51 protein-coding genes and 1 tRNA gene are annotated in these 56,808 nt (G+C 65.5%); 17 read left to right on the forward strand and 35 right to left on the reverse strand.

What is annotated here, in order from left to right; all coding sequences use genetic code 11:
• Window positions 1-209 precede the first annotated feature (209 nt).
• Genes Q8Q53_RS00395 through Q8Q53_RS00435 form a run of 9 tightly spaced genes read right to left on the reverse strand, consistent with a single transcriptional unit; the run spans window position 210 to window position 8,245 of the window.
• Window positions 210-374, reverse strand: coding sequence for a hypothetical protein (locus tag Q8Q53_RS00395; protein ID WP_305699764.1), 165 nt, complete (start codon window positions 372-374; stop codon window positions 210-212).
• Window positions 371-1,138, reverse strand: a complete 768-nt coding sequence (locus tag Q8Q53_RS00400) for an MBL fold metallo-hydrolase (RefSeq protein ID WP_305699765.1) — start codon at window positions 1,136-1,138, stop codon at window positions 371-373. Before Q8Q53_RS00400 ends, Q8Q53_RS00395 begins: the two co-directional genes overlap by 4 nt.
• A complete protein-coding gene (locus tag Q8Q53_RS00405) occupies window positions 1,135-1,911 on the reverse strand; it encodes a TatD family hydrolase (RefSeq protein WP_305699766.1) in 777 nt (258 codons plus the stop codon). Before Q8Q53_RS00405 ends, Q8Q53_RS00400 begins: the two co-directional genes overlap by 4 nt.
• Window positions 1,911-3,470 carry a methionine--tRNA ligase gene (metG, locus tag Q8Q53_RS00410; RefSeq protein WP_305699767.1) on the reverse strand — a complete coding sequence of 520 codons (1,560 nt, stop codon included), beginning with the start codon at window positions 3,468-3,470 and terminating at the stop codon, window positions 1,911-1,913. The genes Q8Q53_RS00405 and metG overlap by 1 nt, the downstream gene beginning before the upstream one ends.
• Window positions 3,471-3,497: 27 nt before the next feature.
• Window positions 3,498-4,460: an AAA family ATPase gene (locus Q8Q53_RS00415; protein WP_305699768.1), complete on the reverse strand. Its 963-nt coding sequence runs from the start codon at window positions 4,458-4,460 to the stop codon at window positions 3,498-3,500.
• Window positions 4,457-5,083: a dTMP kinase gene (tmk, locus tag Q8Q53_RS00420; protein ID WP_305699769.1), complete on the reverse strand. Its 627-nt coding sequence runs from the start codon at window positions 5,081-5,083 to the stop codon at window positions 4,457-4,459. Before tmk ends, Q8Q53_RS00415 begins: the two co-directional genes overlap by 4 nt.
• Window positions 5,080-6,240 (reverse strand): D-alanyl-D-alanine carboxypeptidase family protein, encoded by a 1,161-nt coding sequence (locus Q8Q53_RS00425; protein WP_305699770.1) that lies wholly within the window; start codon window positions 6,238-6,240, stop codon window positions 5,080-5,082. Before Q8Q53_RS00425 ends, tmk begins: the two co-directional genes overlap by 4 nt.
• Before the next feature lie 51 nt (window positions 6,241-6,291).
• Entirely contained in the window at window positions 6,292-7,188 is an 897-nt protein-coding gene (locus tag Q8Q53_RS00430; protein WP_305699771.1) for an SPOR domain-containing protein, read from the reverse strand.
• 16 nt (window positions 7,189-7,204) lie between these two features.
• A complete protein-coding gene (locus tag Q8Q53_RS00435) occupies window positions 7,205-8,245 on the reverse strand; it encodes a lytic transglycosylase domain-containing protein (protein WP_371136473.1) in 1,041 nt (346 codons plus the stop codon).
• A gap of 85 nt (window positions 8,246-8,330) precedes the next feature.
• Between Q8Q53_RS00435 and Q8Q53_RS00440 the strand changes: the two genes are divergently transcribed.
• Window positions 8,331-8,420: transfer RNA gene (locus Q8Q53_RS00440), tRNA-Ser, on the forward strand.
• 154 nt (window positions 8,421-8,574) lie between these two features.
• Here Q8Q53_RS00440 and Q8Q53_RS00445 read toward each other — a convergent pair.
• Complete coding sequence (locus tag Q8Q53_RS00445; RefSeq protein ID WP_305699772.1) at window positions 8,575-9,138, reverse strand: hypothetical protein; 564 nt, start codon at window positions 9,136-9,138, stop codon at window positions 8,575-8,577.
• A 652-nt stretch (window positions 9,139-9,790) separates the two neighbouring features.
• Between Q8Q53_RS00445 and Q8Q53_RS00450 the strand changes: the two genes are divergently transcribed.
• On the forward strand, window positions 9,791-9,928 hold the full coding sequence (locus tag Q8Q53_RS00450) for a hypothetical protein (RefSeq protein ID WP_305699773.1): 138 nt from the start codon (window positions 9,791-9,793) through the stop codon (window positions 9,926-9,928).
• Between the two features lie 133 nt (window positions 9,929-10,061).
• A complete protein-coding gene (locus Q8Q53_RS00455; protein WP_305699774.1) occupies window positions 10,062-10,397 on the forward strand; it encodes a hypothetical protein in 336 nt (111 codons plus the stop codon).
• Between the two features lie 61 nt (window positions 10,398-10,458).
• Here the strand turns inward: Q8Q53_RS00455 and Q8Q53_RS00460 are convergent, their stop codons facing one another.
• The 5 genes from Q8Q53_RS00460 to Q8Q53_RS00480 form a co-directional block, all read right to left on the reverse strand.
• Entirely contained in the window at window positions 10,459-15,510 is a 5,052-nt protein-coding gene (locus Q8Q53_RS00460) for a hypothetical protein (RefSeq protein ID WP_305699775.1), read from the reverse strand.
• A gap of 57 nt (window positions 15,511-15,567) precedes the next feature.
• Window positions 15,568-16,647: a hypothetical protein gene (locus Q8Q53_RS00465; protein WP_305699776.1), complete on the reverse strand. Its 1,080-nt coding sequence runs from the start codon at window positions 16,645-16,647 to the stop codon at window positions 15,568-15,570.
• A 71-nt stretch (window positions 16,648-16,718) separates the two neighbouring features.
• Window positions 16,719-17,210, reverse strand: a complete 492-nt coding sequence (locus tag Q8Q53_RS00470) for a hypothetical protein (protein WP_305699777.1) — start codon at window positions 17,208-17,210, stop codon at window positions 16,719-16,721.
• A gap of 11 nt (window positions 17,211-17,221) precedes the next feature.
• Window positions 17,222-18,208: a hypothetical protein gene (locus tag Q8Q53_RS00475; protein ID WP_305699778.1), complete on the reverse strand. Its 987-nt coding sequence runs from the start codon at window positions 18,206-18,208 to the stop codon at window positions 17,222-17,224.
• Between the two features lie 194 nt (window positions 18,209-18,402).
• Window positions 18,403-20,394: a proprotein convertase P-domain-containing protein gene (locus Q8Q53_RS00480; RefSeq protein ID WP_305699779.1), complete on the reverse strand. Its 1,992-nt coding sequence runs from the start codon at window positions 20,392-20,394 to the stop codon at window positions 18,403-18,405.
• A 52-nt stretch (window positions 20,395-20,446) separates the two neighbouring features.
• On the opposite strand from Q8Q53_RS00480, the gene Q8Q53_RS00485 reads away from it, so the two are divergent.
• Window positions 20,447-20,806, forward strand: coding sequence for a hypothetical protein (locus tag Q8Q53_RS00485; protein WP_305699780.1), 360 nt, complete (start codon window positions 20,447-20,449; stop codon window positions 20,804-20,806).
• A 19-nt stretch (window positions 20,807-20,825) separates the two neighbouring features.
• Here Q8Q53_RS00485 and lpdA read toward each other — a convergent pair whose 3' ends face one another.
• Window positions 20,826-22,238, reverse strand: coding sequence for a dihydrolipoyl dehydrogenase (lpdA, locus tag Q8Q53_RS00490; protein WP_305699781.1), 1,413 nt, complete (start codon window positions 22,236-22,238; stop codon window positions 20,826-20,828).
• A 32-nt stretch (window positions 22,239-22,270) separates the two neighbouring features.
• Window positions 22,271-23,536, reverse strand: a complete 1,266-nt coding sequence (locus Q8Q53_RS00495) for a pyruvate dehydrogenase complex dihydrolipoamide acetyltransferase (RefSeq protein WP_305699782.1) — start codon at window positions 23,534-23,536, stop codon at window positions 22,271-22,273.
• Window positions 23,537-23,667: 131 nt separating this feature from the next.
• Here Q8Q53_RS00495 and Q8Q53_RS00500 point away from each other — a divergent pair, with 131 nt between their 5' ends.
• Window positions 23,668-24,126 (forward strand): universal stress protein, encoded by a 459-nt coding sequence (locus tag Q8Q53_RS00500; RefSeq protein WP_305699828.1) that lies wholly within the window; start codon window positions 23,668-23,670, stop codon window positions 24,124-24,126.
• Between the two features lie 34 nt (window positions 24,127-24,160).
• Here the strand turns inward: Q8Q53_RS00500 and Q8Q53_RS00505 are convergent, their stop codons facing one another.
• The 10 genes from Q8Q53_RS00505 to radA form a co-directional block, all read right to left on the reverse strand.
• Window positions 24,161-25,300 (reverse strand): hypothetical protein, encoded by a 1,140-nt coding sequence (locus tag Q8Q53_RS00505; protein WP_305699783.1) that lies wholly within the window; start codon window positions 25,298-25,300, stop codon window positions 24,161-24,163.
• Window positions 25,297-27,597 carry a ribonuclease R gene (gene rnr / locus Q8Q53_RS00510; RefSeq protein WP_371136474.1) on the reverse strand — a complete coding sequence of 767 codons (2,301 nt, stop codon included), beginning with the start codon at window positions 27,595-27,597 and terminating at the stop codon, window positions 25,297-25,299. The genes Q8Q53_RS00505 and rnr overlap by 4 nt, the downstream gene beginning before the upstream one ends.
• A gap of 4 nt (window positions 27,598-27,601) precedes the next feature.
• Window positions 27,602-28,933: a M20/M25/M40 family metallo-hydrolase gene (locus Q8Q53_RS00515; protein ID WP_305699784.1), complete on the reverse strand. Its 1,332-nt coding sequence runs from the start codon at window positions 28,931-28,933 to the stop codon at window positions 27,602-27,604.
• Entirely contained in the window at window positions 28,914-30,461 is a 1,548-nt protein-coding gene (locus Q8Q53_RS00520; RefSeq protein ID WP_305699785.1) for an aminoacyl--tRNA ligase-related protein, read from the reverse strand. The genes Q8Q53_RS00515 and Q8Q53_RS00520 overlap by 20 nt, the downstream gene beginning before the upstream one ends.
• A gap of 65 nt (window positions 30,462-30,526) precedes the next feature.
• Window positions 30,527-31,078: a polyhydroxyalkanoate synthesis repressor PhaR gene (phaR, locus tag Q8Q53_RS00525; RefSeq protein ID WP_305699786.1), complete on the reverse strand. Its 552-nt coding sequence runs from the start codon at window positions 31,076-31,078 to the stop codon at window positions 30,527-30,529.
• Between the two features lie 75 nt (window positions 31,079-31,153).
• Complete coding sequence (alr, locus tag Q8Q53_RS00530; protein WP_305699787.1) at window positions 31,154-32,203, reverse strand: alanine racemase; 1,050 nt, start codon at window positions 32,201-32,203, stop codon at window positions 31,154-31,156.
• Window positions 32,200-33,822, reverse strand: a complete 1,623-nt coding sequence (locus tag Q8Q53_RS00535; RefSeq protein WP_305699788.1) for an MFS transporter — start codon at window positions 33,820-33,822, stop codon at window positions 32,200-32,202. The genes alr and Q8Q53_RS00535 overlap by 4 nt, the downstream gene beginning before the upstream one ends.
• Before the next feature lie 46 nt (window positions 33,823-33,868).
• Window positions 33,869-34,291: an iron-sulfur cluster assembly scaffold protein gene (locus Q8Q53_RS00540; protein WP_305699789.1), complete on the reverse strand. Its 423-nt coding sequence runs from the start codon at window positions 34,289-34,291 to the stop codon at window positions 33,869-33,871.
• Between the two features lie 2 nt (window positions 34,292-34,293).
• Window positions 34,294-34,848, reverse strand: a complete 555-nt coding sequence (locus Q8Q53_RS00545) for a CvpA family protein (RefSeq protein ID WP_305699790.1) — start codon at window positions 34,846-34,848, stop codon at window positions 34,294-34,296.
• A 10-nt stretch (window positions 34,849-34,858) separates the two neighbouring features.
• Window positions 34,859-36,226 carry a DNA repair protein RadA gene (gene radA / locus Q8Q53_RS00550; protein ID WP_305699791.1) on the reverse strand — a complete coding sequence of 456 codons (1,368 nt, stop codon included), beginning with the start codon at window positions 36,224-36,226 and terminating at the stop codon, window positions 34,859-34,861.
• A 125-nt stretch (window positions 36,227-36,351) separates the two neighbouring features.
• On the opposite strand from radA, the gene Q8Q53_RS00555 reads away from it, so the two are divergent.
• Both Q8Q53_RS00555 and Q8Q53_RS00560 read left to right on the forward strand, forming a co-directional pair.
• Window positions 36,352-38,676 carry a patatin-like protein gene (locus tag Q8Q53_RS00555; protein ID WP_305699792.1) on the forward strand — a complete coding sequence of 775 codons (2,325 nt, stop codon included), beginning with the start codon at window positions 36,352-36,354 and terminating at the stop codon, window positions 38,674-38,676.
• Window positions 38,677-38,760: 84 nt separating this feature from the next.
• Window positions 38,761-39,369 (forward strand): cytochrome b/b6 domain-containing protein, encoded by a 609-nt coding sequence (locus Q8Q53_RS00560; RefSeq protein WP_305699793.1) that lies wholly within the window; start codon window positions 38,761-38,763, stop codon window positions 39,367-39,369.
• 22 nt (window positions 39,370-39,391) lie between these two features.
• Here Q8Q53_RS00560 and dnaJ read toward each other — a convergent pair whose 3' ends face one another.
• Together dnaJ and dnaK are read right to left on the reverse strand one after the other, a co-directional pair.
• Complete coding sequence (gene dnaJ, locus Q8Q53_RS00565) at window positions 39,392-40,537, reverse strand: molecular chaperone DnaJ (protein ID WP_305699794.1); 1,146 nt, start codon at window positions 40,535-40,537, stop codon at window positions 39,392-39,394.
• A 68-nt stretch (window positions 40,538-40,605) separates the two neighbouring features.
• Window positions 40,606-42,522 carry a molecular chaperone DnaK gene (gene dnaK / locus Q8Q53_RS00570; RefSeq protein ID WP_305699795.1) on the reverse strand — a complete coding sequence of 639 codons (1,917 nt, stop codon included), beginning with the start codon at window positions 42,520-42,522 and terminating at the stop codon, window positions 40,606-40,608.
• Between the two features lie 176 nt (window positions 42,523-42,698).
• Here dnaK and Q8Q53_RS00575 point away from each other — a divergent pair, with 176 nt between their 5' ends.
• The 3 genes from Q8Q53_RS00575 to Q8Q53_RS00585 all read left to right on the forward strand — a co-directional run bounded on the left by Q8Q53_RS00575 (window position 42,699) and on the right by Q8Q53_RS00585 (window position 44,305).
• Entirely contained in the window at window positions 42,699-43,226 is a 528-nt protein-coding gene (locus tag Q8Q53_RS00575) for a copper chaperone PCu(A)C (RefSeq protein WP_305699796.1), read from the forward strand.
• Between the two features lie 164 nt (window positions 43,227-43,390).
• Complete coding sequence (locus Q8Q53_RS00580; protein ID WP_371136475.1) at window positions 43,391-43,732, forward strand: hypothetical protein; 342 nt, start codon at window positions 43,391-43,393, stop codon at window positions 43,730-43,732.
• 66 nt (window positions 43,733-43,798) lie between these two features.
• A complete protein-coding gene (locus Q8Q53_RS00585) occupies window positions 43,799-44,305 on the forward strand; it encodes a hypothetical protein (RefSeq protein ID WP_305699797.1) in 507 nt (168 codons plus the stop codon).
• Here the strand turns inward: Q8Q53_RS00585 and Q8Q53_RS00590 are convergent.
• Both Q8Q53_RS00590 and hrcA read right to left on the reverse strand, forming a co-directional pair.
• The gene (locus tag Q8Q53_RS00590) at window positions 44,250-44,828 is read right to left on the reverse strand and encodes a nucleotide exchange factor GrpE (protein WP_305699798.1); all 579 of its coding nucleotides are present in this window, start codon (window positions 44,826-44,828) and stop codon (window positions 44,250-44,252) included. The two genes, Q8Q53_RS00585 and Q8Q53_RS00590, sit on opposite strands and share 56 nt — an antisense overlap.
• A 17-nt stretch (window positions 44,829-44,845) precedes the next feature.
• The gene (hrcA, locus tag Q8Q53_RS00595; RefSeq protein ID WP_305699799.1) at window positions 44,846-45,904 is read right to left on the reverse strand and encodes a heat-inducible transcriptional repressor HrcA; all 1,059 of its coding nucleotides are present in this window, start codon (window positions 45,902-45,904) and stop codon (window positions 44,846-44,848) included.
• A 148-nt stretch (window positions 45,905-46,052) separates the two neighbouring features.
• Here hrcA and rph point away from each other — a divergent pair, with 148 nt between their 5' ends.
• From rph to Q8Q53_RS00615, 4 genes are read left to right on the forward strand one after another with little or no spacing between them, the layout of a single operon-like run.
• Window positions 46,053-46,769: a ribonuclease PH gene (rph, locus tag Q8Q53_RS00600; protein WP_305699800.1), complete on the forward strand. Its 717-nt coding sequence runs from the start codon at window positions 46,053-46,055 to the stop codon at window positions 46,767-46,769.
• Entirely contained in the window at window positions 46,766-47,395 is a 630-nt protein-coding gene (rdgB, locus tag Q8Q53_RS00605; protein WP_305699801.1) for an RdgB/HAM1 family non-canonical purine NTP pyrophosphatase, read from the forward strand. The genes rph and rdgB overlap by 4 nt, the downstream gene beginning before the upstream one ends.
• Window positions 47,396-47,404: 9 nt before the next feature.
• Window positions 47,405-48,556, forward strand: a complete 1,152-nt coding sequence (gene hemW, locus Q8Q53_RS00610) for a radical SAM family heme chaperone HemW (protein WP_305699802.1) — start codon at window positions 47,405-47,407, stop codon at window positions 48,554-48,556.
• Window positions 48,553-49,449 (forward strand): tyrosine recombinase XerC, encoded by an 897-nt coding sequence (locus Q8Q53_RS00615; protein WP_305699803.1) that lies wholly within the window; start codon window positions 48,553-48,555, stop codon window positions 49,447-49,449. Before hemW ends, Q8Q53_RS00615 begins: the two co-directional genes overlap by 4 nt.
• A gap of 175 nt (window positions 49,450-49,624) precedes the next feature.
• On the opposite strand, the gene Q8Q53_RS00620 is transcribed toward Q8Q53_RS00615, so the two are convergent.
• From Q8Q53_RS00620 to rsmI, 4 genes are all read right to left on the reverse strand, one after another.
• Window positions 49,625-50,224 (reverse strand): DedA family protein, encoded by a 600-nt coding sequence (locus Q8Q53_RS00620; RefSeq protein ID WP_305699804.1) that lies wholly within the window; start codon window positions 50,222-50,224, stop codon window positions 49,625-49,627.
• Between the two features lie 10 nt (window positions 50,225-50,234).
• Window positions 50,235-51,215: a glutathione synthase gene (gene gshB, locus Q8Q53_RS00625; RefSeq protein ID WP_305699805.1), complete on the reverse strand. Its 981-nt coding sequence runs from the start codon at window positions 51,213-51,215 to the stop codon at window positions 50,235-50,237.
• A gap of 116 nt (window positions 51,216-51,331) precedes the next feature.
• Window positions 51,332-51,685 (reverse strand): YraN family protein, encoded by a 354-nt coding sequence (locus tag Q8Q53_RS00630; RefSeq protein ID WP_305699806.1) that lies wholly within the window; start codon window positions 51,683-51,685, stop codon window positions 51,332-51,334.
• Complete coding sequence (rsmI, locus tag Q8Q53_RS00635; protein WP_305699807.1) at window positions 51,682-52,509, reverse strand: 16S rRNA (cytidine(1402)-2'-O)-methyltransferase; 828 nt, start codon at window positions 52,507-52,509, stop codon at window positions 51,682-51,684. The genes Q8Q53_RS00630 and rsmI overlap by 4 nt, the downstream gene beginning before the upstream one ends.
• Before the next feature lie 38 nt (window positions 52,510-52,547).
• On the opposite strand from rsmI, the gene Q8Q53_RS00640 reads away from it, so the two are divergent.
• From Q8Q53_RS00640 to Q8Q53_RS00650, 3 genes are all read left to right on the forward strand, one after another.
• Window positions 52,548-53,702, forward strand: coding sequence for a penicillin-binding protein activator (locus Q8Q53_RS00640; protein WP_305699808.1), 1,155 nt, complete (start codon window positions 52,548-52,550; stop codon window positions 53,700-53,702).
• Between the two features lie 79 nt (window positions 53,703-53,781).
• Window positions 53,782-55,779, forward strand: a complete 1,998-nt coding sequence (gene parE / locus Q8Q53_RS00645; protein WP_305699809.1) for a DNA topoisomerase IV subunit B — start codon at window positions 53,782-53,784, stop codon at window positions 55,777-55,779.
• Window positions 55,780-55,861: 82 nt separating this feature from the next.
• Window positions 55,862-56,704, forward strand: a complete 843-nt coding sequence (locus Q8Q53_RS00650) for a MoxR family ATPase (RefSeq protein WP_305699810.1) — start codon at window positions 55,862-55,864, stop codon at window positions 56,702-56,704.
• Window positions 56,705-56,808 lie beyond the last annotated feature (104 nt).

Here is a 56,808-nt window from a genome sequence, read left to right on the forward strand (position 1 = left end):
TTCGCCATGGCTCATTGCCAGCACCGTCATAGAAGCGTCCTCCCAACCACCGGGAGAACCATGCCACCGTATTCCGCTGACGACACCCGAGGGTGTCATTTCTATCTAGCAGAGGGGTGTCATTTCTAAATGGGGCTTACATCACTTTAGGTTGATAATATATATTATGTTAAATCAAGTGGCGTCAGAGCGGGGGTGGGAGCGCCGCGTCACCCGGCGAACCGGCTGGCGACAAACGCCACGACCAGAATGATCACGACCCACGCCGCAGCCATCCGCGCCTTGCTTTCAAAGCTCAAACCTTCACCGCGCAGCGCGCGAACCGCCAGAAACAACGCGGCGGCAGCGATAATCAGCGATACGAACTGGTTCATAACTGCACCTGCAAACCATCATAGCCGACCGTCACGTGCGGCGGCACTTCGCTGCACAAGGTCGCATAATCGAGGCTTTTGTCGAGATGTGTCAGAACGGCATGACCGGCGCGGGTCGCCGCGATCAGTTCCAGCGCCATGCCCAGATGGGCGTGCGTCGGGTGTGGTTCACGGCGCAGGCAATCCGATACCAGCAGGTCGACCCCGTACAACAGATCGACCATTTCACCTGTGATCTCGCTGAAATCGGTTGCATAACCAATTGATTTACCGTCACAATCAAACCGGAATGCGGTGCTTTGGGCATGGCCGTGCGGCATCTGGCACCAGCCAACCCCGAACCCGGCACACATCCGCAGCCGGTCGAGCGTTTCCAGCGTGATGATCGTGGGATAGCCGAACTGCCCGGCAAAGACATAGCCGAACCGCTGGCGCAGCCGGCGTGCGGTTTCATCCACGGCAAAGCCCGGAATCGGCCCGGCCCGGCCATAGCGGAACGGGCGCAGATCATCGATCCCGTGGCAGTGATCGGCATGGTCGTGGGTCCAGAACACCCCGTCCACCCGGTCAATCTCGTTGGCCAGAAGCTGCGCGCGGCAATCGGTCGAGGTATCGATCAGCAGTCGCTCACCGGCGTTGCTTTCCACGATGATCGACACCCGCGTGCGGCGGTTGCGCGGTTCGGCGGGGTCGCAATCGCCCCAGTCGTTGCCGATCCGGGGAACGCCGGTCGACGTGCCGCAACCAAGCATGATCAGCTTCACAGTGCTGCCTTGGTAAACAGCTTGAAGAAATTGGCGGTGGTCGCCTCGGCCAGCGCTTGGGCGCTGGTGCCGCGCAAGTTCGCCACGAACCGCGCGGTATCGGCCACGAACGACGGCTCGCACACTCTGCCCCGGTGTGGGACCGGGGCAAGAAACGGAGCGTCGGTTTCCACCAGCAGGCGGTGCTCAGGCACTTGCGCCGCAACGGCCTGCAAGTCCCTGGCATTCTTGAATGTCACAATGCCGGAGATCGAGATGGTCAGGCCGAGGTCGAGCATCTTGCGCCCGAAATCGGCCGAAGCCGTGAAACAGTGGATCAGCGCGGGAAAGGCCCCCTGCTCCATTTCATCGGTCAGGATCGCCGCAGTATCATCTTCGGCATCGCGGGTGTGGACGATCAGCGGCAGCCCGGTCTGGCGGGCGACCGCAATATGCCGCCGGAACAGCGCCTGCTGCATCCCCCGGTCGGAATGGTCGTAATAGTAATCGAGGCCCGTCTCACCGATGGCAATGACGCGCGGATGCTCCGCCGCCGCCAGCAGCGCGGCTTCGCCCAGATCGGCGTGGCCATCGGCCTCATGCGGGTGGATGCCGACGCTGGCCCAGATGTCGCCGTGGCGTTCAGCCGTAGCGACGACCTGCTTCCATTCGCGTTCACGCGTGGAGATGGACAGGAAGCCCCCCACCCCGGCCGCGCGCGCCCGTTCCAGCACCCCGGCATGATCCTCGACCAGTCCCTTGTATTCCAGGTGGCAGTGGGAATCGATCAGCATCAGGCGCTCTCGGTGGGCAGCTCAAGCCGGGGGAATACGCCAACCGGCTGCGCCACGGTGAAGCCGGATTCGGCCAGTTCCGCGAACCAGTTCGTGTTATCCAGCGCCGCGAAATCGCGCGCATCGGCGGCGATGCCCAACTGGTCGAGCAGCTTGTCCGCCGAAGCCGGCACCACGGGGCGCACCGCAATGGCCAGCGCCCGGACTGCCCGCAGCAGCACCATCAGCACCGCGACCATCCGGTCTGGATCGGTCTTGCGCAAGGCCCACGGGGCTTGCTCATCGACATACTGGTTGCACGCAAACACGGCGCGCATCCAGCTGTCGAGGCCATCGCTGAACGCCAGGTCGCTGAACGCCGTTTTCAGCGCGCCGACTCCGGCGTCAACTTCAGCCAGCAGCACGCGGTCGGCATCGGCCAGCGGCTGATCGGCGGAGAGCTTACCATCCAGGTTCTTGAAAATCATCGAGAGCGAACGCTGCGCCAGATTGCCGAAGCTGTTGGCCAGTTCCGCATTGGCGCGGGTGACGATGGCTTCGGGCGAATAGCTGCCGTCCTGCCCGAACGCGACTTCGCGCATCAGGAAATAGCGCAGGGTATCGACCCCGAACTGGTCCGCCAGCGCAATCGGATCGGTGACGTTGCCCAGCGATTTCGATTCCTTCTGCCCGCGATTGAGCAGGAACCCGTGGCCGAACACCTGCCTGGGCAGCGGCAGGTTCGCGCTCATCAGGAAGGCGGGCCAGTAGACAGCGTGGAACCGCACGATATCCTTGCCGATCAGGTGCAGGTCGGCCGGCCAGTATTTCGCGTAATCACCTGATTCATCGGGGAAACCAAGGCCGGTGATATAGTTGGTCAGCGCATCGACCCAGACATACATCACGTGGTTTTCGCTGCCCGGCACCTTGACGCCCCAGTCAAAGCTGGTCCGCGAAACCGACAGGTCGCGCAGGCCGCCTTCGACGAACCGCATGATCTCGTTGCGGCGGCTTTCGGGGCGCAGGAAATCGGGCTGCTCGTTGAACAGTTTCAGCAGCGGCTCGGCATATTTCGACAGGCGGAAGAACCAGCTTTCCTCAACCGTCCATTCGACCGGGGTGCCCTGCGGCGAAAGCTTTTCGCCCCCTTCCCCGTCGATCAGTTCGCTCGCGTCGTAATAGGCCTCGTCGCGGACCGAATACCAGCCTTCGTAGCGATCGAGATAGAGGTCGCCGCTGGCTTCCATCCGCCGCCACAATTCCTGCGTCGCGGCGTGGTGACGCGGTTCGGAGGTGCGCAGGAATACGTCATACGACACATTCAGACCATCACACATATCGATGAAATGCTGCGACATTTCGTCGGCAAGCTGCTTTGGGGTGATCCCCAGTTCACGCGCCTTTTGCGCCATTTTCAGGCCGTGTTCGTCGGTCCCGGTCTGAAACCGCACATCGCGGCCCAGCTGGCGCTGGAAGCGGGCGATGACATCGGCGGCAATCGCTTCATAGGCGTGGCCGATATGCGGCTTGCCGTTGGGATAGCTGATCGCGGTGGTGATATAGAACGGTTCGGCCATGGCCGGGGCAAGTCTTTCGCAAAAGGATCAGTGAGCCGCTTCTCTAGGCATGGCGGCCGATGCCAGCAACCCGCCAATTTCCATCGCCACCAGTGCCGGATCGAAGTTGTAGGTCGGCAGCTGCGCGCCCAGCCTGACCAGCTCGCCATGCGCCGCGATCACGCGGGCCTGCCGGGTGCGGTCCCCCACGGCCAGCTGCGCTGCGATCACCGCGCGCGCCAGATCGCACACGGCAACCTGCCGGTCCCGGTCTGGCCGCCCGCCAATCTCGTCTGCCAGCGCGCCGCGCAGGGTGAAGGCGGAATCGCCTTCGGACAGGATTTTCAGCATCAGCGTATGCACCGCGCCCAGATCCTGCGTCACGAAATCGAGCGCGGCACCGGGTGATCCTTCGGCAGCGGCCAGCGCAGCCGCGCGGGTCGCGGTGCTGGCTTCGGGTGCTTCGGCGCGCAAGATCCGCTCCATCGCGTCAACCGGCAGCGGATCGAACCGCAGCGTCCGGCAGCGCGACCGGATCGTCGGCAGCAACCTCCCCGGCCGGTGTGCGACCAGCAGGAAGAACGTGCCGACCGGCGGCTCCTCCAGACTTTTGAGCAGCGCGTTGCAGGCATTTGTTTCCAGACTGTCGGCCGGGTCGATAATCACCACCCGGCGGCTGCCCAGTGTCGGGCGGGTGTTCAGCCGGGCCTGCATCCGGCGAATCTGCTCGATCGTGATGTTGCGCTTGACGGTATAGGGCTTTCCTTCCGCCTTCTTGTCCTCCTCGGCATCGTTGCTGGGCAGGTGGTCCAGCACGATGATATCGGGGTGGTTGGCTGGATCAGGCTGGGCAATCCCGGGCTCGCGCACCAGTTCGGCGGCGGCGGCGCGGGCGAACAGGCCTTTGCCGACACCCTTCAGGCCCGCCAGAATCCAGGCGTGGTGCATCCGCGATGACGTCATCGCGTCGCGCCAGGCGCTCCAGGCGTTGTCGTGGCCGTCCAGGATCATGGCTGCGCGGCCAGTGCGGCCATGACGGCGCGGTGGACATCCTCTGCGCTGCCGTTGCCGTCGATCCGGGCGAAGCGGGCCGGTTCAGCCTCGGCAAAGCGGGCGAAGGCGGCGGAGACTTTGGCGTGATAGGCGGCGTCCCGCCCGCCGATCCGGTCGGCACTGCCCGCATCGCGCAGGTCCAGCCGACTCGCGGCGGTATCGGGCGAGACTTCGACCAGCAAGGTCAGATCGGGCAGCAGGCCACCGCTGCCGATCCGGTGGAGGTCCATCACCTCGGCATCAGACAGGCCCCCGCCCCCACCCTGATAGGCACGGCTCGAATCGACGAAGCGGTCGCAGATCACCCAGGCCCCGCGCGCCGTGGCGGGCACGATCAGGCGTTCGACGTGGTCAGAGCGCGCGGCTGCGAACAGCAGCGCCTCGGCGCGCGGGTGCCAGCCCTCACCCTCGGTCCCCAGCAGCAGCGCGCGGATCGCCTCGGCCCCGGCGGTGCCGCCCGGCTCGCGGGTCACCACCACTTCCAGCCCGCGCAGCCGAAGTGCTTCGGCGAGCAAGCGAGCCTGAGTGGACTTGCCCGCCCCTTCCCCGCCTTCCAGCGCGATGAATTTTCCGACCGTCATTCCATCAGCCCTAGCAGCCCATTGACCAGCCTGTCGATTGGTCCGGCCACGCCGACGGCTTCGGCAGCCACCAGTGGCAGGTAATGCACGCCCTGCCCGTCAATCCGCACTTCCAGCGCGCCCAGCGCCGCACCTTTGGCGAACGGTGCGGGGATCGGGCCGTCATAGAGGATGCGGGTGGTGATCCGGGGCTGCGTGCCGCTGGGCACGGTCAGGCTGAACGGGCGGGCCAGCGCGAGCGGCACGGTCCGCGCGTCGCCGCCCTGCACTCTGGCAGTTCCAGCGATCTGGCCCGCCTTGACGAACGGGCGGCTGTCCCACGCCGCAAAGCCCCATTCGGCCAGCGCGCGTGCGGCGTCGGCCCGTCCGGCGTACGTGGGCACGCCGCCAACCACCAGTACCAGCCGCCGTCCGCCGCGCTCCACTGCGCCAAGGAAGTTATAGCCCGCCTCGCGGGTATGGCCGGTCTTGATCCCGTCCGCACCGGCGACGACCCCGGCAAAGGGATCGTGGCTGGCAAACCGCTGGCCCCGCCAGTCCATGCCCGACTTGCCGAAATAGCGCCGGTAGAGCTGCGGATGATCCTGGATCAGCGCCCGCGCCAGACGGACCATGTCGCGCGCGGTGACGTAAGTCTGACCGCCATCAGGCCAGCCGTTGGGCGTGTGAAACTGACTGGAGCGCATCCCCAGCTGGGCGGCGCGCCGGTTCATCCGCGCGGTCCATGCAGGCACGCTGCCCAGCGCCGCTTCGGCCAGCGCGACCGAAGCGTCGTTGGCCGAAACGGTCGTCACCCCCAGCAGCAGATCGCGCACCGGCACGCTTTGACCGGGCTGGAGATAGAGCGTGGTGCCCTGTCCGGCCCACTGCGCGGCGGTTTCCGGGCGGATGGTGACTTCGGCGTTCTCATCCAGCTGGCCCGCTGCGATCAGATCGAACGCGACGAGCGCAGTCATCGCCTTGGTCATCGAGGCGGGCAGCAACCGCTGCCCGGCATTGCGGGAATAGAGCGTTTGCCCCGCGCTGAGGTCCACCAGCAGCGCCACCGGGGCCTGATCCACTGCGGCTGGCACCGGCGCGAGAACAGCTGCACCGCTGGCGCCAACGCCAGCGGGCAGCGTCACCGCCAGCAGCAACAGCACGGCTTTCCTGACCAAGTTCACTCCCCGACGGGCCGGAAACGCGCCCGGCCTGATCGGAGTAACCGGTCAGTTGGCGCGCTGGATTCGGGCCTCGCTATACCCGGCGGCTTTCGCCTTCGCCAGCGCGGCCTGAGCCTGTGCCTGCGTGGCGAACGGCCCCATCCGCACGCGCCAGACGGCACCGGCCCTGGTCACCTGACCGCCGGACCGTTTGGCCACGGCATCGGCGCGGGCGCGGTCGCCAAAGGCGCCGACCTGAACCACCAGTGAGCCTGCGGCCGCGGCCGGGGGCGGAGCAATCTGCTCAATTGCGGGCGGCGCTTCGGGGGCGACGCGCGGGATCTTGCCCTTGGGGAGCGGCTTGGCGACCGGCGGGGCCACTGTCGGGTCCGCAGTTGGAAGCGGCGTCGGCGCAATCGTGGGGCCTGGATGCGGCATGGGCAGGCCCGGTCCGTCCAGTCGGCGGCGCAGCACGTTCAGCAGCGATTGCGGGGTATCCATCCGCGCCGGTGCGGACTGCCCCATGCGCAGCAGCGCGCGTTCGGGTTCGGGCGGGTTGACCCGGCGGACCCGCACTGCGGCCTTGCCGCCGGTCAGGCCAAGCTGGGCAGCCGCAGCGGGTGACAGGTCAACCAGCCGGGCATTCGTCATCGGTCCGCGCCGTTCGACCCGGACGAGGATCGTCTTGCCGGTGTCGAGCGAAGTCACTTCGACATAGCTGGGCAGCGGCAGCGTGCGGTGCGCGGCGGAAACGCCTGCGCCCCCATCGGCCCCGACCCCGGCATAGCCGACCGTGTCATAGTTCATGATGTCGGCCGGGGTATGGGTAACCCCCTCAACCGTATAGGCTGACCCCAGCACCATCGGATAGTCGCCGGACGGGCCGGTCGAGCGCGGCGCGGCAGGCAGATCGGATACACCGCCCCCTCCTCCGCCGCACGCGGCAAGCAGGATCAGGGCCATGAACGGCAGGCTTCGGTTAACGGGCAATCTCATCTGCTAATAACCCCACGGACAATGCGTAGTAGTTCGAGCAGTTATATTGCAGGATAACCCGATAATTCCCGGTTAAGAGAAACGCGGAATTGCCGCGCCCGTCCGGTTCGATCAGCGTGGCCAGCGTATCGCCGCGCATTGGCCGCAGCGGACGGACCCCCAGCGCCTGCCATTCGTCCACCGTTTTCCAGGCGGAATGGCGCGCATGAACGCGCGGGCAACTGGGCGAATCGAGCCGGGTGACCACTGGCGCGGCATCAAACCCGTCCGGCACCACCGCCTTTGCGCCCCACGGCTCACCAGTGCGCCAGCCGGAATCGCGGAAGTAGTTGGCGATCGAGGCCAGCGTATCGGCGCGGTCGTTCCAGATGTCGGCATCGCCGTCCCCGCCTCCATCACGGGCGAGGCGCAGATAGACGCTGGGCAGGAACTGCGGATTGCCGAACGCCCCGGCCCAGCTGCCATACAGCCGCTCGCGCGGGACGCCCCGGTCCACCATCTTGAGCAGCGCGATGAACTCGCCCGCGAACAGTTCCCGCCGCCGCCCTTCATAGGCCAGCGTGGCGAGCGAGCGGGCCAGATCGAAATCGCCCTTGTAGCGCCCGTAATTGGTTTCATGCCCCCAGATCGCCATGATGATCGGTGCGGGCACGCCGTATTCCGCTTCGATTCGCGGCGCGATGGCGGCGACGTTCTGCAACATCGTCCGCCCGCCCGCGATCCGCGCGGCATCGACATGGGTGCGGATATACGGCGCCAGCGCGGGCGGCGTGCCAGGGGTGGAGCCGGGCTGCGACCGGTCGAGCGCGATCACCCGCTGGTTCAGCGTCAGCCCGCTGATCATCCGCGTGACCGTCGCCTCGCTCACCCCTTCACCCCGCGCGCGGGCGGCGAGCAGTTGCAGATACCCCTGAAACCCCGCCTCATCATAGGTTTGCGCCGCCGCTGGCGGCATCGGCGGAGAGAACATCAGCGCTGCCAGCGCCATTGGCACGGCGAATTTCAGATTGCGGATCAAAGCCATGCCCCAGCTGTCGCACAGCGCGGCCCGAATGGAAACGCCAAAGGGGCGTGACAATCGCCCAAAGGCACGCTAGCCGCGCTGAGCCGGACAGGTGGCCGAGTGGTTTAAGGCAGCGGTCTTGAAAACCGCCGTGGGTGCAAGCTCACCGTGGGTTCGAATCCCACCCTGTCCGCCACAGATAGGGCTGAAGTTCCGAAACGATGATTTCCTGCAGACGCGCTACTTACTCCAGTATTGCGCTTGCATGTTCTTGGCCGCTTGCCCATTAAGCTGCTGGCCATCGATCTGAAACCGGCCGACGTATGCGGCAGAAGCTCATGAACAGCTGGCTAGGCCGCTCCCGACTCGATTAGTTCTCCCGTGGACGAGAACCGCAGATTTTGATTGTTCGTACGAACAAGAATGGTGCCGTCGTCTTGCACTTGGGCAAAGCCGTAATCAGGGATGGCAGACGCTCCTCCCGCTGTTTGTGCCGTCGAGCCTATGGCGACAAGTGCGCAGACTGCCTCGTCAATCTCCTGCGGCGTGCCCGCGTCGAGGGTCAGCGATACTCCAGTTTGGCTTCGGTCTTCCGGCAGGAGCGTGAATGCGACGGTAATGTTCGCTTCTACCAGAGGGCGGATCACCTGCGCTGCATTGCTTAGATCAAGCAACGCTTTCGCCTCCGGCCTTGTTTGACCAAACAATTTGTTGGCGAGGTGGTCCGCTGCACGCTCCTGCAATCGGCTGGTGAACGGCTTGGTGAACTGATGCAGGCCGACCAACGCAGCAATCCATCCGCCGGTATTCATCGCAATCTCAATGAACTCGTTCGGCCCGGCCAATCCTGGCAGGTCAACAGTCTGAGCATCATCGTCTACGATGGCGCCGAACAGGCCTGCAATGCTCGCCAACTGTTGCTCCGACACCATGGGGCGTCTCGAAACTCGTAAGCCGCTTGTCTCCTTAAGCATTGTGCTGCCCTTCATGAGGTATGCGGCCTGCCCACCCGATTTGTTCCAACTCCAGTTTTGAAATTGGTAAGTATCGGCAGATGCTGTCCGCGGGCTGATGAAGGAAGCCAAACTTCGTAGTATCGACTCCGCCCACGTCCCATCGATATTCGATCCGCCCGAATAAGCAGCCGTAGATGTCCGCTTCGGGGTAGCTCAACAGATCAAACGCATCCCCTCGCACGTTCACAAAAAATCTGTCTGAGGCTCCTACGCCTAGCTCAAGGCGAGGCAAGAACCGGACGCTGTTCGAGAAGGACGGTAGTTCGTGGGGTGGCCATTCTTCGTACCGTCGAGCGCCGGTGAAGAACGCCGTGATTATCGCAGGAGCATCCCCTTGGTTCGTTACCGTCAGGTGAAATCGAGAAGGATACGAGGAGGCAGTGTCGCCCACGATCTTAAGTTCCACGTCAGACACCATGATTAGGGGTCTTTTCGATGCTGGCGGCGGTTCGTGCCCGCTGTCGGCGTTGTCCATAGCTACTGCTCCAAAGCAAGCCTGATTTTAATGTAGCAGCGCAGCGCCGCCGTTGCCATCGCGGTTTAAGTGGCGATGGAACAAACCCGCTCGTCCGCAGTTTACGCGGCAGGACTGAATTACGGGAGAGTATCGATGGGTAAAGGTCTGCTGTTGTGGCTCGTGGGCGTGCCTATTCCGGTGATTCTGGTCTTGTGGCTGATCTTTCGCTGATCGGCTGCGGTTAACCCCTGACAGCGCAGCGTTTTTTCATCCTCTGCCGTGCCGGTCGCGGTGCGGGATGCGGCGCCAACTGCCATTCTCAACCAAACACGGCCATTCAAAACCAAACACGGGAACTCATGCGATGACGAAAATTACCATCATGGCGCTGGCAGTGGGCTGTCTTGCACTGGGCGCGTGCAGCCAAAGTCCGACGGACGCTGAACAGATTGCCAACGATAACGCAGCGCAGGCCAACCGCGATGCGGCGTCGGCCAATCTGGATGCCGCCAATTCACAGATGCAGGCGCAGGATGCCCGCAACGATGCCAACAACGCGCGTGACACCACGCAGGCCGTGACAAACGCGGCCGTGCGGGAAATCTCTGACGTCAACCGCGAAGCTGCCGCCAAAGCGGCCCGCGACGCGGCTGAAGTTGCCCGGCTGAAGGCAGAAGCAGCCGCCGCGCCGAAACCTTGACCGGCCGGGCCGCCTGATCGATCACTTCGCGGATCGGTCAGGCGGCCCCCGGCGGTACGGCTTAGCGTCGCCCCAGCCCCAGGAAGCCCAGCGTATCGGTATCCAGCTTCATCCGCAGGGTGGCGAACAGCCCCTTGTCGGTGCTCCGCGCGGCTGAGAAATCGCGGTCGCGGAAGCCGCTGATGTTATAGCCCACGGTCAGCAGCACATCCCTGGTCGGGCTGATTCCGATCTGCGGACCGAAGGCAAAGCTGGTGGTGTGGTCAGCCAGGCTGCGGCGGACGGTCGCCTGACCGCCGATTTCGACGTGCTCACCCAGCCCAAGCCGCGCATCGATCCCGCCGATCAGCGTCGTGCCCGCCAGGTCAAAGCCCTGATAGCGGTCGAAGTTGTGGCGCACCGCGGCGAACAGGCCGAGTTCGTGGCGAGCGACGCGCTGGCCATCGACGCTGCCCCCCGGCGACCAGTTGGCCGACACCGCGCCGACCACCCGGCGGGACTTGGCATCGCCATCGACCGTCAGCGCGCTGCGGCCAGCCGGGCCAGCCTCACCCGCCACCGCGCCGGTTACGGCATCGCTGCGGAACTCCGCCTTGGCGAGGAACGCCAGCGCCGAATTGGCTGGGCGGTAAGCGGCGGCAACCGCACCGTCGAGGATTTCGCTGCTCATGCCGGTGGCGGTGCTGGCGCGGGTCCACAGCACGCCGGAACCAACCATGCTGCCCTCGCCCAGCTGGCGGATCGTGCCAAAGGTCACGCCCTTGCGGTCGGCCAGCTGGCCATCGCGCCATTCACCGCGCAGGGTGCTGGTCCAGCGATCCTTGCGCCATGAACCCCCCAGCGTGATCGCGGTGAAGTCTTCAGCCACGGTCCCGGTTTCACCCAGTGCGCCGCCGCTGGAGGCGGGGTGTGCGGGGTTGATCAGCTTGGCCGGGTCGATCCCGCCGATGGTCTTGCTGCTGTCGAGCGTGGCGTCGATGGTCAGGTTCTTCGTCACTTCGAGCGACTGGGCGAGGCCGAACGCGGCAAAGCTGCGCTTGCCGTATTCACTGATCGCTTGCTGGCCGACGTTGGATACCACCCGCGCGCCGCGCCAGGGCACCAGTTCGAACCCGACCCGCGCGGTGCGGGCGTCGATCGCCGCGCCCTTGGCGATTTCATAGCTGCCGACCAGCTTGACCGCGCTCGTCACGGCCAGCCGTGCGGTCAGGCGGTGGCGTTCGGGCAGGTCGACGGCTTCGGCGCGGTCCAGCGCGATGCTGGTCGATCCGGTGACTTCCAGCTTGTTGTTCAGCAGGCGCTGCGTCACGCCGCCTTCCAGCAGGGTGGAATTGGCGGTGGTGCCATCAGCCAGCCGGTCGCGCATCATCGCCACGCCCAGCCGCGCATCGGTGCGCTGCGAGCGATAGAGCGTGCCGAGCTGCACTGCGGTGCGGCTGGCGCTGTCGGTCAGGCTGTTATCGTGCCAGGCGCTGGTGGTCAGCGACAGCGCTTCACTGGCCTGATAGCGCGCATCGACACCCAGCTTGCGGCGGCCGCGTTCGGCCCCGCTCATCTGGCCGACGCCGAAATCGGCAGCAGCCGAGCGGGCATAGGCGATCACGTCGAGTTTGCCGTCATGGTGCTCGGCCTCGACCAGCCAGGCCTGCGCGTTGCCGCCATTCGCAAAGCTCATCCCGGCTTCGGCGCGCAGTTCGGTGTTCTCACCCAGCCGCAGGCGGGCATCCACCGCGCCCATATTGGTGCGCACGGTGTTGCCCGCGCTGGCGCCGGTATCGGTGATCGCGCTGGCGCCGATCCGCAGCTTGCCATTGGCAGTGGTATAGTCGGCGCGCAGGCCCGCGTTGATCTCGCCGCCGCGCACCGTTTCGTCGAGTTCATAGTCGATCACGATGATCTGCGGGTTCAGGCCTTCATCGCGGCTCAGCACCGGTTCCTTGAAGGTGATGGTCCCGGCCAGCAGATCGAGGTCATAGTCGATGAAACGCGACAGGACGCGGCGCGAAACCAGCACTTCAGAACGGAACCGGTCACGCACTTCGATGCTGACCTGTTCGCTGTTGGCGATGATCGCGCGGCTGGACAGGCGGTAAGGACCGCTGATCCCGCCGCCCTGAATCTCGTCGCGGCGATGGGTCGAGGCGATCTTTGCGGCAAAGCCCTGCGCGTGGAAGCCCCCGACGTTGGCCTCGGCCTTGAAGCCGGTCGCGGAGCGCTGATAGCGGGCCAGCTGGGTCTGGTCGAAGCCGGTGTCGAAATCGCCATAGAGCGCATAGAACGCGGCGCTTTCGATCCGGACGTACAGCTTTTCGCGGCTGGCCGCGTCGAAGCGGCGGTCCGAGCCATCGGCGAACACGGTGTAATAGGCCGTGGGATCAATCACGCCGAGCAACCGCTGATCGTCACGCTGCTTCGCGCTGTCATAGGCGGCGGTCAGCAGGAATCGGCCCAGCACGCGGCCCTTGGTATAGAATGCAACACGCGCGTTCTGGCCCAGATCGCTATCGAACCGGCCCGATCGCTGCATGGCGTCTGCCACGGTGCGCGCGCCGACCGAACCTTCGGCCAGCCCGACCAGCGTCCACGGCTGTTCACCGGGCACGACCCAGGCATCCAGCTGCTGGCGGCGACGCTGGCTGTCATCGGTGAAGGTGAAGTCGAGGCGCAGCTTGCCGCTGACCATCGTCGGGGCGAGTTCGACCAGCGCGATGCCCTGATCACCCTTCACCACCCAGCGCGGGGCGATGCGGCCCTGTCCTGACAGTGCGCGCGACTGCATCAGGTCCAGCGCCTCGGCGCTTTCATACGGCGCGCCGAGCGAAAATTCGCCGGAGATCCCGTCATGGACCGGGCGGCCCGCGCGATCGAGGATGCGCAGCGCCAGCACCGGGCGGTTGGTGCCATCCGCGATCAGGCGCGATTGTTCGGGCAGCAGTTCGACGCGCGCCGGCCTGGCAGCGTAATGCACTGCGCGCGACAGTTCGGTCGCCAGCGTGCCATCGGCATTGCGGACCCGTGCAGTCAGGCGGGTCACATCGCCGTCGAGCGGGATCGAGCGCCAGATGCTGACGGCAAAGCCACGCGGAGACTTCTTGAGGCCATCGAACGCGACCTTCTCGACCGGCTTGCCATCGATCAGCAGGTCCACGGTCTGATTGGCGCGGTGGCGCACGACCACGCGAACTGCCGGAGCGCGCGGGTTGTGGTCAAGCGAAGGGAACAGGAAGTCGGTCGGGCCATCGCCCAGCGCCAGCCAGTCGGTATCGCCGCCCGCCGCACTGCGTTCAGCCGAGACAGCGGCCTTGTCATCCTGCTTTTTCGTTTCAGTAGAGAATTTTGCGACCAGCTTATAAGGCAGTTTCGCAGAAAAATCCGCCACGACCAGGCTGCCGCCCTGCCCGATCACGAAGCGTGAGCTGGCGCTGCCCGCGCTGCGGGTCGAGCGGGCGCAATCGGTGAACGCACCGCCCTTGGGCAGGGTGTTGCTCAGCGCCTGCACGACATGGGTGCCCGGCGTCAGGGCGTCAAAATGATAACGGCCATCGGCATCGGTCACGGCAAAGCTGCCGTCTTCCAGCACCAGCCGCACACCGGGGATGCCGACCGGCTGTTGAGTCACATCGCAGCCGCCAGCGGTGATCCGGCCAATCAGCGTCATCCGCGCGGCCAGGTTGTCCTGCGCGATCCGCAGCACCGCGCTGGCGATGGACGTGCGGCCGAGCGCATCGGTCGCGACCGCGCGGTTCAGCGCCTGACCCGCCGGGGCATCGGCGCGCACGGTCATCGCATAGGTAACGGTGCGGACCGCGCCGGGCGCGATATCGCCCAGCAGCACGGTCAGGCTGCGGCCATCGGCGCTGGTCTGGACCGCGCCGGGTGCCGCCGCGCCGTCAAGGCGGACGGTGTCCTTGCGCAGGCGCAGCAGCGCCGAGGGCGTGTCGACCAGCGCCACCGCGCGCTTGGTGCGGCTGTCGGTATTGCGGGCGGTGACGGTATAGAACACCACGTCGCCCGGCAGCGCCATCGGGCGGGAAACGGCCTTGGTCAGCGCGACCGCCACCGGCGGCGCATCGACCGGAATGTCCACCCGCACCGGGGTCGGCCCGGTCAGCGCGAAAGCGCGGCCCCACGAGGCATCGGTCAGTTCCAGCGGCCCGCCATCGGGGCGGCGCAGAGCGGCCAGCTGCGGCAGGGTTGTGGCCGACGGGGCGCTGTACGGCGCAGGCGGTACGACGACCAGGCGGTACTGGCCCAGCGGGGCGAGCGGAAAGCGATACTCGCCGGGCAGCATCGGCCAGACGTTGCCAGCGCCGTCGGTGATCGGCTGGCCGGAAATGACGCTCGACGGCCAGCTTGTGACCCCATCGTCGGCAAACACCCGCGCCGGGGCGCCGGTTGCGGCCTCGACCAGCGAAACGCGGGCGCCGTCAACCGGCGTGCCGTCTTCGCTGTCGAACACCAGACCGAACGGATCGGCCAGCACTTCGACTTGCGCGGTCGCCAGCACCCTGGTTTGGCCGGAGTTCACGCATTCGATGGAAATGGTATCGCCCGGCGAAACGCTCAGGCGGCAATCGCCCTGCACCGGGCTGGGCGGGATCGCGGCGGTCGGGATCGCGCCGATGAACACGCCGCTGTTGGGGGCGGTTTCAAACACCTGCAACTGTTCGCGGTCACCCGACGCGGTGGTCAGCGTCGCGGTGACGCTGTCAATCGCATTGGGATTGGTGTTGGCACCGGGCGCAACCAGCCGGAAGAACAGCGTCGTGCCGATCTTGAGCGTGGTCGACTGTTCGAGCGAAGCGACGGCACTGCTGCCATCCAGCCCGCCCGGCACGGCGATCACCGCACCGCCGCAGCGCGACGGGTTGAACGCCAGCGACTGGCCATTGCCAGCGGGCACCCAGGTGTCGATGGTGCTGCCGCCGATGCTGGCCAGTTCAATCGCAACCGGGTTCGAACGGATCGAGAAATCGCGGCCCTGTTCGGTCCAGCTGGCGCCTGCGATATTGGTAATGGTCTGCGCCCGCACCTGCGTGGCAGGCGCGATCAGCATCAGCACCGCCAGCAACAGCGCGGTGATGGCAGAGCTGATATGTTTGGTTGCGACCATTGGTGTTCAGGAAATGACGGGGCAGCCGGCCCATACCGTGCCGCCCCGCCAGTCTCGTCAGTTGATCGTTGCGCGGAAGCGCAGCGTTTTGGTTTCACCAGCGGCAACGCTGGCCAGCGTGCCGCTGACGGTGTCCGAACCGAACGAGCCGCCAGAGCTGCCGTTCTCGTCGCAATCACCACCCGTGACCGTTCCGTTGAGGAAGATCCCATAGCCCGAAGCATAGCTGACCGTGCTGGGCAGCGGGTCAGAGATGGCCACGTCGGTGGCCGTCTGGCTGCCGCTCGCGTTGGCCACGACGATGCAATACTCGATCGTCGCGCCCGGAATGGCCTTCGGGTTGGTGGTCAGGTTGACCGGATCGCTGATCAGGCGGCTGTTCTTGGTGATGGTCAGCGAGGCGGTGTAGACGGTGTAATCGTCCTTGGCCGAATGCATCCCGTCACCTTCCGCATCGGTCGCGCCAGCGGCATCGGCGAACACGGTATCCATGCCCGACGTGTTGGCGCCGGTGGTTTCACTCAGGATCGAGTCCAGAGTGCCAACAGTGCCGCTCACCGCCGTCGCGCTGCCATGCGCCGTCGCGGTCAGCGTGACTGCCGAGAACGCGCCGTTGGTCAGGCTGAGCGGGATGTCCGCCAGCACGAACACGGTCATGCTGGCATCCGGGGCGAGTTCGTCCAGATAGGTCACCAGCAGATCGGTGCCGGCATCATAGACGCCGTTGCCGTTGGTATCGACATGGATCCGCACGTTGGTCGTGTCGAAGCTGTCGGTGCCGGTGTGTGCGCCCGACCCACCGTCCGCCACCTGGGCCGCGGCCAGCGCGAAATCGAGCGTGGCGTTGGACTGGTTGGTGATCTGGAACGTCGTTACCGCAGCTTCCTGGCCGGGCGAGACGGTTGTCGTCGTCGTGTCGCCGCTTTCGGCCACCACGAACGCCACCTTGCGGTCAACCGTGAAGGTATCGCCCGCATCGGTGGAAGTCTGCGCAATCCCGCCAACCTGATAGTTGACGGTCACGGTATTGGTAATGGAAGAGCCCGCCAGCGTACCCGACGCCAGTGCGGGACTCGCGCCGAGCGCGACGAGTGCGATCGCACCGGCCTGCCCCAGCAGTCTGCCTGACTTGTTCATTGCATGGTCCCCATAGTTCAGTTTCAACCCCGATCCTTTCCGCCCTGGGGTCGTGGCGGTTCAGCCGCTGGTCAGCGGACGATAGCGTTGTAAGTGAGCGTCCCGGACTCGCCGGGGTTCAGCACCGGCAGGGTCCAGCGGATGTGCGTGACATCCGAGTTGAGCGCGCCGCGCTGGCCGCCCTTGCCGTCAGCCACCTGAAGCGCGCCAAGGCTGCCCCAGTTGCGCCCGGCATCGACCGAAACGTCGAGCGCGTCTGCCCCGTCCGCAGCCAGCATGACCGGCTGCGGGATCGGGTTGGTGACGACGAACGTTTCGACCTTATCGGCGCTGACATTGCGATAGCGGACCGAAAAAATCAGCCGGTCACCCGGCACGACCACTTGCGGCGTGACCCAGGTCTTCCGGACGGTGCCGTTTTCGGCCACGACCTTTTCGACCTTGACGTCGCTTTCCAGCTCGACCTGCGCCGCCTTTGCCGTCTCGGCCAAGGCCGGGGCGGAAAGGGTGCTGGCTGCGAATGCGGTCATGCCGATGACAGCGGAAATCCAGTTGGTCTTCATGACGCTGCTCCTCAGTTGATCTTGACGTCGAACGTGACGGTCTTGGTCGTGCCTCCGGCAACCGTGCCAAGGTCCACGTCGATCCCGCTGGCCGAAGCCACGCCCGCGTCGGCATCGGCGCCGTCGGTCAGGCCTGCGCCGTCCAGCTTCAGCGTGGTGACCTGATAGGTCGTCCCGGCGGGAATGATGTCGGTCACGTGCAGGCCTTCTGCCTGTCCCGAACCGCTCACCGTGGCGACGAGGGTATAGGTGATGACCGCGCCCGGAACCGGCTGCGAACCGCCGAACGGATCGACAATCGCGGCGGTCTTCGCCAGCGCGACCGTGGCCAGGCTGGCAATCATTTCGTCGGTGGCGTTGTCGCTCGCGCCCGAAGCGCCGACCACGGCATCGCCGCCGCCTTCGCCCTGGCCGGTGAACACCGTGCCGGGCGCGCCCGTGCCGGTTACCGCATCGGCAGTCAGGCGGACCTGGCTGGTCGATGCATCGGTTGCTCCGGTCGGCAGCGTAACGATCACGAACACTTTCAGCGATCCGTCGGCGGCAATGCTGGAGGTTGCTGCGCCATTGGTGATGACCGTATCGACGCCTGCGTCGTAAACGCCGTTGCCGTTGCTGTCATAGGCGATCGTCTGGACGACCGAGTCGAACCCGTTGCCCGCGACGGCCGGATCGACCGTGACATTGAACGCCTCGCCGCCGTTGCCGGTGTTGGTGATCGAATACTCCAGCACGATGCTGGTCGATCCGGCCGTGACCGGCGTGGTGGTCAGCCCCGCAACCGCAACGTCGAGCAGCTCATCGACCTTGACGGTGACGGTGTTCGACGAAACCGAGCCACTGGCCGAGCCCGACGAATAGGTCGCCGAGGCGGTGTTTTCGATCAGCGTGCCGGCCAGAACCCCGGCCGCGTTCGCAGCCTGGGGAATGACGATCAGGGTTAACCCGGCGGTAACCGCAGCGGTTAGGCGAAAAGTGTTGGTGTGATCCTGTTTCATATGGTTTTCCATAGGGTTAAAGGGTTAATGAACCCCAAATCCGGCATTGAAATCATGCAAAGAATGGCACGGATCAGGGCATTTTTAGCTGGTATGGGGCTCATATGCGGGGCAACGGCGATCCATACCCGGTCAGCCGCACCCGCTTTGGTGTCAAATTACCTGATATTCTCGTTCTATATTATTGATACGCCCTAGTTTACGACTACACGAAACTTGATTGCAAAGGCCGTGCTGCCAGGCAGGCTGGCCGCCGTTGCGCTCAATGTGCTGCCAGTCATGCTGGCCCCGAACGGATCGCTTTCATCCGCGCCGGCGGCGTTGTCGTCTTCCGCAACTGTCGCGGCGACGCAGCTTGCGCCCGACGTCATGCTGCCGGGCACGAAGCTGACCGTGGCAGGCAGCGGATCGGTCGCCACCACGTTGGTCAGCGTGGCCGTCCCGGTGTTGGTGATCAGGATGCAGTATTCCATGACCGCGCCGGGGATCGCCTTGGGCGAGGTCGTCAGGTTAACGGGATCGCTGATCACCGCGCTGACCTTCGTCACGCCGATGCTCGCCGTCGGGCGGCACAGCGTGATGTCATGGATCTCGATCCCCTGCTGGCCGGGATCGCCCGGTGCCAGCGCGTGATCGCCGTATTCAAGGGTGATCGTGTCGATCGGCGCTGCAAACGTCACCACCAGGTTGCCGTTCGGCTGGGTGTCGGTCGAGAGGGCATCGCCATAGGCGCTGTTGCCGACGACATAGTTGGCAATGCCGTTGGTCAGGGTCGGCAGCACGGTGGCCCCGTTCAACCGGCCCGTGACCGTCACCTTGTCGGCAAACTGGTTGGCGGCATAATCGACATCAAAGATCGTGAACTGCGCGGCCGCTGCCGTGTTGCCGAGCGCAATCGTGGTGGTCACCAGACTGTTCCGGCTGGGCAGATCGACCAGCTGGATCAGCGCAAACTGGGGCGTTGGCAGGCCGCCGGTAATCGCGTTGGTTCGGGCGGGCGACTGTCCGCCGTACGTCGCGTTGTTCAGGAATAAGCCGGGATTGGTGATGTTGAAACCGACCGATCCGAACCCCGCCAGCGTATAGCTGTTGGTGGTGCTGCCCGCCGACCAGGTCTGGCTGTCCCAGTCGAACAGGCTGGAGCCGTTCGGACAGGTCAGCATCGGCGCAATTCCGGCGCTGCGGCTTCCGGGGACGGTAATCGTCGAACTGGCGTAGTCATCCTCGACCGTCGAACCGTTGCCGGGGGTGGAATCGAGATCGGCCACCGAAGATGCGGAGATTTCCGCAGTGTGGGCCAGCACCGTTCCGGCCCCGACATTGACTGCGGCGACAAGGCTCAGCGTGCGGCTCTGGCCGGGGGTCAGCGAGCCAACTGCCCAGCCCCCGGTTGCGCTGTTATAGCTCCCCGCCCCTGAGTGGCTGACATAGGTCAGTCCCGCCGGCAACAGGCTGGCGACCGTCACGCCGCTGGCCGTGCCGGGCGATCCGCCCGCGTTGGTCACGGTCAGCGTATAGGTCACGTTGGACCCGGTGGCCGGGCTGGTGGTGCTGGCTGTCATGCCCAGCGACAGGTCGGCATAGCTGGCCGGAGCCTGCGTCAGGTAAAGGTCAGCCTGATAGAACGTGCCGGAATCGCCGCCATACTGATCGCAGATTTCCAGCGTCCACGTGCCGGACGAGGACTGCCCGTCGAACGCGGTCAGGCTGCTGGAGGGGGAAAAGCTGGTGGCATAGGGCGGCACGACTGTCGTCGCGGTGGCGGCCGCATTGGCGGTGTAGGACGTGATCGCCGTGCCCGCCTCATCATCGAACGTTCCGTTGAAGTTCTGCGCCGCCCCGGCGTTGGCTCCGTTGGTCAGCTGGATGCGCGTGCCTGCAGGGGAACGCAGATACATCACCAGATCGCCGCGATAGGTATGCGCCAGCAGCACCGCGATGTTGACGTCCGAGATCGTATAGTTGCTGCCGACCGAGAAGGTGCGCTTGAACGTGTTGCTGCACGGAGTTGCCGCCTCGTTGATGGCGTTCACCGCACTGTCGGTGCTGTTGGTATAGCGCGTGACAGTTTGGGCACCCGCGGCCGATGCAAACCACAGCGCTGCGGCCAGCGCCAGCAGCAGCCGGATCAGCGGGTTGCCATCGCGCCAGGCGGCGCGTTGAAAGGAAAAGAGTTGCGACCTCATGCGGCGGTTAACTGCACAACAAGGGTAAATACCTCGTTAAGCAGATCAAAGATTGAGGGAAATTGGCGTCACGACGTCACATCGAAGCCATTGTCAGGGCGAGTTTTTGCAAATCCGCTCCGCGCTGGCCGCGTCTTGGAGAAACGTTAACCAGCGGCGCGCCAAAGCGGTCCCCAACCGGAATCGCCGCGCAGCGATTCCATCCGGGTTTGCACCGTTTTCGGAGATTTCCTTGCCCAGCATTCCGGCCGATAACTGGGGTGATCCGCCGCGCATCCGGATCCCCGGCATGCAGCTGCTATCCGCCGAAATCCGCTGGCAAACCGCGGCCGCCATCGGCTGCGCCTTCAGCGAACCGCTGCATATCGCGGTGTTCGAGCATCTGGTGAAAAAGGCGAACCCGACCTTCTGAAGCAGGGGCCGCCCAGCCCCTAGATATGGAGCGCGCGGCCATAGGCGGACAGCACGCTTTCGTGCATCATTTCCGATAGGGTCGGGTGCGGGAACACGGTGGCCATCAGCTCGGCCTCGGTCGTTTCCAGCGTCTTGCCAACAACATAGCCCTGGATCAGCTCGGTCACTTCCGCCCCGATCATGTGCGCGCCCAGCAGTTCGCCGGTCGCGGCATCGAACACCGTCTTGACGAAGCCTTCCGGCTCACCCAGCGCGATGGCCTTGCCGTTGCCCATGAACGGGAAATTGCCGACCTTGACGGTATAACCCGCCGCTTTCGCCCCGGCTTCGGTCAGCCCGACGCTGGCGATCTGCGGGTGGCAATAGGTGCAGCCCGGAATGTTGCGCTTGTCCATCGCATGCGGGTGCACGTCCTTGTTGCCCAGCGCCTGCGCGATGGCTTCCGCCGCGATCACGCCTTCGTGGCTGGCCTTGTGGGCAAGCCACGGTCCGGGCGTGACATCACCGATGGCCCACACGCCCGGGACGTTGGTGCGGCCCATGCCATCAATCGCGATGATCCCGCGTTCCGCTTTGATTCCAATCGCTTCCAGCCCGATGTTCTCGGTATTCGGGACGATCCCCACCGCCACGATCACATGGCTGAACTCGGCCTCGCTGACTTTGCCGTCCTTGCCCTTCAGTCTGGCCTTCACGCCCTTGCCGGACACGTCCAGCGCCTCTACCCCGGCCCCGGTCATGATCGTCATGCCCTGCTTGACCAGCGCCTTTTCGAGAAAGCCCGACACATCGGCATCTTCGACCGGGACGATCCGGTCCATCATCTCAACGACCGTAACTTGCGCGCCCATATCATTGTAGAAGCTGGCAAATTCGATCCCGATCGCACCCGAACCGATGACCAGCAGCTTGCCCGGAAGTTCGGTCGGCGTCATGGCATGGCGATAGGTCCACACACGCTTGCCGTCGGCCTTCGCAAACGGCAGATCGCGCGCCCGCGCGCCGGTGGCAATGATCACGTGCTTGGCCGACAAGGTTTCCTTGCCCTTGGCCCCGGTCACTTCCAGCTTGCCGGGGGCGATCAGCGCGCCCTCGCCCATGTGGACGGTGATCTTGTTCTTCTTCATCAGGTGCGTGACGCCCTGATTGAGCTGCTTGGCCACCCCGCGCGAGCGCGCCACCACCGCGCTCAGGTCCGCACTGATCCCGGTTGCCGCCAGCCCGTAGTCCTTGGCGTGCTTCATCTGGTGGAACACTTCGGCCGAACGCAGCAGCGCCTTGGTCGGGATGCAGCCCCAGTTGAGGCAGATCCCGCCGAGGTTCTCGCGCTCCACAATCGCCGTCTTCAGGCCGAGCTGCGCGCAGCGGATCGCCGCGACATACCCGCCGGGGCCGGAGCCCAGGATTGCGACATCATACTGTTCGGACATGGGAAACTCCCGGAAATACCGTTAAATCAGGTTCAGGCGACCAGCCCAAGCGGCTGCTCCACCAGCTGTTTGAACGCCTGCATGAGCTGCGCCCCGTCCGCCCCGTCGATCGCGCGGTGATCGAAGCTGCCGGTCACCGACATCACCGTGGCCACCGCCAGCGCGCCATCGACCACAAACGGGCGCTGCTCACCCGCACCGACCGCCAGGATCATGCCCTGCGGCGGGTTAATCACGGCATCGAACTGTTTGATCCCGAACATCCCGAGGTTCGACAGGCTGGCCGTACCGCCCTGATACTCGTGCGGCATCAGCTTGCCTTCGCGCGCCTTATCGGCCAGCGCCTTCATTTCCTTCGAAATCTGCGACACGGTCTTGCTGGCAGCATCGACGATGATCGGCGTGATCAGCCCCGACGGCGCGGCGACCGCAACCGAGATGTCGCTGCGGCTGAACTTGCGCAGTTCGTCCCCGGCAAAGCTGACATTGCACTTCGGCACGATTTCAAGTGCCTTAGCCAAAGCCTTGATAAGCAGGTCATTTACCGAAAGCTTGACGCCTTGCGCCTCCAGCGCCGCATTCAGCTCGCCGCGCAGCTTCAGCAGCGCATCGAGCCGGACGTCAACCGTCAGGTAGATGTGCGGGATGGTCTGCTTGGCCTCGGTCAGGCGGCGCGCGATGGTCTTGCGCACGTTGTTGAGCTTTTCCGCTTCGAACGGAATGCCGAAGTCCGGAGTTGCCGCCGGTGCCAGTGCCAGTGCAGGTGCGGCGCTGGCCGCCGGAGCGGCAACCGGTGCTGCCGCCGCGCCCGGCGTCGCGGCTTCGACGTCGGCCTTGACGATCCGGCCACCGGGGCCGCTGCCGGTCATGCCCGCCAGTTCAACCCCGCGCGTGGCGGCGATCCGCTTGGCCAGCGGCGATGCGACCACGCGCTCACCCGCGACCTTGACCTGGGCTGCCATGACAGGCGCGGCGGCAACCGGAACAACGACGGGGGCTGGCGCAGGCGCTGCCGGAGCCGCCGGTTTGGCGGCCGGCGTCGGACTGGCGTCTTCGTCATCACCGGTCAGCGTCGCGATCACGGTGCCGACCTTCACGTTCTCGCTACCCTCGGCCACGGCGATGGAGGCAATCACGCCTTCGTCCACCGCCTCGAACTCCATCGTCGCCTTGTCGGTCTCGATCTCGGCCATGATATCGCCGGACGACACCTTGTCCCCCACCTTGACCAGCCATTTGGCGAGCGTGCCTTCCTCCATCGTCGGGGACAGCGCGGGCATCTTGATTTCGATCGGCATGGATTTTCGTTCCGGTCCTCTTGAGGGGGAGCTTTTGACGTTACGTCTCTGGCCAAAATGGACGCCTAGGGCAAGGTGCTTGCGCCGAATACGTTTGTATCGGATATGTCCACTTCATGGGGGATTTCGGGATGCGCGTCTATCTGGTGATCATGGACGAGACGGATGAGGCCAACGTCGCGCTGCGCTTTGCCGCCCGGCGGGCGGCCCGCACGGGCGGAACCGTCCACTTGCTCGCACTCGTCCCGCGTCAGCCATTTGTCGCCTTCGGCGGCGTGCAAGCCACCATCGAGGAAGAAGCCCGCGCCCGCGCCGAAGCGCTGGTTACCGCTGCGGCAGGCAGCCTGATGGGCGAAGCGGCGATCCCGCCTGCGATTGCCGTGCGGCAGGGGGACGGCGTGCAGGTGATCCGCGAGTATCTGACCGAACATCCCGAAGTCTCCGCGCTGGTGCTGGGAGCCGCCAGCAATGGCGCACCCGGCCCGTTGGTGCTGCATTTCAGCGGCACCGCAGGCCAGTTGCCCTGCCCGCTCTATGTCATCCCCGGCGCTATCGGCGAGGCCGATCTTGATCGCCTCGGAAGATCCTGAACAGCCTTAGGTTTTCCCGATACCATATTGATACTTATGGCTTCATGACCGTCGGCAGCGTGGCGAGATCAATCCGCATCACATTGCTTTCATCGGCATAGGATTTGACCGGCTGTTCCAGTGTGACAACCACCATCGCCTTGGCGGCACGAACATTGCCCAACAGCGCATCCGGCACGCTGAAACAGGCGTCAAACAGGCAATCGGCGGACTGCCGGGCCAGATCGACCGCCGTGTTCGCGCCGTCGTTGATGAACCGGGCCTGGAACCTTCCGGCCAATGCCGGCGCGTCCTCACCGAACAGGCCCAACGTGGCCCCGCCGCCCTGACAGACCGCCAGCACGGCATAAGCCTGCCATTTGAGCACCCCTGCATCGGCCAGCCGGAGCCGCGCCGGAACTTGCGCAAACCGCACCGGGGCGCTGCCCGCCTTGCGCCATTCCAGCACCGGCAGATCGAGCGGCGCAAACCGGTTGAGCGCCACCAGTCGCGGCTGATACCCGGCCCCTTGCGCCTGTGATTCCAGCCGTAGCAGCCCGAACGCCTCGTCATGGTCACGCACCTGCAAGGTCGCCGCCATCACCGGTTGCTGCGCCCGGTACTGGCCCATGCGCTGCTGCGCCAGCTTGCCCATCTGCTGTTCCAGCAGCGGCAGGTTGACCCCGAAGTCAGCCTGAGCCACCGCGACAAAGGCCGAATGCAAACCGCGCTGCTCAGCCGTCAGCACAGTCAACCCGGTGGCGGGCGGCGCGCTGCTCCGGTTCTGCTGTGCGGTCAGCATGGTGCTGCCGAACATCGTGGCCGCAGCCATTTTGCCATCGCGCAAGTATGCCATGCCGCCCTGGCAGCCCAGCGTCCGGGCCTTGTCGGCAAAGCGCTTGTGCGCGGCGGCGCGGGCCTTTTCCCCCGCTTCGGCCGAGGCGGTGATATCACCCAGGCCCCCGGCAGCGCGTCGGGCCGCCTCGATCTCGCCGTCGACGTTTGAGCCGCTCATCTGCGCGGTCCATGCCTTGTGCATGAACCAGCCTTCGAACCCGCGCATCATGCTGCACGTGTTTTCCAGCGCTACCGCCATGCCCAGCCGGTCGTAATTGTCTTCCGGCGCGGGCGGAGTGGCAGCGGCTGCGGCAACCGGCAGCAGCGCGGAAAGCAGGACAAGCGAGGCTGGTTTCATCGGCGTTTTCCCTGGTGGCGAATGTTGGCGGGGCGGCCGCGCGGACCGGCCATGTGCTTGCCCTTGTGGCGCAGCGGCAGCGGCTTGCGGCCGCGCGGTTCGATCGCATCGCTGTCTTCGGGCTCAAACTTCAGCGCGCCGGTGAGCGGGTTGGCCTCGGCCAGCCGCAGGCGCACGATATCACCCATGGCAAAGCGCGTGCCGGTGCTGTCACCGATCAGCACCTGCGCCTTTTCGTCATAGGAGAACCGTTCGTCCCCCAGCGTTGAAATCGGGACCAGTCCGTCCCCGCCCAGCCCGATGATCGTGGCGAACAGACCGAACTTCTGGACACCCGAAATGCGCGTGTCGAACACTTCGCCCACCCGGCTGGCCAGCCAGGCGGCGACATAGCGGTCAATCGTTTCGCGCTCAGCCTCCATCGCGCGGCGTTCGGCGGCGCTGATCGCCTCACTCACCCGGCCCAGATCGGCGCGATCGCGGTCGGACAGGCCGGAGGATGGCGGCAGATCGGCCTGCGGCGCGGGCTGCTCAAGGTGGAACGCATCGACCAGCGCACGATGGACAAGCAAGTCGGCATAACGCCGGATCGGCGAGGTGAAGTGCGCATAGCTGCCCAGCGCCAGCCCGAAATGGCCCGCGTTGCGCGGCCCGTAATAAGCCTGGGTCTGGCTGCGCAGCACCGCCTCCATGATCAGCGCCTTTTCAGATTCGTCCGCAATATCCTTGATGAAGCGATTGAAAATGCTTGGGGTTATGACCTGACCAAGCGCCAGCTTGCGGTCAAACGTGGCAAGGTATTCCTTCAGCGTGACCAGCTTTTCCCGGTTCGGGGTTTCGTGGATCCGATAGACCACCGGGGCGACCTTGCTTTCCAGTGCCTTGGCCGCCGCGACGTTCGCCGCGATCATGAAATCCTCGACCACGCGGTGCGCATCAAGCCGTTCGCGCAGCGCGATCTGGGTGATCTTGCCCTGTTCGTCCAGCACCACGCGGCGTTCCGGCAGGTCGAGTTCGAGCGGTTCGCGGGCCTTGCGCGCGGTTTCGAGCGCGGCCCATGCCGCCCACAAGTGCGTGAGGTTGTCCGCCGCCTCGCCCGCATCGATCCGGCGCTGCGCTTCTTCATAAGCCACGACTTCGGAAATGCGGACGATGGCGCGGGTGAAACGCCATGACGTTACTTGGCCCTGCCCGTCGAAGGCCAGATGGCAGGCCATCGCCGCCCGGTCCTCGCCCGCGCGGAGCGAGCAGACATCGGCGCTCAGCACTTCGGGCAGCATCGGCACGACCCGGTCGGGGAAATAGACCGAATTGCCGCGCTTGCGCGCCTCGGCGTCGAGCGCGCTGCCGGGACGGACATAGAAACTGACGTCGGCAATCGCGACCAACGCGCGAAAACCGCCTGCGCCGTCTGGCTCGGCCCAGATCGCGTCGTCATGGTCGCGCGCGTCGCTGGGGTCGATCGCAACGATGGGCAGGTGCCGCAAATCCTCGCGCCGCTCTGCGCTGAGCGGCAGCTTGGCGGACAGCTGCGCTTCTTCCAGCACTTCGCCGGAAAAGACGTTGGGGATGCCGTGCTTGTGGATCGCGATCAGGCTGAACGCCTTGGGGGCGAGCGGATCGCCCAGGATCGCGGTGACTTTCACGCCCGCGCGCGGGCTGCGGCCGGCGGGTTCCGCCAGCACGAGCTGCCCGGCTTCCGCCCCGCCGAGATCGGCAATCGGTGCGGCGTGGCGCTCACGCTTGTCGACCGGGGCGAGCCAGCCGTTGCCGGTCCCGTCAATTTCCACCACGCCCATGACCTGATCGGCCATGGTCGGCAGGGTCTTGATCGGGAAGGCGATCCACCCGGTTGCGGTTTCCTCGGTCCGCGCGAGCACGCGGTCACCCTTTTTCACGGCGGCACCGCCGCGCGGTTTCTGTCCGCGCACCCGTTCGATCAGGCGCAGGCGCGGCGGCGGAGTGGCGTCATCGGGTTGCCAGTTGTCAGGCACGGCGATCGCCTCACCTTCCTCGATGTCGATCACCCGCAGGACCGTCACCTTGGGCACGCCACCCATGCGGTGAAACGCGGTGCGGTTGCCGTCGATCAGGCCTTCATCGGCCATGTCGCGCAGCAGCGCCTTCAGCTGGATCTTTTCCTGCCCTTTCAGGCCAAACGCCTTGGCGATTTCCCGCTTGCCCGCCGGTTCGGCCGAGTTCGATATGAAATCAAGCACCTGCTGGCGCGAGGGGAGACCCTGGATGAGCTTTCCTTTCGGTGGATTGGGACCCCGTGAGGATTTGGAAATTGCCACCCGGTCAGCCTGCGCGCGGCACGAACGGGCCGCCGGGGACGGCGGAGGACACCGGGCTTTCGGTGCCGTCGGGCGCGATGGCGCTGACCCCGAACAGCCAGTCATCGCCGCGCACGCCGTCGAGCTTGAGCGAGGTCGCGCCCGGATCGTCGATCCGCACCGGGTCGGCCCAGTCGCGCACATCGGTGCGGCGGCGCCAGACGCGGTAGGCGACTGCTCCGGCCGCGGGCTGCCACTTGACCGTGGTGAAGGTCTGCACGGCGGCTTCGGCCGTGGTGACCGGCGGTAGCGGCGCGCGGGCGAGCCGATCAGCGACGGCGATGTTCAGCCGGGTGACACGGGCGAGATAGGGAAAGTCCATTTCATCAATCGTGTCGCCATAGACGGTGCCCTGATCGACCCGCAGATCCTGATGCTGATGGTCGTAATCTTCCACCGCCACCGAGAAGCGGATCGCGGGAACGCCTGCTTCCTGGAAGGGCAACTGGTCCCCGCCCCGGCCCATCCGGTCCGCCCGCCAGACCTGACGGACGTTCAGGCCAGTCTGAACAGTGCTGGCGACATCATTGATATAGCGTGAAAGGTTGCGGCTTGGACTGTCATTTTCACCGCCGAAGCGGCGGGCCTGCGCGCGCAGCTTGTCATCACCATCGGCGCGCGGGCCTTCGGAAAAGACCCGGACGTTGCCGTCATCGACCAACCCGTCAGATCCGCGCGAATTGCCGACAATGTCGTTGTTGAGCACGGCCTTGACCGTCCAACCCTGTTCCTTGGCATATTCGGCCAGCAGCCGCCCGCCGAGCAGGCCCTGCTCTTCGCCTGACAGCGCGGCATAGACCACGGTGGTCGGGAACTTGCGCTGCGACAGCACGCGTGCGGCTTCCAGCACCAGCGCGGTGCCGGAACCGTCATCGTTCGCGCCGGGGGCGTCAATCGTCGCGTTCATCACGTCGGAGGCGCGGCTGTCGATATGGGCCTGGATGATCACGACCTCGCTGGGCCGCTCGGTCCCGCGCTGGATCGCAACGACGTTGACCAGCCGGGTCGGCACCGGCACGCGCTCTGCGGTGACCATGCGTTCAGGCAGGACGATTTCGAGGCAATTGCCACACGTCTTCGACGTCTTGCGAAATTCTGCCTCGGCCCAGCGCCGCGCGGCGCCAATCCCGCGCTTGGGATCGTCCTGCACCGACATCGTGTGACGGGTACCGAACGACACCAGCCGTTCCACATCGGCACGCAGCCGGGCCTCGGATACGTCCGGGTCAGCCGCCACCAGCGGACTGGCCAATGACAGTGCCAGCAGCGCTGCAAACCTAGTACGAACGCGCGACATAGATCGTCTCCACGACAGGATCGCCCGTGAACGGGCAGGTGCCGGAAACCGGCGTTCCGGTCATCGGGGTGTTGCGGATGGTCAGCTTCATGGTCTTGAGCTTGTCCACCACGGCGTCCAGCGCCGCGCCGGTCGGACGCGCCCAGCCCAGTTCCACCCAGCCCGGATAGCGCGTGTCCTCAGCAAAGAAGGCTTCCAGCCCGGCCAGGTCGGTCACGCCGCGATGGATCTGCGCATCGCGCCGCGCGGTGGCTTCGGCGTGGAGCGAAGACTGGACCGATTCCAGCTCACCCACGGCGGCCGCCAGGAACTCCTCACGCGATTGGGCGACGAAGTTGACCTTGCCGTCCTCGCGCCACAGCCGGTCGCGGCGCACCACGGAAACCTGCCCGCCAGCCGCATCGCGACCGCCGATTTCGAGGATCAGCGGCACGCCCTTTTTCACCCAGCCCCAGCGCTTTTGCGTGGCCTTGCCCGCGCGCTTGTCGAGCAGCACGCGGACCGGTTCGCCCAGCGCCCACTGGCTGGCGAGGGCTGCGCGCAGTTCCTCGCAATAGGCGAGCAGCGCGGCGTCGCCATCGTCTTCGCGCAGCATCGGCAGGATCACGATCTGCTGCGGGGCGATCCGCGGCGGCACGCGCAGGCCGTCGTCATCCCCGTGGGTCATGATCACGCCGCCGATCAGCCGGGTCGAAACGCCCCAGCTGGTGGTGTGGCACAGCTGCTGGCCGCCTTCCTTGTCCTGATAGCGGATGCCCGCCGCTTCGGCGAAACCGGTGCCAAGGTAGTGCGAGGTGCCGGCCTGAAGCGCCTTGCCATCCTGCATCATCGCTTCGATCGAATAGGTTGCAACTGCGCCGGGGAAGCGTTCGTTCTCAGGCTTTTCACCCGCGATCACCGGCATCGCCAGATCGTCTTCCGAGTGCGACCGATACATTTCCAGCGCGCGCAGCGTTTCCGCCATCGCGTCGGCGCGGTCGGCATGGGCGGTGTGGCCTTCCTGCCAGAGGAATTCGCTGGTCCGCAGGAACATCCGCGTGCGCATTTCCCAGCGCACCACGTTGGCCCACTGGTTGGTCAGCAGCGGCAGATCGCGCCACGACTGGATCCAGCGGCTCATCGCCTGACCTATCACCGTTTCCGAGGTGGGCCGCACGATCAGCGGCTCTTCCAGCTTGGCTTCGGGATCGGGGATCAGCCCGCCCTTGCCGTCCTGGATCAGGCGGTGATGGGTGACGACCGCCATTTCCTTGGCAAAGCCGTCAACGTGCTCGGCTTCCTTGGCGAAGTAGGAAAGCGGGATGAACAGCGGGAAATAGCAGTTCTGCACCCCGGCCGCCTTGATCCGGGTGTCCATCAGATGCTGGATTCGTTCCCAGATGCCATAGCCCCATGGCTTGATCACCATGCAGCCGCGCACGCCCGATTCCTCGGCCATTTCGGCTTCCGAGATGACTTCCTGATACCAGGCGGCGAAATCGGCTTCGCGGGTGACGGACAGGGCGTGGCGTATTTTGGCTTGAGTCATGTTCGCGCTGTTAGCGGCACATGACGACAGGTTCAAACGCTATGGGACGGCCCTGCCCGGTTTGATCACTTCCCCAGCTTGTCGAGCTGCTTTTGCATTTCCGCCATTTGCGCGCGCAGGGCGGCGATTTCGCTGTCCTGTTCCTGATCGCGGGTGACGGGTTTGGTTTCACCCAGACCGGGCATGAACGCCGTTGCCGCAGCCTTGAACATCGCGATGTTCTGCTGGGCGAGTTTGGCCAGCGGGTTGTTGCCCAGGCTGTCCTCGAACGCCTGGCGCAGCTTGGCCTGATTCGAGCTGAAGTTTTCCATCGATGCTTCAAGATAATGCGGGACCAGTCCCTGCATTGAATTGCCATACATCGAAATCAGCTGGCGCAAGAAATTGACCGGGAGCATCTGCTCACCACCAGTGCTTTCTTCGTCCATGATGATCTGGGTTAGGATCTGATGGGTAATATCAGTGCCGCTTTTCGCATCGAGCACTTTGAAGTCGATCCCTTCACGGGTCATCTTCGCCAGATGATCGAGCGTGATATAGCTGGATGACTGGGTATTATACAGCCGCCGGTTGGCGTATTTCTTGATGACGACCGTATCGCCCTTGCCCTCGCTCATGCCGTGTCCCCTGCTCTCTGCTGCAATGTTAGCACTTGCAGCAACGGCAACGCAACATAAGCTTTGCACCGCAACTCAGCGGGCAAACCGGCGCCCCAGCAGGGTCAGCAGTTCATACTGCGAAAGCCCGCTGCGCTGCGCGGCTTGCGGCAGATCATAGTCGATCTCCAGCCAGTCGCCTTCGCGCAGGTCCGGGGCGCGGGTCAGGTCCACGACCGTCATGTCCATCGACACCCGGCCCAGCACGGGCAGCGCCCGTTCCCCGCTGCGCAGCACCCCCTTGTCCGACCAGCAGCGCAGATAGCCATCGGCATAACCGACGCTGACCACGCCCACCCGCATCGCGGCGGCGGCGGTGAAGGTGGCGTTGTAGCCCACGCTGTCCCCGGGCTGCAATTCACGCACCTGCATGATTGCGGCCTGCGGGCGAACCACTTGCCGGATGTGCCCGGCCAGCGCAGCGCAGGGCACCCCGCCATAGAGCGCCAGGCCGGGGCGCGTCAGATCGCCGTGATAGTCCTGGCCCAGCGCAATCCCGGCGCTGTTGGCCAGCGCCGCGCGGCGGTGCGGGATCAGCGCGCGCGCGGCCTGCCAGCGCTCCCGTTGCAGCCGGTTAAGCGGGTTGTCCGGTTCCTCTGCCGCGGCAAGGTGTGAATGGAGCACATCGACCGTCAGACCGGCGATCACCGGATCGTCCAGTTCGCTCAGGCTGACGCCCAGCCGGTTGATCCCGGTATCGACCATCAGGTCGCACACCCCGCCCCCGCCCGCGCGCCACAGCTGCGCCTGCTGGATGGAGTTGATTACCGGCCGAACCCCGGCCGCGCGGGCATAGGCCGAATCGGCGGGGGTGAGCGGTCCGTGCAGCACGGCGATCCGGGCGGCGGGAACGTGCGCGGCCAGCGCGGCCACTTCCCCCCAGTGCGCGACGAAAAAATCGCTGCAACCCGCAGCCTGCAACACCGGCGCAACCTGCGCCGCGCCCACGCCATAGCCATCCGCCTTGACCGCCGCCCCGGCACGCGCCGCCCCGGAGCGCCGGTCCAGTGCCCGCCAGTTGGCGGTCAGCGCGGCGGTATCGATCGTCAGCCGCAGCGGGGACGCCGGAGCGTCAGGCCCGGTCATTTGCCGGGATCATCGGCATAGTCGCGCGGCAAGCCGCCTTTCAGGCCCCACATCGCGACCAGCAGCGCCATCAGCACGACCACCCACGTATACCACAACCCGGCATAGGGATCGCCGGTCCGCGCGACGATATAGCTGGCAATGAACGGCAGGAACCCGCCGAAATAGCCGGTGCCAATGTGATAGGGGATCGACATCGAGCTATAGCGCACGCGCGGCGGGAACATTTCCGCCAGCAGCGCGGCCACGGGGCCATAGGTCGCCGCCGACAGCGCCATCAGCACCAGCAGCGCCGCCACGATCAGCGCCGACTGCGTGAGCGACGGCTTGTGCTTTTCAAAGTTGAACACGGTGCTGCCGACCAGTTCCTCGATCTGCGCCTTGCGGATCTTGGCGTCGGTCCAGTCGAGGTTGCCCAGCGGATAGGCCTTGCCCTCAGCCGTCACGAGTTCAAGCGCCGCGCCCTGTTCCAGCGTATAGGTCACGCCCGCCCCGGCGAAATCGCCCATCAGCTTGCCGCAGCTGGATTCCTGCACCGTGGCGAACGGGTTATAATCGCAGGCCGGGCCGCGCAGGGTCCATTCGATCGCCGCGCTCTGCGCCGGGTTCTTGGCCACTGCCCCCATGAACCAATAGGTCGGGAACAGCAGCGCCAGCGTCAGCGCATAGCCAACCACAATCGGCAGCTTGCGGCCGATCCGGTCCGACAGGTGCCCGAAATAGAGGTAGAACCCCATGCCGATCAGCGCCGAAATGCCGACGATGATTTCCGCCGTCGTATCCTCGACATGCATGGCCGATTTCAGGAACGACAGCCCGCTGAACATCGCGGTATACCAGATCACCGTCAGGCCCGCGGCGATCCCGAACAGGGCGATGGCGATGCGCTTCTTGTTGCCCGGATAAGTGAAGCTCTCGACAAACGGGTTGCCCGCGATCTCGCCCTCTTCCTTCATTGCCTGGAACACCGGGCTTTCCGACAGCTTGAAGCGCATCCACAGCGAGATCGCCAGCAGCGCGATGCTCAGCAGGAACGGCACGCGCCAGCCCCAGTCGTTCCAGGTTTCCGGGCTCATCACGGCCTTGCAGCCCAGCACCACGATCAGGCTCAGCACGAACCCGCCGACCACGCTGGCCTGGATATAACTGGTGAAATAGCCGCGCTTTTCAAACGGTGAATGCTCGGCAACATAGATCGCCGCGCCGCCATATTCGCCGCCCAGCGCCAGCCCTTGCAGAATCCGCAGGACGATGATGATCGCCGGGGCCCAGTAACCGATGGTGTCAGCCGATGGGACCAGCCCGACCCCCGCAGTGGCAATCCCCATCAGGGTCACCGTGACCAGAAAGGTATACTTGCGCCCCAGCTTGTCGCCCAGATAGCCGAACAGCACTGCACCCAGCGGACGGAAGCCGAACCCGACCGCGAAGACCAGCCAGAACAGCAGCATTTCCAGTGTGGCGTTGCCGGTCGGGAAAAACGTCTTCGACAGGATCACGCCCAGCGTGCCGTAGATGAAGAAATCATACCATTCGAACACGGTCCCCATCGACGATGCGGTGATGACCAGCCGCATGTCCGATGCGGTTGGTTCGACGTGCTGCGCCGGTTCGGCCATGAAAATCCCCCGATTGGTTCAGTTTGTGCCTGCTCTAGCGAGGGTTTCAGGCCGTGGGAAGCGCCTCAAGCGCGGCGCGCCACGGCAGCAGCATCGCGCCGTGCCGGCCGGGAAAATCGCGCGCGGGAGCAATTGCGGCCAGTCCCGGCCAATCAGGCAGCGCGCCACTTGCGACAAGCCAGCGTTCCAGCGCAGCCAGCGCGGCGGCGACGCCCACCCGGTCGGCACCGGGGGCGGCAGCGGCAAAGATCGCGGCAGCGGCCTGACCGATCGCGCAGGCCTGCGCCTTGATCCCGATCCGCGCGATCTGTCCGGCGGGATCAAGGTCCAGCCCGACCGTCAGCGTGCTGCCGCAGGCGGGGGAGCGCGCGCTGCCGGTCAGCGGCAGGTCAGCGGTCAGTGGCCAATTGGCCAGACTGGTCGCCAGCGCCAGCACTTCGCCGGAATAGAGCCGCGCGGCAGAGGCCATGCTCAGTCCCGCTTGGCCGAACGGGCTTCATCTTCTTTCAGCAACCGGGCCTCTTCCTCAGCCGCAGCCCTGCGGCGTTCGGCGATCATCTGGACCAGTTCCGAACTCGCCGCGTTGACGAACGGATAGCTGCGCGACAGCTTGATCCAGTCCGGCCGGCCGCCCGGTCCCCAGACGGTGTCATAGCCCAGCACCAGCACCGAAAAGCCGATGACGGTGATCAACGCCCCCTTGATCGCGCCAAACCCGAACCCGATCAGCCGGTCAATCGGACCAAGCACCGAATTGCGGCTGGCCTCTCCCATCTGGGCGGCGAGCAGCTTGAAAATCGCGAACGGGACCAGCAGCAGCAAGGCAAAGGCCAGCACCGCCGCGCCGGATTCGGTCCCGATATGCGGCACCAGCCCCTCGGTCAGCGGGGTGTGAAGGTTGTGGATCGCCACCATCGACACGACCCATGCCGACAGCGCCAGCACTTCCTGCACGAACCCGCGCAGGAAGCCGGTGATTGCACCCATCCCGATCAGGACCAGCACGGCAATGTCAAAACCCGTCATGCTCCCGGATTTAGGTCCCGGCCATGATCCGGTCAACGAGATTTGGCAGCACCGACAATCCCTTGTAGCGGGCGCCGTCGGTCCGTTCCGGCGGATCGCCGGGTCCGAATGCCTGCGCAAACCCCAGCTTGGCGGATTCGCGCAGCCGGATCGAGGAATGCGCCACCGGGCGGATTTCCCCGGCCAGCGATACTTCGCCGTACCACACCGCGTCGGCGGGCAGCGGCTTGTCCGCCAGCGCGGAGACCAGCGCGGCGGCCACCGCCAGATCCGCCGCCGGATCGGCCAGCCGGTATCCGCCCGCAACGTTGAGATACACTTCGGCGCTCGAAAAGCTGAGGCCGCAGCGCGCTTCCAGCACCGCCAACAACATCGCCATGCGCCCGCTGTCCCAGCCCACCACCGCGCGGCGCGGGGTGGCGCCGCTGGCAAGGCGGACGATCAGCGCCTGGATTTCGACCAGCACCGGCCGCGTGCCCTCCATCGCCGGGAACACCGCACTGCCCGCGACCGGGTTATCCCGGCCGGACAGGAACAGCAGCGACGGGTTGCCGACTTCGGTCAGCCCCTGCCCTTCCATGGCGAAAACGCCGATTTCATCGACCGGGCCGAAGCGGTTCTTCAGGCTGCGCAGGATGCGGTACTGGTGGCTGCGTTCGCCCTCAAAGCTCATCACCACATCGACCATGTGTTCCAGCACGCGCGGACCGGCGATGCTGCCGTCCTTGGTCACATGCCCGACCAGCACCAGCGCGGTGCCGTTTTCCTTGGCATAGCGGATCAGTTCGAACGCACAGCCGCGAACCTGGCTGACCGTGCCCGGCGCGCCTTCGATCTGGTCGGAATGCATCGTCTGGATCGAATCGATCACCAGCAGCGCGGGCGGTTCCATCTGCCCCAGCGTGGTCAGGATATCGCGCACCGAGGTTGCCGCCGCCAGCTGGATCGGGGCCTTGGCCAGCCCCAGCCGTTCGGCCCGCAGCCGCACCTGCCCGGCGGCTTCCTCCCCGCTGATATAAACCGCCGCGCCGCCGCTGAGCGCCACTTTGGCGGTGGCCTGGAGCAGCAGGGTCGATTTGCCGATGCCCGGTTCCCCGCCCATCAGGATGGCAGACCCCGGCACGAGGCCCCCGCCCAGCGCACGGTCAAACTCTGGCAGGCCGGTGGTGCGCCGCACCGGAGTTTCACCGGGTGCGTCAAGCGGTTCGAACCGGATCGCCCGCCCGCCTGAGGACAGGTGATGCTTTTGCGAGAACACCGTCTGCGGCGCTTCTTCGGCCAGCGTGTTCCATTCCCCGCAATCGGGGCACTGCCCCTGCCAGCGGTTGCTTTCATTGCCGCAGGCGGAACAGATATATCGGCGTTTGGGCTTGGCCATGCCCCTGCGATAGTTGGAACGAAAGCGGAACGCAAGCGCCTTGCCCGCGCATTTTCGCTCAGGGCCGCATTTTCCCGCCCTAGATGGATTGGCGCCGGTCATCTTTATCTGCCACAAGCAAGTCCATGCGGCAGAAGGAACTTCGCATCGCTCTGGTATGCTACGGCGGGGTCAGCCTGGCCGTCTATATGCACGGCGTCACCAAGGAGCTGTGGAAGCTGGCCCGTGCCAGCCGCGCGCTGCATGACGATGTCGGGCCGCCCGAAGGCGACAGCGAAGCGGTCTATCGCCGGTTGCTGCACACGATCGAGCGGCACCACGGCCTGCGCCTGCGGGTGCTGCCCGACATCATCGCCGGGGCCAGCGCGGGCGGGATCAACGGGGTGTTCCTGGCCCAGGCGATCCATTCCGGCCAGTCACTGGAACCGCTGACCGAGCTGTGGCTGGAACGCGCCGACGTCGACGTGCTGATCGATCCCGATGCCCGCCCCTTTTCGCGCGTTACCAAGTTCTGGGCGATGCCGCTGGTCTACTGGATGCTGAAACGCCCCGGCAACGCGGTTTCCTCCAGCGTCGCGCCCGAGACGCGCGGCGAAGTGCGGGCCAAGCTGTCACGCCTGATCCGTTCCCGCTGGTTCGAACCGCCGTTTGGCGGACTGGGCTTTTCCCGGCTGCTGGCCGAAGCGCTCGAAGCGATGGCGACCAGTGAAACCGACGCGCCGCTGTTGCCGCCGGGCCATCCGCTGGACCTGTTCGTCACCACCACCGATTTTCGCGGGCGGTTGCAGGAACTGCGGCTGCACAGCCCCGCCGTGGCAGAAGAAAGCGAGCACCGCCTGTCGATTGGCTTTCGCGCGCCCACGCCGGAGCGGCCCGGCGGCAAGCTGGCCGCACCACTGGAACTGGTGTTTGCAGCGCGGGCCACGGCCAGCTTCCCCGGCGCGTTCCCGGCGCTGCAACTGGCCGAGATCGACGCGCTGGCGGTTGAGCGCAGCGATGGCTGGGCCAGCCGCACCGCGTTTGTCGAACGGATCATGCCCGAACACAGCCAGCGCGGTGAGGCCGATCAGGTTGCGCTGATCGACGGATCGGTGCTGAACAATGCGCCCTTTGCCGAAGCAATGCAGGTGCTGCGTGACCGGCCCGCCCAGCGCGAGGTGGACCGGCGGTTCATCTACATCGACCCCCGGCCTGATCGCGGCGGCGGGTTACGACGGGGTGAGCCGGGGCCGCCGGGGTTCTTTCCGGTCATCTTCGGGTCGCTCTCCTCGATCCCGCGCGCCCAGCCCGTGCGCGACAATCTGGAGGAGCTGGAGCGCCGCTCGCGCGAGCTGGGCGCGCTGCGCCAGATCGTCGATGCGCTGCGCCCGGAAGTGGAAGAAGCGGTCGAACTGCTGTTTGGCCGCACCCTGTTCCTCGACCGGCCAACGGTCAAACGGCTGAGCGCCTGGCGGGCCAAGGCGCAGCAGGCCGCGGCTGAGCGCGCCGGGTTTGCCTATCACGCCTATGGTCAGGTCAAGTTTACCGGGATCGTCGAAGCGCTGGCCGAGGATATCCACGCCGCCGCCCCGGATTTGCAGCTGCGCGGGACTGAGCGGATTGCCGAGCGGCTGGCGGCCCATCTGGCGGAACAGGGGCTGGACCGGCTGTCCGCGCTGTCACGCGGGGCATCACCGCAGGCCATCACGTTCTTCCGCGATCACGATCTGCGCTATCGCATCCGGCGCTTGCGGCTGCTGGCGCGGCGCCTGACCGAAGGGTGGGAGGATATCGAAGCCATCGCCCCCGGCGCGCGCGAAACCGCACGCGATGCCGTCTTCCGCGCGCTGGCGCTCTATTTCGACCGCGAGGCGACCAGCGCGCTGGGGCGTGATTTCCACGACATCGCGCGGCAGGTGTTCGATGCCCCCGAACTCGTGCTGACCACGATGGCGGGCCGCCGCCAGCTGGCGGCAACCGATCTGGTCGTCGATGCCCTGCTGGTCGAGGCGATTGCCCCGCTGCCGCGCGAACTGCGGCGGCGCATCCTGCTGACCTATCTGGGCTTTCCGTTCTACGATACGGTCACCCTGCCGCTGTTGCGCGGCCTTGGCACCAGCGAGTTCGAACCGGCCAAGGTGGACCGGATTTCACCGGAAGACTGCAATTCCATCCGCGCTGGCGGCGCGCAGCTGTGTTTGCGCGGGGTGGAGTTCTATAATTTCGGAGCGTTCTTCAGCCGGGTCTATCGCGAAAACGATTACCTGTGGGGGCGGCTGCACGGGGCGGAACGGATGATCGACCTGCTCGCATCAGCGCTGCCGCCGGGGCAATTGCTCGATCCGGCGGAAGTGGCGCGGTTCAAGCGCGAGGCGTTTCTGGCGATCCTGGACGCCGAGGAACCCCGGCTGCGCGCCGATCCGGGGCTGATTGCCGGGCTGCGGGCTGAAGTGCTGGCGCACGACGAATAGCACAAGATCGTTGACCCTGATCAATGGTTTGCGCCCCGTTCGCGCCTAGGCCCCGCTGCGGAAGGGGGCTTTCGCGAGGCGAACATGAAAGCTCTACGATTTTATCATGTGCTGCTGGCCGGGCTGACCCTGCTGGCCTATTTCACGGCCGAGGAACTGGGGCTGGTCCATGCCTGGACCGGCTATGCCGTTGCTGCGGTGCTGGCGTTGCGGCTGGTGCTGGGACTTGTGCGCAAACGCGGGTTTGAGCTGCGCCGACTGGTTCCTTCGCTCGCCGCCCCGCCGCGCGGGCAAAGCGGCATCCGCCATCCGATCATCTCACGCCTGCTGGTGCTGGCCATTCTGACCAGCGTGGCCGGGGCGGCCGGAACCGGCATCGCGATGGATCAGGGCGGAACACTGGTTGGAAACAGCATTCGTCTTGACGACGAACGCGGCGAAGGCCGGGAGCAGGGCAACGAGGATCACGATCAGGCCGCAGGCTGGCCGTCGCTCATCCCGCCAGCTTATGCCGACGAGGGCGGCGAAGGCGGTTCGGGTGAAGGCGAACACGACGAAGGCCCGCTGGGCGAGCTGCACGAACTGTTCGGCAACCTGATCCTGCCGCTGGTGGCGCTGCATGCACTGTATCTGCTGCTGTTCCGGTTCGAACTGGCGCGGTTCATGCTGTTTTCGGAACGCCGCCGCGCCTGAAACCGTCAGCTGGAGCGGCCGGTCACTCGGTCAGGCCGCTCCACGCTTCCTTGATCCGGTCGAAGAAGCCCTTGGACTGGGGGCATTCGTCACCGGTTTCGGTCGCCTGCAACTCGCGCAGCAATTCCTTTTGCCGGGCGGTCAGTTTGGTCGGGGTTTCGACCATGATTTCCATCACCATGTCGCCGCGCCCGCGCCCTTGCAGCACCGGCATGCCGGCGCCGCGCTTGCGCAGTTGCTTGCCGGACTGGATGCCCGCCGGGATCGAGATCACGTGGACTTCGCCGTCAAGGCCGGGCAGTTCGATCTCTCCGCCCAGTGCTGCCGTGGTGAAGGTGATCGGCACGCGGGTGACCAGCGTGGTCCCTTCGCGCTCGAACATCGCGTGACGGCTGATGTGGATGAAGATGTACAGGTCACCGGCCGGAGCGCCGAACGGCCCGGCCTCACCCTTGCCCGACAGCCGGATGCGGGTGCCGGTATCGACGCCTGCGGGAATGTTGACGTCCAGCTTCTGCGGCTTGTCGATCCGCCCTTCCCCGCCGCACGCGCGGCAGGGCTTTTCGATCACTTCACCGCGCCCGTGGCAGGTCGGGCAGGTGCGCTCGACCATGAAGAAGCCCTGCTGCGCGCGGACCTGGCCGTGGCCGCCGCACAAGTTGCAGCGGCGCGTGCCGGTGCCGGGTTCCGCGCCGGACCCGTCGCACGGTTCGCACCGGGCGGACACGTCGATCTCGATTTCAGCGGACTTGCCGTGGAAGGCATCTTCCAGCGTGACTTCCAGGTCATAGCGCAGATCCGCGCCGCGCCGGGTCTGTTGCCGCCCGCCGCCGCCGCCGCCGAACGCGCTGCCGAAGATCGTTTCGAAAATGTCGCCGATATCGGAAAAGCCGGCGCCCTGGCCGCCGCCCGCGCCGCCGGGATTGCCCATCCCGCCGTTCTTGAAGGCTTCGTGCCCGTACCGGTCATAGGCCGCGCGTTTTTGCGGGTCTTTCAGGCACTCATAGGCTTCGCTGATCGCCTTGAACCGGGATTCCGCTTCGGCATCGCCGGGGTTGCGGTCCGGGTGCCAGCGCATCGCCAGCTTGCGATAGGACGACTTGATCTTCGCGTCGTCCGCGCCGCGCTCAAGCTCAAGCAGCTCGTAAAAGTCGATATCCAGAGACATGGCACACCCTCGAAAACAAGGCCGCCGCCGCGCTGGATGGCACGGCGGCGGCCTGTTTCATCGCCTCATCAGCCCTTGTTGTTCTCGTCGACTTCGGAGAACTCGGCATCGACCACATCGTCGCCATCGGCGGCGGGGCCATCGGTGCCGGGCGAGGCCGCAGCGGCCTGTTCCTTTTCATAGATCGCCTGACCCATCTTCATGGCCACTTCGGTCAGGGCCTGGGTCTTGGCGGTCATTTCAGCCGGGTCGCCGCTTTCGATCGCGGTCTTGGCTACGGCGATGGCGGCTTCGATTTCGGCCTTCAGGCCGCCGTCGATCTTGTCGCCATTTTCCTCCAGCTGACGTTCGGTCGCGTGGACCAGGCTGTCGGCGTTGTTCTTCGCCTCGGCCAGTTCGCGGCGCTTCTTGTCTTCCTCGGCGAACTTTTCCGCGTCCTTGACCATCTGGTCGATGTCCGCATCTGACAGACCGCCAGAAGCCTGGATCTTGATCTGCTGTTCCTTGCCGGTGCCCTTGTCCTTGGCGCTGACGTTCACGATGCCGTTGGCATCGATGTCAAAGGTCACCTCGATCTGCGGCACGCCCCGGCGCGCGGCCGGAATGCCGACCAGATCGAACTGGCCCAGCACCTTGTTGTCGGCGGCCATTTCACGTTCGCCCTGGAACACGCGGATCGTCACGGCCTGCTGGTTGTCCTCGGCGGTCGAGAACACCTGGCTCTTCTTGGTCGGGATCGTGGTGTTACGATCGATCATGCGGGTGAACACGCCGCCCAGCGTTTCAATGCCGAGCGAGAGCGGGGTCACGTCGAGCAGCAGCACGTCCTTGACGTCGCCCTGGAGCACGCCGGCCTGAATCGCCGCGCCCATCGCCACGACTTCGTCCGGGTTCACGCCGGTGTGCGGTTCCTTGCCGAAGAATTCCTTCACGGCTTCGCGCACCTTGGGCATGCGGGTCATGCCGCCGACCAGCACCACCTCGTCGATGTCCGAAGCCTTGAGGCCCGCATCAGCCAGCGCCTTGCGCATCGGTTCCTTGGTGCGCTCGATCAGGTTCGCCACCATCTTTTCCAGATCGGAACGAGAGATCGTTTCCACCAGGTGCAGCGGGGTCGTCGCCCCGCCTTCCATGCGCGCGGTAATGAACGGCAGGTTGATTTCGGTGGTCTGCGCGCTCGACAGTTCGATCTTGGCCTTTTCGGCGGCTTCCTTCAGCCGCTGGAGGGCCAGCTTGTCGGTGCGAAGGTCCAGCCCTTCCTTCTTCTTGAACTGCTCGGCCAGATACTCGACGACCTGGGTGTCGAAATCTTCACCGCCCAGGAAGGTGTCGCCATTGGTCGACTTCACTTCGAACACGCCGTCGCCGATTTCCAGCACCGAAACGTCGAAAGTGCCGCCACCAAGGTCATAGACCGCAATGGTCTTGCCGTCGTTCTTGTCGAGGCCGTAAGCCAGCGCCGCCGCGGTCGGCTCGTTGATGATGCGCAGCACTTCAAGGCCCGCGATCTGGCCGGCGTCCTTGGTCGCCTGACGCTGGGCATCGTTGAAGTAGGCCGGAACGGTGATGACCGCCTGGGTGACGGGTTCACCCAGATAGCTTTCCGCCGTTTCCTTCATCTTCTGGAGCGTGAACGCGCTGATCTGCGAGGGCGAATAGTCTTCGCCGCCTGCGGAGACCCAGGCGTCGCCGTTCTTGCCCTTGATGATCGTATAGGGGACGAGTTCCATGTCCTTCTTGGTCATGGGATCGTCAAAGCGGCGGCCGATCAGGCGCTTCACCGCGAAAATCGTGTTGTCACCGTTGGTCACGGCCTGACGCTTGGCCGGCTGGCCGATCAGGCGTTCGCCGTCCTTGGTGAAGGCGACGATCGACGGCGTGGTGCGCGCGCCTTCCGAGTTTTCAATAACCTTCGGCTTGCCCCCGTCCATGACTGCAACGCAGCTGTTGGTGGTGCCAAGGTCGATACCGATTACTTTACCCATCTCTTACCCATCCTTAGGTCGTGTGTGACACCGCGCTTGTCTGCTTCCCGGTTCCGGCGAAGCGCCTTGGCGGCTCTATGACATGGGCGGATATAGGTGCGGTTTTGCTTGGCACAAGGGCACTGCCGCATTAGCTGTGCGCCCAGCGTTTTCATGATCGCAAAGGATTGAAACCAGTGCTTCCTGCTCGTCTTACCTTCGCCCCGGCCCTGCTTGGTCTTGCTGTCCTTGCGCTGTCGGCCTGCCAGCAGCAGCCCGCAGGCAGCGCCGAAGCCACCGCCGCGCCCGAGGCCAAGCCCGGCCTGACCGTGACCGAAGGGCGGCTGATGCTGCCGGTGGTCAAGGGCAATCCGGCGGGGATCTACTTCACGCTGACCAACACCGGCGACAAGGCGGGCACGCTCGCCGCCGTGTCGATCGACGGCGCGGCCAAGGCGGAAATGCACGAAACCAAGGGCGGCAAGATGAGCGCGGTCCCGCAGATCGAGGTTGCCGCGGGCGGCACGGTCCGGTTCGAACCCGGCGCGCTCCACGTCATGGCGTTTGAACTCGATGACAAGCTGGCCGCTGGCGGCACGGCGGAAATGACGCTGACCTTTGCGGACGGCGACAAGCTGTCCGTCCCGCTCAAGATCGAAGCCCGGGCCGCCGGTGAAGGGATGGCTGGCGGCATGGCCGGGATGGACCAAGGGAGCGGCCACTGATCCCGGCTGACGTTGCACGATCATCCTGCCCGGCCGGCGGCGAACGCCCGCTCAGCGCTGGTGAAACTGCACTGGTCCGCTCGGTATTCGGCACTGCGCTGGATACCGGGCAGGTCCGCATCCGGCGGCGGCGCTGGCTGCCGTTTCAGCCGCGCCACGTAACCATGGCCCCGATGGGGCACTTGCACTTTCATCCCGCCGCCGCCGCCTATTGCGATGATTTCAGCGTCGCCCGGATCGAGCTGCAAGGCCACTTCATCCACGAAATGACCCACGTCTGGCAGGCCCAGACGCGCGGCCGCTGGCACCTGGTGCTGCGCCGCCATCCGCTGAGCCGATACGATTACGTCCTGAAACCCGGCTGGCCGCTGGAGCGGTATGGGCTGGAGCAGCAAGCAGAAATCGTCCGCCACGCCTTCCTGCTGCGGCAGGGTTACAGCGTCGCGGGCGTGTCCGGTGCGCGCGCGTATGACTTGCTGGTGAACTTTCCGGGAGCGGTGTATTGAGCGGTTTTGCTCAGGCAGCAGTTTGTTTTAACCTGATATTTGCGGGTTCCGCCTAATGCCAAGGTTATGGAACACAATGACATTGCCCAGCAACAAGACCTGAGCGCAGTTGAGTTGTATCTACTGCGCAGTGACTTTCTGGATGCGTGCGCAAATCTCGAGGCCGCCGTTTGTCGCATTCTGCAATCATGCGGCGACGTGCGCAGCACTGAACCGTTCGGGCACCGGGTGCAGGCATTTCGAAAAGCCGAAAGGACCAATCTGATCGCAAAGGCAAACTTCGGCCAGCGCGATCAGATCGCCGATGCGATTGCCGAACTGCTGCCAGTACGGGCCGATATCGTCCATTCCGCCATGAAAATCAGCCTGCTGGATGGCCAAACGACAGCATTGTTCGCCAACGCCCGGACGGCCAGCGACGACTACCCGGTTGTCCGCATGCTCAAAGCACAGGACTTCAGAGAGCTTATCCGCCGCGTAGCCAACCTGACCGCCCGCACTGGCACATTAGGCCGGGTCAGTCCGGCTTCTTCGCCACCGCCACCATCGCGGGCCGCAGCAGGCGGTCCTTGATCATGTAGCCGGCCTGCAGTTCCTGCAGCACCGTGCCCGGTTCGACATCGGCCGAAGGCATTTCGATCATCGCCTGATGCTGGTTGGGGTCCAGCGGCAGGCCCTTGGCGGCGATGCGGGTGATGCCGTGGTTGCCGAACACCTTGTCGATCTCGCGGCCAGTCGCCTCAATCCCGGCGATCACGCTTTTCAGCTTGTCGTCTTCACGCAGGTCAACCGGAATCGCTTCCAGCGCGCGCGACAGGTTGTCGGCCACGGACAGGATATCGCGGGCAAAGCCGGTCGCGGCATAAGCGCGGGTGTCGGCAATGTCCTTTTCCAGTCGGCGGCGCACGTTCTGCGTCTCGGCCTTGGCGTAGAGCACGTCCTGCTTCGCGGTTTCCAGATCGCTGCGCAGCTGCGCCAGCGCATCGCTGAGCGAATCGCCAGCGGTATCGTCGTTCCGGTCGATCATATCCTCCGGCACACCCTTCAATTCTGCTTCGACCGCTGGGTCGCCCTGCGGTTTGGGATCATCGTTCATGTTCAAAAAAGTTCCGGTTATCCGATCAGCTTGCCCAACGACTGGGCCGTGAAATCCACCATGGGGACGACGCGCGCATAATTCAACCGCGTCGGACCGATAACCCCCACCACGCCGACCACCCGCCCATCGCGGTCACGATAGGGCGAAGCGATCACCGAACTGCCCGAAAGCGCGAACAAGCGGTTCTCTGCCCCGATGAAAATCCGGGTCGAATCCGCCTCGCGCGCGGTGTCGAGCAGTTCGGCGACCGACTGCTTGCTTTCCAGATCTTCCAGCAGCAACCGGACCCGTTCCAGATCGGTCAGCGTGGTTTCATCGAGCAGGTTGGCCTGCCCGCGCACGATCAGCACCGGACGGCGGGTGGCGTCTTCGCTCCACACCGCAAGGCCCCGCTCCACCAGATCGCGGCTTGCGGCATCCAGCGCGCTGCGGCCAGAGGCGATTTCCGCCGCAATCGCCAGCACCGCGTCGGCCAGCGTCCGCCCGCCCAGATGCGCGGAAATATAGTTCGAGGCCTGCTCCAGCGCGCCGGGGGCGATCCCGCCGGGGATTTCGACCACCCGGTTCTCGACCGATCCGTCCACCCCGACCATCACCGCCAGCGCCCGGTCGCGCGCCAGCGGCACCAGTTGCAACTGCGCAAGGCGCGGGTCGCGGCGCGGCACCATCACCACGCCCGCGCAGGCCGACAGGTCGGACAGGATCGTGCTGGTCGCCGCCAGCGCCGCCTCGATCGGGCCGGGCTGGGACACCTGCCGCTCGATCGCCGCGCGTTCCTCCGCGCTCGGTTCGGCGACCTGCATCATACCGTCCACGAACAGCCGCAGCCCCAGTTCAGTCGGCATCCGCCCGGCGCTGGTATGCGGCGCGGCCAGCAGGCCCAGCCCTTCCAGTTCGTGCAGGACCGAGCGGATCGAGGCGGGCGAGAGGTTCAGCGCCGCGCCGCTTGAAGTCTTGGCCCCCGCCAGCGTGCGCGACCCCACCGGCAGGCCCGACGCGATGTAGCCTTCCACCGCCAGGCGGAAAATCTCGCGGGCGCGGGCGTTGAGTTCGGTGATGGGGAGACTGGCCATGCGGTTACATCTAAGGTGTTTCGTTCCATTCTAAAAGCCGCTCGTGCTGAGCTTGTCGAAGCACCGCCCTTCCTTTCTGCGGCGAACGAAGTAAGGACGGCCCTTCGACAAGCTCAGGGCAGACGGTTCTGAGGAACTGGAGAATTGTATGCGACCTTCCGGCCGCGCGCCTGATGAAATGCGCGCTATCAGCTTTGAACCCCACTTCACCAAGCATGCCGAAGGGTCGGTGCTGATCTCGTTCGGGCACACCAAGGTGATCTGCACCGCCAGCGTGGAAGAGCGCCTGCCGCCATGGCTGCGCGGCAAGGGTGAAGGCTGGGTCACGGCGGAATACTCGATGCTGCCCCGCGCCACGCACACGCGCGGCAGCCGCGAAGCGGCCAAGGGCAAGCAGAGCGGGCGCACGCAGGAAATCCAGCGCCTGATCGGTCGCTCCTTGCGCGCGGTGACCGACCTCAAGAAGCTCGGTGAGCGCCAGATCACGCTGGATTGTGACGTGATTCAGGCCGACGGCGGCACGCGGACCGCCGCGATTTCGGGCGCGTGGGTGGCGCTGCGGATCGCCATCGACAAGCTGATGGCGGCTGGCGCAATCACCGAAGACCCGCTGACCCGCAAGGTCGCCGCGGTGTCGTGCGGCATCTTCAAGGGCAACCCGGTGCTTGACCTTGATTACGATGAAGACAGCGCGGCTGATGCCGATGCCAACTTCGTGCTGATCGAAGGCGGCCAGATCGCCGAAGTCCAGGCCACCGCCGAAGGCGCGACCTATGACGAGGAAGGCCTGCTGCGCCTGCTGCGTCTGGCCCGCATCGGCTGCGACGGCATCTTCGCCGCGCAGGGCGAGGCCGTCGGCAAATGACACGCCGGCTGGGCTCCGAAACGCTGGTGATTGCCACGCATAACGCAGGCAAGCTCAAGGAAATCGGGGCCTTGCTGGCACCCTATGGGCTGCAATGTATTTCCGCCGGGTCGCTGGGCCTGCCCGAACCGGCGGAAACCGGGAGCACATTCGTCGAAAACGCGCTGATCAAGGCACGGGCGTCGGCGCAGGCGTCCGGCCTGCCTGCGCTGGCTGACGATTCCGGCCTTTGCGTGGCGGCGCTGGGCGGGCGGCCCGGCGTCTATACCGCCGACTGGGCGGAGCGGCAGTGGTTCGAAGGCCCGGCGGGGCGTGACTGGTACATGGCGATGGGCAAAGTCGAAGGCCTGCTGGCCGAACAAGGCCCGGACGTCGACCGCAGCGGATACTTCGCCTGCGTGCTGGCGATTGCCTGGCCCGACGGGGACAGCGCCGTCTACGAAGGCCGCGTGGACGGCACGCTGATCTGGCCGCCGCGTGGGGAGCTGGGCTTCGGCTATGACCCGGTGTTCGTGCCGCTGGGCGCATCGCAAACGTTCGCGGAGATCGACCCCGAAGACAAACACCGCATCAGCCACCGCGCCGATGCCTTCGCCAAGCTGGTCGCCGAGCAGTTCGGCGGGTAAGACCGGGGCATGGCCCGCGCGCTTTATATCCACTGGCCGTTCTGCCTCGCGAAGTGTCCCTATTGCGACTTCAACAGCCATGTCCGCGATTCCGTGGACCATGCCCGCTGGCAAGACGCGCTGCTGGCCGACATGGCGTTCGAGGCGGAACACGCGGGCGGTGAGCCGCTGGACAGCATTTTCTTCGGCGGCGGCACCCCGTCGCTGATGCCGCCCGCGCTGGTGGGCACGCTGCTGGAACGGGCCGAGCAGCTGTGGGGCTTTGCCGACGGCATCGAAATCACGCTGGAGGGCAACCCCTCCTCCATCGAGGCGCGCAACTATTCCGAGCTGGCGGCAGCGGGGATCAACCGCGTGTCGCTGGGCGTGCAGGCGCTGGACGATCAAGTGCTGCGGTTTCTGGGGCGGCTTCACAATGCGGATGAGGCGCTGGCCGCGCTCGACATGGCGCAGCGCCTGTTCAGCCGGGTGTCGTTCGACCTGATCTATGCCCGCCCCGGCCAGACGCCGGAGCAGTGGCAGGCCGAACTGGCCCGCGCGCTGGGCTTCGGCACCGGGCACCTCTCGCTCTATCAACTGACCATCGAGCCGGGGACGAAGTTTGCCACCATGGTCCGGCAGGGCCAGTTTGAGCCGCTGGATGACGATGCCGCCGCCGATCTGTTCGCGCTGACCCGCGAGATGACCGAGGCGGCGGGGTTGCCCGCCTATGAGGTGAGCAACCACGCCCGGCCCGGCGAGGAAAGCCGCCACAACCTGACTTATTGGCGCTATCACGATTACGCCGGGATCGGCCCCGGCGCGCATGGGCGGCGCGGCGGCATAGCGACGGTGCGGCACAAGAAGCCCGAAAACTGGCTGGCGGGCATGGCCGCCAACGGCCACGGCATTGCGGAGGCGCGCGCGCTGGGCCAGCGCGAACAGGCGGCGGAAGCGATGCTGATGGGCCTGCGGCTGGCCGAGGGGGTGGACCTTGCCGCCCTGTCGGCACGGTTCGCGCTGACGGCGGCAGAGCTGTGCGATCCGGCCAAGTTGGCATTCTATACCGCGCAAGGGCTGGTCTGGCAGCGCGGCGCGCGGATCGGGGCGAGCGCGGACGGGATGCCGCTGCTCGAAGCGCTGCTGGGCGAACTGGTCCCCGCCGAACTGGTGGCGACATGACCCGCGCCGATCTGCTGGCAGCGTGGCACACGCATCTGGCGCAAGGACGGCGGCGGTCCGCGCATACCGTGCGGGCCTATAGCAGCACGGCGGCGCGGCTGCTCGACAATCTGGACGCGCACGATTGGGGCGCGCTTGCCCGGCTCGATGCCGGTGCGCTGCGGACCCAGCTGGCGCGGCGGCGGGCGGAAGGACTGGGCAATGCCTCTGCAGCGCGGGAACTCTCCGCCCTGAAAGCCTTCATCCGCTTTGCCCGCGAACAGGCCGGGATGAATGACCCCGCCCCGCCCCGGATGCGCGGCCCCCGCGTCAAGAAAGGCATCCCGCGCCCGGTCACCCCGGACGAGGCGGTCAATCTGGCGGCGATGGTGGCGGACGAGGCAAGCGAAGAATGGATCGGTGCGCGCGACCGGGCGGTGCTGCTGCTGCTTTACGGCGCGGGCCTGCGCATTGCCGAGGCGCTGTCGCTGACCGGGGCGGCGTTGCCGCTGGGCGAAGTGCTGGTCGTCACCGGCAAGGGCGGCAAGCAGCGCGCGGTGCCGGTCCTGCCGCTGGTCGCCGCGGCGGTGGACGATTACGCCGCGAAGTGTCCCTGGCTGCTCACCCGCGAAGGGCCGCTGTTTCGCGGGGCCAAGGGCGGCGGCCTGTCGCAAGGCATGGTGCAAAAAGCCGTCGCCCGCGCCCGCACCGTGCTGGGCCTGCCGCCATCGGCCACGCCCCACGCGCTGCGGCACAGCTTTGCCACGCACTTGCTGGGCGCAGGCGCGGATTTGCGGTCCTTGCAGGAACTGCTGGGCCACGCCAGCCTGGGTTCGACCCAGATCTACACCCGCGTCGACGCGGCGACCCTGCTGGATGTCTATCGCAATGCCCACCCGCGTGAGCAGGGTTAGCTATACGCCCCCTCACCCCAACACTTCCCTCTCAAACCCGTCCGTGCTGAGCTTGTCGAAGCACTGTCCTTGTTCTTGTGCGATCCCGCAGCCGGGCGAAGAAAGAACGGTGCTTCGACAAGCTCAGCACGGACGGGGTGGGGTTGATGAGTGGGTTGCGTCCGCACGGCAAAAATCAGCCGCGCGGTTTCCAGGTCACGACCCGCCAGACATAGGCAATCAGCGTCGCCGCCAGCATTCCGCCGATGACCCATTCGGCGATCGTTTTCGACGTATCCAGAAATTCCGCCGCCATCTGCCCGCCCAGAATCAGCGCGCTGTTCCAGACCGCTGCCCCGGCAAAGGTGAACGCGAGGAACTTGACGCGGGGCATGTGGATCAGCCCGGCGGGGAGCGAGATGATCGTGCGCAGCAGCGGCGAGAAGCGCAGCGCGAAGACGATCCAGTGGCCGTGCCGCCGAAACAGCGCCGTGCCGCGTTCCACATCCTCCCAATCCACGGTCAGCACCCGGCCCCAGCGTTCGATCAGCGGTTTCAGGCGGCGGTAGCCCAGCCGTTCACCGGCCATGAACCACACATAGTTGCCCAGTGTCGATCCGATCGTGCCGACCAGCAGCAGCGGCCAGAACGACATCGTCCCGCGCGCCACCGCAACCCCGCCCAGCCCCATGATCACTTCGGACGGAATCGGCGGAAACACGTTTTCGATGATCATCAGCAGGAAGATACCCCAGTATCCGCCCCGCTCGATCAGTTCGAGGATCCAATCGGTCATGCCGCCTGGATCAGCCCCGAACCATCGCCGCATGACGCACTTCGATCGCGTCCCAGATCATGCCGGGGGTGTCGGTGCCGTTGAACTTGTCGATCGCCATGATCCCGGTGGGCGAGGTCACGTTGATTTCGGTCAACCATTTGCCGCCGATCACGTCGATGCCCACGAACACCAGCCCGCGCGCTTTCAGTTCCGGGCCGAGCACGGCGCAGATTTCCTCTTCGCGGGCATTCAGCGTGGTGGCCTCGGCATAGCCCCCGGCGGCGAGGTTGGAGCGGAACTCCCCCTCCCCCGGACGGCGATTGATAGCGCCAGCGATCACGCCATCGATCAGCACGATCCGCTTGTCGCCTTTGCTGATGTCGGGAAGAAACGGCTGGAACATATGCGGTTCAACCCAGGCGGCGTCGAACAGTTCGATCAGCGCGCCCAGATTGCTGCCGTCGGCAGGGATGCGGACCACCGCCTTGCCGCCGTTGCCGTGCAGCGGTTTCATCACCAGATCGCCCTGAAAACCGTTTTGAATCTGGCGGGCGTGAAACTCGCGCACATCCTCGATCCGGCGGGCAATCAGGGTCGGCGGCATGAACCGCGCATAATCCAGCACGAACACCTTTTCCGGTGCATTGCGGACGCTTTCGGGATCGTTGACCACCAGCGTCTGGCCCTTGAGCCGCTCCAGCAGGAAGGTGGCGGTGATATAGCTGAGGTCAAACGGCGGATCCTGCCGCATCAGCACGACGTCCACGTCCTTGACCAGATCGAGCTTGCGGTATTCGCCCCTGGTGAAATGGGCACCGACGACCCGCTGCACCGTCACCGGCGCGGCCCACGCGGTCAGCCGCCCTTCGTCCAGCGCCAGCGACTTCACATCATAGTAAAAGCAGGTGTGCCCGCGCTTTTGCGCGCTTTCGATCAGCGCAAAGCTGGAATCGCCCGCGATGTTGATGGTTTCGATCGGGTCCATCTGGACGGCAACGCGGAGTGACATGGTCTGGCCTTTGCGCTGTGTGTCTCGACTTCGCTCGACACGAACGGGTTTGGGATGGCTCCCTTGCGGGAGATTGCAAACCCCTAGCCGTTCGTGTCGAGCGAAGTCGAGACACGCTAGAGCATCAGGGCATTCGCCATGTGGCGCGGGAAGCGGCCCGGCGCAAGCAGCAGGACGTCGATCCGCTGCACATCGCCCGGTCGGGCATACTTGTGGGCCACCGCCTCCGCCGCGCCCGCAACCCGGCGCAGGCGATAGGCGTCGATGGCGAAATCGAGGTCTGCCGTGCGTTCGCGCCACTTCACCTCGACAAAGGCGACCGTCCGGCCCCGGCGCACGATCAGGTCGATCTCGCCGCGCGCGGTTTTCACCCGCCGCGCCAGCACCCGCCAGCCCTTCAGCCGCAGATACCACGCCGCCAGCCACTCACCGCGCCGCCCCTGCGCTTCGCGAACGGCGCGCGGCTTCACTTCAGTTCCAGCGCCCGCGCATAGAGCGTCTTGCGGTCCAGCCCGGTCAGCCGCGCGACTTCGGCCGCTGCCTGCGAGGCTTTGGAATGGACCAGCGCCGCGCGCAGCAGCGCGTCCGGATCAAGCCCGGCGGCGGGGCCGTCACCCGGCGGGGCGACCAGCAACACGATCTCGCCCTTGGGCGGTTGCGCGGTGTAGTGGGCGATCAGATCGGCGGGCGTCCCGGTCCGGCATTCCTCGAACTTCTTGGTCAGTTCGCGCGCCACGCTCACTTCGCGGCCCGGCAGGACTTCGGCAATCGCGGCCAGCGCATCGGTCAGGCGCGGTGCGGTTTCATAGAATACCAGCGTAGCCCGCACCGCGCCCAGTTCGGTCAGCACATCGGCCCGCGCCTTGGCCTTGTTCGGCAGGAACCCGGCGAACAGGAACCGGTCGCTCGGCAGTCCCGCCAGCGTCAGCGCGACGATGACCGCGCTGGGGCCGGGAATGCTGGTGACCGCGATTCCCGCCTCACGCGCGGCGCGGACCAGCCGGTAGCCGGGATCGGAAATCAGCGGCGTTCCCGCATCGCTGACCAATGCCACCGGATGCTGCGCGGCCAGTCCCAGGATATGATCGCGGGTTTCTGTGCTGGCGTGATCGTCATAGCGGATCAGCCGCTGCTTCAGCCCGATGTGCTGCATCAGCTTGCCCGCGACGCGGGTATCTTCACAGGCCACCGCAGCCACGCCACGCAGTGTCGTTACGGCACGATGGGAAATGTCACCAAGATTGCCAATCGGCGTCGCGACAATGTAGAGCCCGGGGGCAAGCGGCGTGTCCATGACGGCTTATTGGACGCGACTTAGGGGAGCGACAAGAGATGTTCGAAGGCAGGATCGATCGGCGCAGGATCGTCATGCTCGGCACGGTGGTGCTGTTGGCAGGGTGCAAGGTCATTCCAAAGGGGGTGCCGGATGTGCCCCCGCCCCCGGTTCCGGTTCCAACCGATGCCCTGCCCACAGATCAGGCGCGCCACCGCATTGCATTGCTGGTGCCGATGAGCGGGCCGAATGCGGCGGTGGGCCAATCCCTTGCCAATGCCACCACGATGGCGCTGCTGGATACCAACGCCCAGTCGATCCGGATCACCACTTATGACACCTTCGGCGGTCCCGCCGCTGCGGCGGCGAGGGCGGTGAAGGATGGCAACAAGCTGATCCTTGGCCCGGTGCAGGCCGAAGACGTCGCCCCGATCGCCACCATTGCCCGCGCCGCCAAAGTGCCGCTGATCAGCTATACCAGCGATTCGGCGGTGGCCGCGCGCGATGTGTTCGTGATGGGCACCATGCCCGGCAACGCGATTGACCGGACGGTGCGCTACGCCCGGACCAGGGGTGCGGCGCGGTTTGCGCTGCTCGCCCCCGCCGGCGATTACGGCGCGCGCGCCAGCGCCGCCTATGCCGAAACGATTCGGGCGCAGGGCGGCACCCTGATCCAGACCGAAGGGTATGACCGGTCCAACACCTCGGTCGTCAGCGCCGCGCGGCGGCTGAAGGCAAAGGGCGGGTTCGATGCCGTGCTGATCGCCGATGGCGCGCGCTTTGCCGCGCTGGCCGCACCGCAACTGAAAGCACCGGGGGCCGCCAGCCCGCGTATTCTGGGGACCGAGTTGTGGAGCGGGGAAGCCGTGATCGGCACGACCCCGGCTTTGCGCGGGGCGTGGTTTGCAGCGATTTCCGATGGCCGGTTCAAGCAGTTTTCCGACAGCTATCGCAGCCGGTTCGATGCTGCCCCCTATCGCATTGCCACCTTTGGCTATGACAGCGTGCTGCTGGCGGTGCGCGTGGCGCGTGACTGGAAGCCGGGCACCACGTTTCCTCTCGCCCGGCTGTCCGACCGGGGCGGGTTCCTGGGGCTGGACGGGCCGTTCCGGTTTGCGCCCAGCGGCGTGATCGAACGCGCGCTTGAAGTGCGAGAGGCGCGCGCAGGCACCATCGCCATCGTCAGCCCCGCGCCGGACAAGTTCGCGGACTGACGATAACTCCCCGATAAACCCCCGATAACCCCCGCGCCGTGCTTGCGCGGGGGATTCGCCGCGTTCTATAGGCGTTCTCATGGCAGATGACCTGTTCGAGAAGCTGCCCCTGGCGGGCGGTGAAAGCTATGATGGTTCCGCAATCGAAGTGCTGGAAGGGCTTGAGCCTGTCCGGCGCCGCCCCGGCATGTATATCGGCGGGACGGATGAACGTGCGTTCCACCACCTTGCCGCCGAAGTGCTCGACAACGCGATGGACGAAGCGGTCGCGGGCCACGCCAACCGGATCGAGGTTTCGCTGGAGGAAGGCAACCGCCTGACCATCGTCGATAACGGGCGCGGCATCCCGGTCGATGAGCACCCCAAATATCCCGGCAAGTCGGCGCTGGAAGTGATCCTGACCACGCTCCATTCGGGCGGCAAGTTTTCGGGCAAGGCCTATGCCACCTCGGGCGGGCTGCACGGCGTGGGGGTCAGCGTGGTCAACGCGCTGTCCACGCTCACCCGGATCGAAGTGGCGCGGAACAAGGAGCTCTACGCGCAGGAATTCTCGCGCGGGGCGCCTTTGGGGCCGCTCCAGCATCTGGGCGGCACGCCCAACCGGCGCGGCACTTCGGTGACGTTCATTCCCGACCCGGAGATTTTCGGCGCGGAGGCAAAGTTCAAACCCGCGCGGCTGTTCAAGCTGGTCCGGTCCAAGGCCTATCTGTTTGCAGGCGTTGAAATCCGCTGGAAATGCGCCGCCAGCCTGACGGCCGAGGACGTTCCGGCCGAAGCCGTGTTCCAGTTCCCCGGCGGTCTGGCCGATCACCTCAAGGAACAGGTCGGCAGCCGCGAATGCGTGACCACCCAGTTCTTTGCGGGGTCGCAGGACTTCCCCGCCAACGACGCGGGCGAGGAAATGGGCCGGGTCGAATGGGCGATCGCCTGGCCGCTGTGGTCCGAAGGGGCCTACAGCTTTTACTGCAACACCATCCCCACCCCCGATGGCGGCACCCACGAACAGGGCCTGCGCGCCGCGCTGACCAAGGGCATCCGCGCCTTTGCCGATCTGGTCGGCCAGAAAAAGGCCAAGGACATCGCGCCGGAGGACATCGTCACCGGCAGCGAAATCATGGCGTCGGTGTTCATCCGCGATCCCCAGTTCCAGAGCCAGACCAAGGACCGCCTGACTTCGCCCGAAGCCGCGCGGATGGTCGAAAACGCGGTGCGCGATCACTTCGATCATTTCCTGTCCGACAACATGGAACGCGGCAAGGCGCTGCTGGGCCATGTGCTGGAGCGGATGGATGACCGCCTGCGCCGCAAGGCGGAGCGCGAGGTCAAGCGCAAGACCGCGACCAACGCCCGCAAGCTGCGCCTGCCCGGCAAGCTGACCGATTGTTCGGGCGAAGGCGAAGGCGAAACCGAGCTGTTCATCGTCGAAGGCGATTCGGCCGGTGGCAGCGCGAAGCAGGCCCGCAACCGCAAGACGCAGGCAATCCTGCCGATCCGCGGCAAGATCCTCAACGTCGCCAGCGCCACGGCGGACAAGATCCGCGCCAACGCCGAAATCGCCGATCTCGGCCTCGCGCTCGGCTGCGGGACGCGCAAGGACTGCAATCCTGACAACCTGCGTTATGACCGCATCATCATCATGACTGACGCCGACGTCGACGGCGCGCATATCGCCACGCTGCTGATGACGTTCTTCTTCCAGGAAATGACCGAGATCGTCCGGCGCGGCCACCTCTACCTCGCCCAGCCGCCGCTCTACCGACTGACGGCCGGCAAGGAGAGCGCCTATGCCCGCGACGACGCCCACCGCGCCGAACTTGAAGCAACGCTGTTCAAGGGCAGGAAGGTGGAAGTCGGCCGGTTCAAGGGTCTGGGCGAAATGAACCCCCAGCAGCTGCGCGAAACCACGATGAACCCGGCCTCACGCGGCCTGATCCGCATCACCCTGCCCCCCGAATACGAAGGCCGCGCGGCGGTCAAGGATCTGGTCGACCGCCTGATGGGCCGCGACCCCGCGCAGCGTTTCATGTTCATCCAGAACCGCGCCGGGGAACTGGACCCCGAGATGATCGACGCGTGATCGCGCAAATCCCGCTTGCCACGCCCCGCACAGGCACTTATCCCGCTTAACCGAGCGATTAAACAACAGGGCGGGAGTTCCCATGCGTTTTGAAGGCACCAGCGAATATGTTGCAACTGACGATCTGAAGGTTGCGGTCAACGCCGCCGTGCTGCTGCGGCGGCCACTGCTGGTGAAGGGCGAACCGGGCACCGGCAAGACCGTGCTGGCGCACCAGATTTCCAAGGCGTTGAACGCCCCGCTGATCGAATGGAACGTCAAGTCGACGACCAAGGCGCAGCAGGGGCTGTATGAATACGACGCGGTCGCACGGCTGCGCGATGGTCAGCTGGGCGACGAGCGGGTCCACGACATTTCGAACTACATCAAGAAGGGCAAGCTGTGGGAAGCGTTCACCGCGCCGCAGCTGCCGGTGCTGCTGATCGACGAAATTGACAAGGCCGACATCGAGTTTCCGAACGACCTGCTCCAGGAACTCGACCGGATGAGCTTCGACGTCTACGAAACGCGCGAGCGGATCGAGGCGAAGGAACGCCCGATCGTGGTCATCACTTCGAACAACGAAAAGGAACTGCCCGACGCGTTCCTGCGCCGCTGCTTCTTCCACTACATCAAGTTCCCAGACCGCGAGACGATGCAGGCGATCATCGACGTCCACTTCCCCGGCATCCAGAAGACGCTGGTGTCGAAGGCAATGGATATCTTTTACGAAGTGCGCGACGTGCCGGGCCTGAAGAAAAAGCCCAGCACCAGCGAGCTGCTCGACTGGCTGAAGCTGCTGCTGAACGAGGACATGCCGCTCGACGTCCTCCAGCACAAGGATCCGACCAAGGCGATCCCGCCGCTCCACGGCGCGCTGCTCAAGAACGAGCAGGATGTGATGCTGTTCGAACGCCTCGCCTTCATGGCCCGGCGCCAGAACTGATCGCGAAGTCCCCCTCCTCTTCAGAGGAGGGGATCAAGGGGTGGTGGCGATGCCGCAGGCAGCGCTCGCGCAGCGATAATGTGGTCGGGCCAGCACCACCCCCA

The sequence above is a fragment of the Novosphingobium sp. genome (genome assembly GCF_030699305.1).
Taxonomy (GTDB): Bacteria; Pseudomonadota; Alphaproteobacteria; order Sphingomonadales; family Sphingomonadaceae; genus Novosphingobium.

Bases quoted from the DNA above. Each gene is read 5' to 3' on its own strand.
- Q8Q53_RS00560 (WP_305699793.1), top strand. From the start codon at position 38,761: ATGAAAGCTCTACGATTTTATCATGTGCTGCTGGCCGGGCTGACCCTG.
- gshB (WP_305699805.1), bottom strand. From the start codon at position 51,215: ATGTCACTCCGCGTTGCCGTCCAGATGGACCCGATCGAAACCATCAAC.
- Q8Q53_RS00480 (WP_305699779.1), bottom strand. From the start codon at position 20,394: ATGAGGTCGCAACTCTTTTCCTTTCAACGCGCCGCCTGGCGCGATGGC.
- Q8Q53_RS00555 (WP_305699792.1), top strand. From the start codon at position 36,352: ATGCGGCAGAAGGAACTTCGCATCGCTCTGGTATGCTACGGCGGGGTC.
- Q8Q53_RS00465 (WP_305699776.1), bottom strand. From the start codon at position 16,647: ATGAACAAGTCAGGCAGACTGCTGGGGCAGGCCGGTGCGATCGCACTC.
- Q8Q53_RS00500 (WP_305699828.1), top strand. From the start codon at position 23,668: ATGCGCGTCTATCTGGTGATCATGGACGAGACGGATGAGGCCAACGTC.
- Q8Q53_RS00580 (WP_371136475.1), top strand. From the start codon at position 43,391: ATGGCCCCGATGGGGCACTTGCACTTTCATCCCGCCGCCGCCGCCTAT.
- hemW (WP_305699802.1), top strand. From the start codon at position 47,405: ATGGCCCGCGCGCTTTATATCCACTGGCCGTTCTGCCTCGCGAAGTGT.
- Q8Q53_RS00545 (WP_305699790.1), bottom strand. From the start codon at position 34,848: ATGACGGGTTTTGACATTGCCGTGCTGGTCCTGATCGGGATGGGTGCA.
- Q8Q53_RS00415 (WP_305699768.1), bottom strand. From the start codon at position 4,460: ATGATCCTGGACGGCCACGACAACGCCTGGAGCGCCTGGCGCGACGCG.
- lpdA (WP_305699781.1), bottom strand. From the start codon at position 22,238: ATGTCCGAACAGTATGATGTCGCAATCCTGGGCTCCGGCCCCGGCGGG.
- rsmI (WP_305699807.1), bottom strand. From the start codon at position 52,509: ATGGACACGCCGCTTGCCCCCGGGCTCTACATTGTCGCGACGCCGATT.
- Q8Q53_RS00405 (WP_305699766.1), bottom strand. From the start codon at position 1,911: ATGCTGATCGATTCCCACTGCCACCTGGAATACAAGGGACTGGTCGAG.
- Q8Q53_RS00615 (WP_305699803.1), top strand. From the start codon at position 48,553: ATGACCCGCGCCGATCTGCTGGCAGCGTGGCACACGCATCTGGCGCAA.
- dnaJ (WP_305699794.1), bottom strand. From the start codon at position 40,537: ATGTCTCTGGATATCGACTTTTACGAGCTGCTTGAGCTTGAGCGCGGC.
- tmk (WP_305699769.1), bottom strand. From the start codon at position 5,083: ATGACGGTCGGAAAATTCATCGCGCTGGAAGGCGGGGAAGGGGCGGGC.
- parE (WP_305699809.1), top strand. From the start codon at position 53,782: ATGGCAGATGACCTGTTCGAGAAGCTGCCCCTGGCGGGCGGTGAAAGC.
- hrcA (WP_305699799.1), bottom strand. From the start codon at position 45,904: ATGGCCAGTCTCCCCATCACCGAACTCAACGCCCGCGCCCGCGAGATT.
- Q8Q53_RS00535 (WP_305699788.1), bottom strand. From the start codon at position 33,822: ATGGCCGAACCGGCGCAGCACGTCGAACCAACCGCATCGGACATGCGG.
- Q8Q53_RS00590 (WP_305699798.1), bottom strand. From the start codon at position 44,828: ATGAACGATGATCCCAAACCGCAGGGCGACCCAGCGGTCGAAGCAGAA.
- Q8Q53_RS00455 (WP_305699774.1), top strand. From the start codon at position 10,062: ATGACGAAAATTACCATCATGGCGCTGGCAGTGGGCTGTCTTGCACTG.
- dnaK (WP_305699795.1), bottom strand. From the start codon at position 42,522: ATGGGTAAAGTAATCGGTATCGACCTTGGCACCACCAACAGCTGCGTT.
- alr (WP_305699787.1), bottom strand. From the start codon at position 32,203: ATGACCGGGCCTGACGCTCCGGCGTCCCCGCTGCGGCTGACGATCGAT.
- Q8Q53_RS00470 (WP_305699777.1), bottom strand. From the start codon at position 17,210: ATGAAGACCAACTGGATTTCCGCTGTCATCGGCATGACCGCATTCGCA.
- rdgB (WP_305699801.1), top strand. From the start codon at position 46,766: ATGACACGCCGGCTGGGCTCCGAAACGCTGGTGATTGCCACGCATAAC.
- Q8Q53_RS00640 (WP_305699808.1), top strand. From the start codon at position 52,548: ATGTTCGAAGGCAGGATCGATCGGCGCAGGATCGTCATGCTCGGCACG.
- Q8Q53_RS00430 (WP_305699771.1), bottom strand. From the start codon at position 7,188: ATGGCCCTGATCCTGCTTGCCGCGTGCGGCGGAGGAGGGGGCGGTGTA.
- rph (WP_305699800.1), top strand. From the start codon at position 46,053: ATGCGACCTTCCGGCCGCGCGCCTGATGAAATGCGCGCTATCAGCTTT.
- Q8Q53_RS00460 (WP_305699775.1), bottom strand. From the start codon at position 15,510: ATGGTCGCAACCAAACATATCAGCTCTGCCATCACCGCGCTGTTGCTG.
- Q8Q53_RS00450 (WP_305699773.1), top strand. From the start codon at position 9,791: ATGGAACAAACCCGCTCGTCCGCAGTTTACGCGGCAGGACTGAATTAC.
- Q8Q53_RS00520 (WP_305699785.1), bottom strand. From the start codon at position 30,461: ATGACTCAAGCCAAAATACGCCACGCCCTGTCCGTCACCCGCGAAGCC.
- Q8Q53_RS00540 (WP_305699789.1), bottom strand. From the start codon at position 34,291: ATGGCCTCTGCCGCGCGGCTCTATTCCGGCGAAGTGCTGGCGCTGGCG.
- Q8Q53_RS00620 (WP_305699804.1), bottom strand. From the start codon at position 50,224: ATGACCGATTGGATCCTCGAACTGATCGAGCGGGGCGGATACTGGGGT.
- Q8Q53_RS00475 (WP_305699778.1), bottom strand. From the start codon at position 18,208: ATGAAACAGGATCACACCAACACTTTTCGCCTAACCGCTGCGGTTACC.
- Q8Q53_RS00395 (WP_305699764.1), bottom strand. From the start codon at position 374: ATGAACCAGTTCGTATCGCTGATTATCGCTGCCGCCGCGTTGTTTCTG.
- Q8Q53_RS00515 (WP_305699784.1), bottom strand. From the start codon at position 28,933: ATGTCGCGCGTTCGTACTAGGTTTGCAGCGCTGCTGGCACTGTCATTG.
- Q8Q53_RS00435 (WP_371136473.1), bottom strand. From the start codon at position 8,245: ATGGCTTTGATCCGCAATCTGAAATTCGCCGTGCCAATGGCGCTGGCA.
- Q8Q53_RS00505 (WP_305699783.1), bottom strand. From the start codon at position 25,300: ATGAAACCAGCCTCGCTTGTCCTGCTTTCCGCGCTGCTGCCGGTTGCC.
- radA (WP_305699791.1), bottom strand. From the start codon at position 36,226: ATGGCCAAGCCCAAACGCCGATATATCTGTTCCGCCTGCGGCAATGAA.
- metG (WP_305699767.1), bottom strand. From the start codon at position 3,470: ATGGCCGAACCGTTCTATATCACCACCGCGATCAGCTATCCCAACGGC.
- phaR (WP_305699786.1), bottom strand. From the start codon at position 31,078: ATGAGCGAGGGCAAGGGCGATACGGTCGTCATCAAGAAATACGCCAAC.
- Q8Q53_RS00650 (WP_305699810.1), top strand. From the start codon at position 55,862: ATGCGTTTTGAAGGCACCAGCGAATATGTTGCAACTGACGATCTGAAG.
- Q8Q53_RS00495 (WP_305699782.1), bottom strand. From the start codon at position 23,536: ATGCCGATCGAAATCAAGATGCCCGCGCTGTCCCCGACGATGGAGGAA.
- Q8Q53_RS00585 (WP_305699797.1), top strand. From the start codon at position 43,799: ATGGAACACAATGACATTGCCCAGCAACAAGACCTGAGCGCAGTTGAG.